The 57,671-nt window shown below is 59.9% G+C and carries 42 protein-coding genes and 3 pseudogenes (2 of these 45 cut by a window edge); 20 read left to right on the forward strand and 25 right to left on the reverse strand.

Annotated features, from left to right (window positions below; genetic code table 11):
- Together ACEUKI_RS05540 and ACEUKI_RS05545 are read left to right on the forward strand one after the other, a co-directional pair.
- Nucleotides 1-621: the 3' portion of a DNA cytosine methyltransferase gene (locus ACEUKI_RS05540; RefSeq protein ID WP_218667799.1), read on the forward strand. 534 nt of this gene lie to the left of the window's left edge; the window shows 621 of its 1,155 coding nt (coding positions 535-1,155); the start codon falls outside the window, past its left edge; its stop codon occupies nt 619-621.
- Nucleotides 622-638: 17 nt separating this feature from the next.
- On the forward strand, nt 639-2,768 hold the full coding sequence (locus tag ACEUKI_RS05545; protein WP_077422413.1) for an ATP-binding protein: 2,130 nt from the start codon (nt 639-641) through the stop codon (nt 2,766-2,768).
- A 7-nt stretch (nt 2,769-2,775) separates the two neighbouring features.
- Here the strand turns inward: ACEUKI_RS05545 and ACEUKI_RS05550 are convergent.
- From ACEUKI_RS05550 to ACEUKI_RS05570, 5 genes and pseudogenes are all read right to left on the reverse strand, one after another.
- Nucleotides 2,776-2,871 (reverse strand): annotated as a pseudogene (locus ACEUKI_RS05550) (glycosyltransferase family 2 protein); the annotation flags it as partial.
- Nucleotides 2,832-3,479, reverse strand: a complete 648-nt coding sequence (locus tag ACEUKI_RS05555; RefSeq protein ID WP_077422412.1) for a pyridoxamine 5'-phosphate oxidase family protein — start codon at nt 3,477-3,479, stop codon at nt 2,832-2,834. The pseudogene ACEUKI_RS05550 and the gene ACEUKI_RS05555, both read right to left, overlap by 40 nt.
- A complete protein-coding gene (gene msrB, locus ACEUKI_RS05560; protein ID WP_179105945.1) occupies nt 3,476-4,450 on the reverse strand; it encodes a peptide-methionine (R)-S-oxide reductase MsrB in 975 nt (324 codons plus the stop codon). The genes ACEUKI_RS05555 and msrB overlap by 4 nt, the downstream gene beginning before the upstream one ends.
- A gap of 605 nt (nt 4,451-5,055) precedes the next feature.
- Nucleotides 5,056-7,698 carry a bifunctional lysylphosphatidylglycerol flippase/synthetase MprF gene (locus ACEUKI_RS05565; protein ID WP_374156610.1) on the reverse strand — a complete coding sequence of 881 codons (2,643 nt, stop codon included), beginning with the start codon at nt 7,696-7,698 and terminating at the stop codon, nt 5,056-5,058.
- A gap of 38 nt (nt 7,699-7,736) precedes the next feature.
- On the reverse strand, nt 7,737-9,296 hold the full coding sequence (locus ACEUKI_RS05570; protein ID WP_251847729.1) for an esterase family protein: 1,560 nt from the start codon (nt 9,294-9,296) through the stop codon (nt 7,737-7,739).
- Between the two features lie 517 nt (nt 9,297-9,813).
- On the opposite strand from ACEUKI_RS05570, the gene ACEUKI_RS05575 reads away from it, so the two are divergent.
- On the forward strand, nt 9,814-10,047 hold the full coding sequence (locus ACEUKI_RS05575) for a hypothetical protein (protein ID WP_007055928.1): 234 nt from the start codon (nt 9,814-9,816) through the stop codon (nt 10,045-10,047).
- A gap of 167 nt (nt 10,048-10,214) precedes the next feature.
- Here ACEUKI_RS05575 and yddG read toward each other — a convergent pair whose 3' ends face one another.
- Both yddG and ACEUKI_RS05585 read right to left on the reverse strand, forming a co-directional pair.
- Nucleotides 10,215-11,171 carry an aromatic amino acid DMT transporter YddG gene (yddG, locus tag ACEUKI_RS05580; RefSeq protein ID WP_115770345.1) on the reverse strand — a complete coding sequence of 319 codons (957 nt, stop codon included), beginning with the start codon at nt 11,169-11,171 and terminating at the stop codon, nt 10,215-10,217.
- 293 nt (nt 11,172-11,464) lie between these two features.
- Complete coding sequence (locus ACEUKI_RS05585; RefSeq protein WP_080785616.1) at nt 11,465-12,556, reverse strand: alpha/beta fold hydrolase; 1,092 nt, start codon at nt 12,554-12,556, stop codon at nt 11,465-11,467.
- A 119-nt stretch (nt 12,557-12,675) separates the two neighbouring features.
- Here ACEUKI_RS05585 and ACEUKI_RS05590 point away from each other — a divergent pair, with 119 nt between their 5' ends.
- The 8 genes from ACEUKI_RS05590 (at nt 12,676) to pknB (ending at nt 24,327) form a co-directional block, all read left to right on the forward strand.
- Entirely contained in the window at nt 12,676-15,120 is a 2,445-nt protein-coding gene (locus ACEUKI_RS05590; RefSeq protein ID WP_374156604.1) for a prolyl oligopeptidase family serine peptidase, read from the forward strand.
- Nucleotides 15,121-15,304: 184 nt separating this feature from the next.
- Nucleotides 15,305-16,006 carry a DUF3662 and FHA domain-containing protein gene (locus tag ACEUKI_RS05595; protein ID WP_007051707.1) on the forward strand — a complete coding sequence of 234 codons (702 nt, stop codon included), beginning with the start codon at nt 15,305-15,307 and terminating at the stop codon, nt 16,004-16,006.
- A gap of 29 nt (nt 16,007-16,035) precedes the next feature.
- The gene (locus ACEUKI_RS05600) at nt 16,036-16,569 is read left to right on the forward strand and encodes an FHA domain-containing protein (RefSeq protein ID WP_144169555.1); all 534 of its coding nucleotides are present in this window, start codon (nt 16,036-16,038) and stop codon (nt 16,567-16,569) included.
- Between the two features lie 4 nt (nt 16,570-16,573).
- Nucleotides 16,574-18,268, forward strand: coding sequence for a protein phosphatase 2C domain-containing protein (locus ACEUKI_RS05605; RefSeq protein ID WP_374156605.1), 1,695 nt, complete (start codon nt 16,574-16,576; stop codon nt 18,266-18,268).
- Complete coding sequence (locus tag ACEUKI_RS05610) at nt 18,265-19,824, forward strand: FtsW/RodA/SpoVE family cell cycle protein (RefSeq protein ID WP_144169553.1); 1,560 nt, start codon at nt 18,265-18,267, stop codon at nt 19,822-19,824. The genes ACEUKI_RS05605 and ACEUKI_RS05610 overlap by 4 nt, the downstream gene beginning before the upstream one ends.
- A complete protein-coding gene (locus ACEUKI_RS05615; RefSeq protein ID WP_374156606.1) occupies nt 19,821-21,287 on the forward strand; it encodes a peptidoglycan D,D-transpeptidase FtsI family protein in 1,467 nt (488 codons plus the stop codon). The genes ACEUKI_RS05610 and ACEUKI_RS05615 overlap by 4 nt, the downstream gene beginning before the upstream one ends.
- Nucleotides 21,284-22,234, forward strand: a complete 951-nt coding sequence (locus ACEUKI_RS05620) for a serine/threonine-protein kinase (protein ID WP_080785621.1) — start codon at nt 21,284-21,286, stop codon at nt 22,232-22,234. The genes ACEUKI_RS05615 and ACEUKI_RS05620 overlap by 4 nt, the downstream gene beginning before the upstream one ends.
- Nucleotides 22,231-24,327 carry a Stk1 family PASTA domain-containing Ser/Thr kinase gene (pknB, locus tag ACEUKI_RS05625; RefSeq protein ID WP_374156607.1) on the forward strand — a complete coding sequence of 699 codons (2,097 nt, stop codon included), beginning with the start codon at nt 22,231-22,233 and terminating at the stop codon, nt 24,325-24,327. Before ACEUKI_RS05620 ends, pknB begins: the two co-directional genes overlap by 4 nt.
- A 181-nt stretch (nt 24,328-24,508) precedes the next feature.
- On the opposite strand, the gene ACEUKI_RS05630 is transcribed toward pknB, so the two are convergent.
- From ACEUKI_RS05630 to ACEUKI_RS05640, 3 genes are read right to left on the reverse strand one after another with little or no spacing between them, the layout of a single operon-like run.
- Entirely contained in the window at nt 24,509-25,153 is a 645-nt protein-coding gene (locus ACEUKI_RS05630) for an aminodeoxychorismate/anthranilate synthase component II (protein WP_115770312.1), read from the reverse strand.
- 50 nt (nt 25,154-25,203) lie between these two features.
- Complete coding sequence (locus tag ACEUKI_RS05635; RefSeq protein ID WP_115770313.1) at nt 25,204-26,442, reverse strand: class E sortase; 1,239 nt, start codon at nt 26,440-26,442, stop codon at nt 25,204-25,206.
- A complete protein-coding gene (locus tag ACEUKI_RS05640) occupies nt 26,439-27,239 on the reverse strand; it encodes a DUF881 domain-containing protein (protein ID WP_115770314.1) in 801 nt (266 codons plus the stop codon). Before ACEUKI_RS05640 ends, ACEUKI_RS05635 begins: the two co-directional genes overlap by 4 nt.
- An 83-nt stretch (nt 27,240-27,322) precedes the next feature.
- Between ACEUKI_RS05640 and crgA the strand changes: the two genes are divergently transcribed.
- Nucleotides 27,323-27,799, forward strand: a complete 477-nt coding sequence (gene crgA, locus ACEUKI_RS05645) for a cell division protein CrgA (RefSeq protein WP_181896211.1) — start codon at nt 27,323-27,325, stop codon at nt 27,797-27,799.
- A 682-nt stretch (nt 27,800-28,481) separates the two neighbouring features.
- Here crgA and ACEUKI_RS05650 read toward each other — a convergent pair.
- Nucleotides 28,482-29,213: a rhomboid family intramembrane serine protease gene (locus tag ACEUKI_RS05650; RefSeq protein WP_080785661.1), complete on the reverse strand. Its 732-nt coding sequence runs from the start codon at nt 29,211-29,213 to the stop codon at nt 28,482-28,484.
- A 197-nt stretch (nt 29,214-29,410) separates the two neighbouring features.
- Here ACEUKI_RS05650 and ACEUKI_RS05655 point away from each other — a divergent pair, with 197 nt between their 5' ends.
- On the forward strand, nt 29,411-29,629 hold the full coding sequence (locus ACEUKI_RS05655) for a hypothetical protein (RefSeq protein ID WP_029679795.1): 219 nt from the start codon (nt 29,411-29,413) through the stop codon (nt 29,627-29,629).
- Between the two features lie 124 nt (nt 29,630-29,753).
- On the opposite strand, the gene ACEUKI_RS05660 is transcribed toward ACEUKI_RS05655, so the two are convergent.
- Complete coding sequence (locus tag ACEUKI_RS05660) at nt 29,754-32,204, reverse strand: glycogen/starch/alpha-glucan phosphorylase (RefSeq protein WP_186289891.1); 2,451 nt, start codon at nt 32,202-32,204, stop codon at nt 29,754-29,756.
- Between the two features lie 219 nt (nt 32,205-32,423).
- Between ACEUKI_RS05660 and ACEUKI_RS05665 the strand changes: the two genes are divergently transcribed.
- Entirely contained in the window at nt 32,424-32,831 is a 408-nt protein-coding gene (locus ACEUKI_RS05665) for a sterol carrier family protein (RefSeq protein WP_115770323.1), read from the forward strand.
- Between the two features lie 107 nt (nt 32,832-32,938).
- Here the strand turns inward: ACEUKI_RS05665 and ACEUKI_RS05670 are convergent, their stop codons facing one another.
- Entirely contained in the window at nt 32,939-33,328 is a 390-nt protein-coding gene (locus ACEUKI_RS05670) for a DUF3073 domain-containing protein (protein ID WP_143248052.1), read from the reverse strand.
- Between the two features lie 133 nt (nt 33,329-33,461).
- On the opposite strand from ACEUKI_RS05670, the gene trpS reads away from it, so the two are divergent.
- Nucleotides 33,462-34,553, forward strand: coding sequence for a tryptophan--tRNA ligase (trpS, locus tag ACEUKI_RS05675; protein ID WP_144169548.1), 1,092 nt, complete (start codon nt 33,462-33,464; stop codon nt 34,551-34,553).
- A 391-nt stretch (nt 34,554-34,944) separates the two neighbouring features.
- On the opposite strand, the gene ACEUKI_RS05680 is transcribed toward trpS, so the two are convergent.
- Nucleotides 34,945-36,564, reverse strand: coding sequence for an amidohydrolase (locus tag ACEUKI_RS05680; RefSeq protein ID WP_144169590.1), 1,620 nt, complete (start codon nt 36,562-36,564; stop codon nt 34,945-34,947).
- A 253-nt stretch (nt 36,565-36,817) separates the two neighbouring features.
- On the opposite strand from ACEUKI_RS05680, the pseudogene ACEUKI_RS05685 reads away from it, so the two are divergent.
- Nucleotides 36,818-37,102, forward strand: a pseudogene (locus ACEUKI_RS05685) (hypothetical protein); the annotation flags it as partial.
- A 203-nt stretch (nt 37,103-37,305) separates the two neighbouring features.
- Here the strand turns inward: ACEUKI_RS05685 and ACEUKI_RS05690 are convergent.
- Both ACEUKI_RS05690 and ACEUKI_RS05695 read right to left on the reverse strand, forming a co-directional pair.
- The gene (locus tag ACEUKI_RS05690; protein WP_144169547.1) at nt 37,306-38,946 is read right to left on the reverse strand and encodes a sodium/proline symporter; all 1,641 of its coding nucleotides are present in this window, start codon (nt 38,944-38,946) and stop codon (nt 37,306-37,308) included.
- Nucleotides 38,947-39,191: 245 nt separating this feature from the next.
- The gene (locus ACEUKI_RS05695) at nt 39,192-41,114 is read right to left on the reverse strand and encodes a threonine/serine exporter ThrE family protein (protein ID WP_144169546.1); all 1,923 of its coding nucleotides are present in this window, start codon (nt 41,112-41,114) and stop codon (nt 39,192-39,194) included.
- Between the two features lie 285 nt (nt 41,115-41,399).
- Between ACEUKI_RS05695 and ACEUKI_RS05700 the strand changes: the two genes are divergently transcribed.
- Complete coding sequence (locus ACEUKI_RS05700; protein WP_144169545.1) at nt 41,400-44,153, forward strand: phosphoenolpyruvate carboxylase; 2,754 nt, start codon at nt 41,400-41,402, stop codon at nt 44,151-44,153.
- Nucleotides 44,154-44,376: 223 nt separating this feature from the next.
- Here the strand turns inward: ACEUKI_RS05700 and ACEUKI_RS05705 are convergent, their stop codons facing one another.
- Nucleotides 44,377-45,375 carry a LacI family DNA-binding transcriptional regulator gene (locus ACEUKI_RS05705; RefSeq protein WP_144169544.1) on the reverse strand — a complete coding sequence of 333 codons (999 nt, stop codon included), beginning with the start codon at nt 45,373-45,375 and terminating at the stop codon, nt 44,377-44,379.
- 102 nt (nt 45,376-45,477) lie between these two features.
- On the opposite strand from ACEUKI_RS05705, the pseudogene ACEUKI_RS05710 reads away from it, so the two are divergent.
- Nucleotides 45,478-45,621: pseudogene (locus ACEUKI_RS05710) on the forward strand (LacI family transcriptional regulator); the annotation flags it as partial.
- A gap of 67 nt (nt 45,622-45,688) precedes the next feature.
- On the opposite strand, the gene ACEUKI_RS05715 reads toward ACEUKI_RS05710, so the two are convergent.
- The 6 genes from ACEUKI_RS05715 to ACEUKI_RS05740 form a co-directional block, all read right to left on the reverse strand.
- Nucleotides 45,689-46,795, reverse strand: coding sequence for a LacI family DNA-binding transcriptional regulator (locus tag ACEUKI_RS05715; RefSeq protein WP_236838358.1), 1,107 nt, complete (start codon nt 46,793-46,795; stop codon nt 45,689-45,691).
- A 4-nt stretch (nt 46,796-46,799) separates the two neighbouring features.
- Nucleotides 46,800-48,278, reverse strand: coding sequence for a glycoside hydrolase family 32 protein (locus ACEUKI_RS05720; RefSeq protein WP_080785637.1), 1,479 nt, complete (start codon nt 48,276-48,278; stop codon nt 46,800-46,802).
- A gap of 42 nt (nt 48,279-48,320) precedes the next feature.
- Entirely contained in the window at nt 48,321-49,673 is a 1,353-nt protein-coding gene (locus ACEUKI_RS05725) for a glycoside hydrolase family 172 protein (RefSeq protein WP_140514716.1), read from the reverse strand.
- Nucleotides 49,674-49,737: 64 nt separating this feature from the next.
- Complete coding sequence (locus ACEUKI_RS05730) at nt 49,738-50,568, reverse strand: carbohydrate ABC transporter permease (protein WP_080785639.1); 831 nt, start codon at nt 50,566-50,568, stop codon at nt 49,738-49,740.
- A 6-nt stretch (nt 50,569-50,574) separates the two neighbouring features.
- Nucleotides 50,575-51,444: a carbohydrate ABC transporter permease gene (locus tag ACEUKI_RS05735; protein ID WP_080785640.1), complete on the reverse strand. Its 870-nt coding sequence runs from the start codon at nt 51,442-51,444 to the stop codon at nt 50,575-50,577.
- 99 nt (nt 51,445-51,543) lie between these two features.
- Nucleotides 51,544-52,881 carry an ABC transporter substrate-binding protein gene (locus ACEUKI_RS05740; RefSeq protein WP_260847468.1) on the reverse strand — a complete coding sequence of 446 codons (1,338 nt, stop codon included), beginning with the start codon at nt 52,879-52,881 and terminating at the stop codon, nt 51,544-51,546.
- 514 nt (nt 52,882-53,395) lie between these two features.
- On the opposite strand from ACEUKI_RS05740, the gene ACEUKI_RS05745 reads away from it, so the two are divergent.
- A complete protein-coding gene (locus tag ACEUKI_RS05745) occupies nt 53,396-54,667 on the forward strand; it encodes an ATP-binding protein (RefSeq protein WP_080785641.1) in 1,272 nt (423 codons plus the stop codon).
- Nucleotides 54,668-54,789: 122 nt separating this feature from the next.
- Here the strand turns inward: ACEUKI_RS05745 and ACEUKI_RS05750 are convergent, their stop codons facing one another.
- Entirely contained in the window at nt 54,790-56,679 is a 1,890-nt protein-coding gene (locus ACEUKI_RS05750; RefSeq protein ID WP_144169543.1) for an FAD-dependent oxidoreductase, read from the reverse strand.
- Nucleotides 56,680-56,801: 122 nt separating this feature from the next.
- Complete coding sequence (ahpC, locus tag ACEUKI_RS05755) at nt 56,802-57,365, reverse strand: alkyl hydroperoxide reductase subunit C (protein ID WP_013410497.1); 564 nt, start codon at nt 57,363-57,365, stop codon at nt 56,802-56,804.
- 272 nt (nt 57,366-57,637) lie between these two features.
- Between ahpC and ACEUKI_RS05760 the strand changes: the two genes are divergently transcribed.
- Nucleotides 57,638-57,671, forward strand: partial view of a carbonic anhydrase gene (locus ACEUKI_RS05760; RefSeq protein WP_080785643.1) — the 5' portion only. Its footprint extends 650 nt past the window's final position; 34 of the gene's 684 nt are visible here — the first part of the coding sequence; its start codon is at nt 57,638-57,640; its stop codon lies off the right edge, out of view.

The raw sequence follows: 57,671 nt of genomic DNA on the forward strand, positions 1-57,671 counted from the left end.
GAGCAACTATTTCCTCTTACTGTTAGAGAAAAATATCCGGACTTCCCGACGCAATATTATTATCGGCACCCTCGATCTTATACACGTCGAGCGATTTTTTCAATCGACGAGCCCGCTCCTACCGTTCGCGGAGTTAATAGACCAATGCCTGCGTCCTATCATTTTCATCCCGGAGATGCAATACAATCAAATCCAGAAAATATCTCATCATTGACATATAAAGAACGCGCACAGTTACAGACATTTCCCCCGACCTTCAGATGGCCATCTAACGCCTCAGAAGCAGACATAATGGTCGGGAATGCAATACCTGTTGAATTGAGCAAGCAAATTGCTCTGTCAATAACGGCATTCCATAACGGAGAAGACTGTCCACTTTCATTTCAAAGTTGGCTTGAAATAAGAAAGAATCTGACAGTAGAATCTGCAAAAGATATAGTTTCTCATCTTAGAAAGGTGAACTCCATACTAAAGATGAAAAGTACCGATGATATCGATGCATATCAAGAAAATTTGATTCAAATTAAAGAATTTGAAAATCAAGAAAAAACTGTCATCAATAAAGAAACAAGAGCCCTAACCTATCTTCAGCAATATAACGAATTCAACTCATCCAACTAACTCCAAGGAGACGTCAAATGAAAAAAGAATTCAATTTTACCTGGGCTGCATTAAATCTATTGGGTAAAAGCTTATATTCAAACGCCTGGGCAGCAATCTCCGAACTCGTAGCCAATGGATTGGACGCAAAGGCAACACGTGTATCTGTTTTCATAGACGCACGTACCAAAAACGATGCGTCAATTCAGATCATGGACAATGGAACCGGCATGCGTGATAAGGCGATAGATACATATGTAAATGTCGGATACGACAGAAGAGATTATTACTATCACTCGAACTCTCCCACAGAAGCCCAAAATAATATAATGGGACGAAAAGGAATCGGTAAACTTGCCGCCCTTTATCTCTCAAAAGATTATTATATACAAACAAAAACTTCTGATTCAGCACCAACTACATGGCATCTTGCATCAGATACACGCTTAGCAGTAAAACCATATCTAACACTCGAAACAGGAATAGTTACCGATGCCATCGACCCCGAATGGGAGCAATCCCCTTCCGGTACATTACTTATCTTGAATCATGTCGACCTAACCGGTCTTGGCAATGTAGCATTCAATGCTTTATCTCATAATTTAGCAAATCATTTTTTATCATCATCCATGCAGTCACAAGCTATTTATCTCGGGCTTGCGCGAAATGAAAAAGAATACAATAAGCATGAATTCCACAAAGTGGAAAAAATGATTGCTTTTCATAATTATGCGATGATTTTAGAAAATCTATCTCCTGAAAACGAGCCCAAAGAAATTCGCGAAATTAAGGAACATGGCTCTACCGTTCTCATTCCTTACCCGAATTCTGATGAATCAAAGCAAACAAAGGTTCAGGTTAGTTCTTTTTCCTCAGTAAAAGTAAAAGATAGGCCCTCATATCAAGGAATATACGAAATTTCATCAGAATTCCTCGATGCAAAAATTTTACGCCTGCGTCAGGATGTAAAGATAGTTGATGGAATTGCTAAGATACCATATCAATTAACTGGATGGATTGGATTTCATTCAACGTTAAATAATTCACAAGCTCAACAGAACGATTCAAACTTCAGGAAAAATAAGAACTACAATCCTGCACAAATTCGATTGTATGTAAGAAACAAACTCGCCGTCTCGAACGTACTCGACACCTTAGGAATTACACAAGCATTCACAAATTACATAGAGGGAGAAATTAGTTTCGACCTGCTTGACGACGATCTTTTGCCCGATATCGCAACCTCCAGTAGACAAGGGTACAACCAGTTAGACGGCCGTTGGCGCTTACTCGTAAGTATTCTACGTCCATTGGTGAGAAGCCTAATAACTCGGAGAAATGAGATATCAAAATCACTGCGTCAAGATATTACAGAAACGGTAAAACGCGCAAAAGATATAGCCGTGAGAGACTACGGCGAATACATAGATGAAATCCCTGACATTCCAAGCAAGACAAAGATTGAAGTAAAAGGAATGATGGCAATGCAGCTGAAAGGGGAAGTCGAAGCAAAGCAAAATTATAAAATTTTTCTTTCCCATAAAAGCGATGATGTCCGTTTCACAAATTTCATTTATAAATTGCTAGAGCAAAGAGGAGCAAGGAAGACTGACTTCTTTTACACTTCTGCCGATGATAACACAGAGAAATATAACGATATTACAAGCCTATCAACACAAATTAAGAATAATATAGTTGATGATAAAAGTTTAATTGTCTATCTTGCAACTCCGTTATTTAAGAAAAGTGAATTCTGCCTTTTTGAGGCGGGAGCCGGATGGGCTACACGCGGAATTGAAGATTACAAAATCATTGGTCTCAGATATGAGGACATACCGCAATACTTAACTAATGGGAAAAGTGAGTTTTCATTCCTTACGAATTCCGAGAAAAGCATTGAACTAAACAAGAGGACGTACTTATATCTTATCGATTTATTCAATCACCTTATTGACCATATAAATAAATCACGTGAAATCAAAGGGGAAGAATTGGTCGAACGATTCGATCAGCCGCAATTTGAGGATGCTGTGCAGATGAGAAAGAAGGGAAAAACAGAAAAAGACTATATGGACCCAATGGTGATAGACTACTGGGATACATATGTTGCACCAGGCCTTGCAGAATACCTCGCTTCTATAACAACAAAGGAGTCGGTCCGACCGTAAGCCGAATCTAACTCCTCAACCGTACGGCGGCGGCCATTCCGCCGTCGCCGTAGGTGGGGTGGGTCATGAAGGCTTGACTGGCGGTGGTGTCGCCGCGCATCGACTCGTCGTAGCCGCCGCAGCGCTCTCACGCGGCACGGGTTTGGTGCGGACTTTGGTGGTGAAGTAGTCGGACTCAATCTTCCACACCGTGACGCTGCGGACCTGCGCATCAGTGAATTCCACATTCGGCATATGCGCCTGCTGCGCCATCAGCGTCTGCAGGCCGTGGCGGCATTCATCCAGATCCTCGACCGGTGACGCCGTGCCATTGCCGACGATCGACTTGAACGCCTCGCCCCAATTGCACGTGGTGCGGCCCGCCACCACCTCGCAGTCGGTCTGCATGGTGAAAGCCACGGGCAGTCGGCCACCGGCGGCGGCGCGAATCGCGTCGAGCTTGCGGCCGCGCGGCGCGGAGTGGAACCAAAGCGTCAGCTTGCCAGTCGTATCGTCGTAATCAAAGCCGAAATTCAGCGGCACGATAGTCAGGCCCTCGGCATCCGCATAGGCCACTTCGACGATGTCGCAAGCGGCGACAATCGCGGCGATCTGCTCGGGATTGGTCACCTCGCGGTCCGCACGGCGCATCATGCGATGCTCGCCGGCGACCGTGTGCTCATCCTCACGCTTGGCGGGCTTGCGAGCGCCCGCGATATTCTCCATGCTCATGCCTGATCATCCCCATCCACAACCGAAATCCAGTCGCCGTATCCTTCCTCGGCCATGCGCGAGCGCGGCACGAAGCGCAGGGCGGCGGAATTCATGCAGTAGCGCAGGCCGCCGCGGTCGGCCGGGCCGTCGGTGAACACGTGGCCCAAGTGAATCTGCGTGTCCGACGTGCGCACTTCGATGCGGTCGCGGCCCGGAATGCGGTGGTCCTCATGCTCGGTCAGCAAGTCACCGGCAATCGGGCGGGAGAACGCGGGCCAGCCGCAGCCGGAATCGAACTTGTCTCGCGACGAGAACAGCGGCTCGCCGCTGACGATGTCCACGTAGATGCCGGGCTCAAACTCCTCGTCATACTCGTTGACGAACGGGCGCTCGGTAGCGGCGTTCTGCGTGACCGCGAACTGCTCAAGCGTCAGATCCCAGATGCGTTCCACGTACTTCTGACGGCGTTTTACGTTCGCGATTGCGGCGATCGGTACATGGCAGTAGCCGCCGGGGTTGTTCACCAGATAGTCCTGATGACGTGCCTCGGCCGGGTAGAAGTTGCGCAGCGGTTCGACCAGTACGGCCGGGCGCTGCGGCTGGCGGTCGACCAGCTGCTCCAAGGCCGCCACATACACGGCGCGCTGCGTCTCGTCCGTGTAGAACATGCCAGTGCGGTACTGCCGGCCGCGGTCTTCGCCCTGCTGGTCCACGGAGAACGGGTCGATGATCTCCAGGAACAGCAATGTCAGCGTCCGCAGGCTGACCTGTGCCGGGTCAAACTCGACTTTCACGGTTTCGGCCGCATCAGTGCCGCCCGCGCATACCTGCTCGTAGGTCGGCGATTCGACGGTGGATTGCGCGTAGCCGACCGTGGTGTCCGTGACGCCGTCGACGTTCTGGAAGTAGCGCTCCAGCCCCCAGAAGCAGCCGCCGGCGAAGTATGCGGTTTGCGTATTTCCGTCATTGTGTTCGTTACGTTCGCTCATGCGCCCCACGTTACTACGTCGAGGCGGCTCGCGATGCAGTCAACGACACCTCTGCACCGGCAAACCCGCTTTCGAGGGGCTGATTTGGCCCCCGCCGGAGGTCTACTCCCGTTTCAAGGGGCTGGTCATCCGTGAAAACGCATGTAAAATCGGCTTCAAGCCAACGCCATTCCGCCATTTTGGCGTCGCGTCTACTTGTCCATCAGCCCCTCGAAGCGGGGATAGACCCCACAAAGGCCGAATCAGCCCCTCGAAGTGGAGATAGCCACTTCTTCGCGGGGTTTTCCATGCGCGCGGCAAAATCTCACTCGCGCCCCTGACCAACAGCGCCTTCCCCACGGTATTTCTCCACATGCACGGCGAAATCTCCTACGGATCCGGTAGATAGCCCCTCCTTGTTGGGCTTTCTCCGTTCAAAGAGGTACCGAATACGGGAAATCCCGAGTGCAAACGCCGTCATTGCAACGCTCATACTCGGGATTTCAGAGTTCAGGTACCTCTTTGAAGGCAGTTAGTTGTCCGCAAGAGGCCAAATGTACCTCTCTGAAAGCGGATACCCCGTCTCAGGCTCGAATCGGCTAGCCTGCGTACCCGTGTGCACACCTTCACGACCGCAGCGTACTGAGCATGCCGGCTACTTCGGCGGGCGTCACGCTGGGCACGTAGGCGCGCACCACCGCGAGCCCGATCTGTGGCAACGCCGCCGGGTCCGGGTAGCACACGTAGACCGGCACCTCGGTGGGCTGGAACTTGTGCTTGAAGTTGAACAGCGAGTGGAAGCCGTAGGCGGGTTCCATCCAGTCGGCCACAATCTGCAGCGCGTGTTGGAGCACCTGCGTGCCTTCGCCGGCCGGCACCCCGCCTTCCTGGGCATTGTCTCGCTCGGGGTTCATGCCGGCCAACGGCGCCGCGGACAAGCTCATGAATTCCACGGCGTGATCCGAATCCGCAAGTCCCTCGTCACGCAGCCGCTCGGCCATGCGCGCGATCAGGAACTCCATGATGCCGTTGGGGCTGTCGGTGCGATGGCGCATGAAATCCAACGTCCAGCCGACGATACGCCCGTCGCGCCAGGTGGGCAGCCAGCTGGTGACGCCCAGCACGCGCCCGTCCGCGTCGATGGCGTACAGCAGCCGCACGCGCGGGTCGCGCAGTTCCTCGACGCCGCCGAGCGTGAACTTCATTTCCGGCAGCGCCTTGAGCCGCGCCCATTCCTCGGAGATGTCCTCGATCTGCTCGCGCACATCGAGCGACGCTTCCAGGAACGTGGACTGCACGTCGGTCACGCCGTCGCGCTTGGCCTTGTTGATGGCGGTGCGCACGTCCTGCCATTTCTTGCCGGTCGTCTTCCAGCCGCGCGGGTCCACAACCATTTCGCTGCCGACCTCGATGGAGTTCCAGCCGGCTTCCAGCAACGCGTCGCGCTGTTCCCGATGCACGCTGTAGAACACCGGCGACAGCAAACGTTCCGCACAGTGCTGGGCGAAACCGTTCAGATCGTCCATCCATTCCGCCGGATCGCCGAACGGTCCGGTGCAGGTCAGGGCGATGCCGTTGAGCACGCGATACGCCACGGCCGATCTGCCCGTGGGGGACAGCCAGTAGCTGTTGCCTTCCCACGTGGTCATGAAGCTCATCGATTCGCCGCCGGTTTCGACCAGACGTTCGGCGCGCGCCCGGGCCCGCTCGTTCGATTCGCTCACGTCGCCCATCCAGTGGATCACCACGGCCAGCACCACGATCCAGAACACCAGGCCGGCGCCCTGATACACGATCGAGGCCATCGGGGTGCGCGGCACGAACGACAGTTTCATATGGCTCAGGAAGCCGATGGGTAGGAACCGCCCCGGCAGTTCGGCCAGCAGCGACGAGGCGGTGGCGCGTGGCGAGAAGGTGGCGGGTTGGGCGATGCCGTATATCAGGTATATGGCGGCGCACGCCAGCCAGGCCAGCACGATGGCGCCGATGCCGCCGACCAGCCTGCGCCGGCCGATGCGGATCGGGAAGTGTTTCATCGCCGCCAGCAGGGCGATGGCGAACAGCAGCGGGGGCAGGACGTTCGCCACGCAGGCCACGATCGCGCCGTGCTGCAGCAGGGAGGCCATGCCGTCCGGCGCGAAGCTCAGCGGCACGACCAGATAGTAGGCGACGGCGATGGCCACCGTGAACAGGTTGATGGCCACGGTGCAGATGGCCGCGAACCGACGTCCGCGATACAGGCCCCACGCCAGCACCAAGGTCACGGCGATGGGCAGCAGCGAGCGCAGCACCGCGCCGCGCATCGAGGCCCGCAGCAGATCGAACTGCAGGAAGCATCCGCTGTGCGTGTCACCAGCCAGGCATTTGGCCAGCATGCCGTTGTCGACAGAAACCGGGCTCATGAGCAGGCCGATCGTGCTGAGCAGGCCCGCATGGTTATGGGAGGTGATGGCGATGACCGGCCCCAGGGCCAGTACCACGGCGATGGCCGCGAACATGCGCCGCGCCTCGAAGGAGGTGCTGCGCAGCCAGTGCCATTCGGCTTCGACGTGCGCGGGCGGCCCGGCCATCACACGGCCGGCGGCATGGCCGATCAGCGCGGCGGCGAGGATGCAGTAGCCGCTGGGGTTGCCGCTGTAGAGCAACGTGACCAGGATCGCCACATAGCCGACGAGTCGGATGCGCCTGCGCCATAGGTGGCTGCAGAACGCGCTGGCCGCCATGAGCGCGCCGACCGGCAACACCAGTGGGCTCAATGCGAACCGCATGCGGGAGACGAACAGGGAGTCCTGGAACATCCATCCGGCCGCCGCGCACAGGGTCAGGCCCGCCAGCACGCCGCCGGCCGCGCAGGCGAGCGCGGTGATGACGGTGCGCACACGGCCGAGCCATGGTTCGGCTATCGACAGCATGACGAGCCACAGGACGGCATCAAGAATGAGCTGGATGACGCCGCGCGCCAGGAACAGCGAGCAGATGAGTTTGCCGGCGTTGAATGCGGCCATGCTGGTGCTGAGCCGCAGCGGAAACGCGAATCCGGCCATCGCGGCCACCAGCCACGTCGCCAAATTCAGCGTCACCAGCGCCGCCGTGGCGGTGACGGCCAACCGGTGGTCGTCCGCCCACTGTCGCGCGTCGCCGGCCAGTTCACGCCAGCTTTCCGCCGCATGGCTGGACCTTGCCGTATGCGGTTTGGTGGCTCGGGAGGTCGTGGTGGGCTTCGTCCGCGAGGGTTCCGCGTCCCGCAGGGGCCGCCGAGTCTGCGGCATGGCCGCCGGCCGCGCGTTCCCATGCTGTTGTTCTTCGCTCATTGCAACACCTCCACTTGTGGGTATTCCTCCAACGATTTCGTCATTTCGCCCAGCCCGGTTCGCGCGCCGAACCAGTCGAGACCGGGGTTCCAGACCGCCTGCACCGCATGCCAGTCATGGTCGGCGCCGGGCACGACCAGTTCGGTGGTCTCCATGCCGGCCGCGCGGGCGGCCGCGGCGATGGTGCGCATGTTGGCGACCGACTTCCGATCCCCTTTGCCGGCGCCGGCGAACAGCGCCTGGTCGGCCGTGCCGGTGGCGGCGATGGCGTTGACCGGCACCTGCCCGTCGTAGGCCTTGCGGTCGCCGGCGAAATATCGCCGGACCATCGTCTCGACGCTGCCATCGGCCGGCTCAAGCTCGCCATCCACCGGCAGCATCGCGCCGTAGATGTCGGGGTGACGCGGCACCAGCTGCGTGGTGCAGGTGCCGCCTTGCGAGAACCCGCCCATCGCCCACATACGGGCCGACTTGGCCGCCGGCAGCGTCGTTGTGGCCCAGTTCACCACGTCCTTGGTGAGGTAGGTTTCGGCGTTGCCTCGGGTGGTGTCGGCACACAGGCTGTTGTGCGTGGCCGAACCGTTCTGGTCGGGTGCGAGCACGATCGGCGCCAGCCCGTCATGTTCGGCGGCGTAAGCGTTCATCGTGGCGGCGATGTTGCCGGCGTCGATGAGGCGACCGGGACTGCCCGGCTGACCGGCGAGCAGCTCCATCACCGGCAGGGCCGGCGGGCGGTCGGACAGCGCGGCGGGCGGCAGGTAGACCATCGCCTTGCGCGCCTTGAACTTGGATTCGGTGTTCGGGATGCTGACGGCGAATACCCTGCCCGAGTCGGGCATGGATGGCAGAGCGTCCTTGCGCGCCTTGTCGCGCCACTCGCCGACGCTCATCGAGGCTTTGCGCACGGTGACCGAACCGAGCGGGGGGTATGGCATATAACCGACGAGATCGCCGATGGTCTGGTATTCGCCGTAGATCGAGTCCACGCCGAGCGCGGTGGACGCCAGCACCAGCGGCACCAGCACGACGGCCAGCGCACGACGAGCCCTCCGCAACGTCACGGCGGCGGCCAGCCCGAAGCCGAGGCCCGCGAAGCCTCCCGCGACGGTGAGGATCACCGGCCAGCCCAGCGATACACCGAACACCATGAACACGTCGGACATCAGCCATGTGGCCAGTAGTCCGCCCGCGCCGGCGAGCGCGGCGGCAACCAGTGAGGCGACCAGCGGATGCAAGTGACGACGTTGCGGCGCACGCAGGCCATGGGAAATAAACGTCTCTTCCGTCGAAGCTGTGGATGACGCCGTAGCAGCCGCGTTCGTAGGCTGGTTGGCCGGCTGGTCATCTGGGTCGACGGGCGATTGGGCCGACGATTCGCCGTCCGGTGTCAGGCCGCCCAGTGCCAGGCCGTCTGCTGCCGGGCCGCGCTTCTTGCTCAATGCCAGCCCAATAATCAGTATGATTGCCGCGATCGCGGTCAGTCCGAACACGGTCCACGGCACGATTCCGCGGACCAGCGACAATTCCATGAACGTTTTCCAAACGGAGTTCTTCATCCTTCACCCCCCGCGCTCCAGGCTCCTCGCCTTGTAAGCTCACGCAACACTAGCGCGCGATTCATAGAGCGTCACCCAATTTCACAAAAATTGTCGCAAGTTCTCATGGTTTCCCCAGACTCCGTTCAGCGCCTGTTCACATCCGGCCTGGACGTCCGCAGCTCAAGGCCAGTGTCGGCGCTGGATTAGCGGTGCGCAGGCTTGTCCCAGCTTCAGCCGGAAGCAGGGAATATGTTGGTGGATATGACTCACGCAAACGAACAACGTCCAGCAGCGACCGGCAATGCCGCCGATAACGTGTCTGACGCCCCTACTGACCCCGCGACGAGCGCGGCGGCAAGGGAACCGGCGTACCGACCGTGATACCATCCAACACTGACCCCGCGACGAGCGCGGCGGCAAGGCCCACGACCGGCACGGCTGATGGCACAACAGCCACAAACGCCGCGGCCAGTTCAACAGCAAACCCGCAGCCAGCACCTCTTGGGCCAGGGAAACCAACCCACGTCGAGCACTGTTGACGATTATCGTCACGGTGGTGGTTGTGGTGGCCATCGTACTGGGGCTCGGATTCTTCGTGAACTGGGGGTTGGCGGCCCTTTTGGTGATCATTATGATTCCGGGGGCGATTTCGCTGGCCGTTCTCGCCAAGCACCCTGAATCCACCGGCGGGCGCAGCATGTTCGGCATCTCCGATCCGAATACGCTGCTTGACCCGATTCGCCGCCCGTCCGAGCGCCGCGGCGAGTAAGTTGCTGCTGCCCATCGGGCGGTATTTTATCCATGGGGCGGTAAAAGGCCCATGGGGCGGTTTGAAGAAATTGTGAAACGGCAGAATAAAGCCATTTTGGGATACCGCCCCATGAAGGTTTTACCGCCCCATGGGGATTTCACCGCCCCATGAGCAAAGCCACCCCGCTATTTGCGCGCACTGACCAAGTAATTGAGCACCGATCCGGCGGCCACCAGCAGCGCGCCACACCAAAACGACAGCGACAGCGCCAAACCCGGCAGCACCGCACTGGCCCCGGTGGACAGCACCGGCGTGGCATAGGACGCAATAGCCAGCCGCTCCATAGACCCATGCAGAATGCCATAGCCCCAGCAGGCATAACCACCGCCAATCGCCGCCGCGGCAATCAACACAAACAGCCATGCGACCAGACTCGGCGGCTCGGCCGGCCACCCCTGCCCGGACGCGAAGTGGATAATCCACAACGCCACGGCCGCGCAGGGGAAGAACAATGAAGTGCCGTCCACCCCATGACTCATGGCTGGCGTGAACACCGCGTACACCGACCAAGCGAGCGCGCCCACGAACGCTAGCGCATAGGACAAAGGGTTGGCGGCGATATGCTGCACGGCCGCATGCCAGTCGAGCCCGGAATTACCGCCGACCGCCAGCACCACGCCGGCAGTGGCCACGATCGCGCCCGGCAGCACCTTGACGACCGCGTGCTTGCGATGGGATACGCCCGCCGACAGCAGCACCATCATCGTGGGCCACAGATAGTTGACCAGGCTCACTTCCACCGAGGATGCGTCGGTAGAGGCCAGACCCAGCGAGAGGGATATCGATGATTCGTAAAATACGAACAACAGGCCGCCGATAATCAGGTATTTCTTGGGGAACTCGCGAATCGGGGCCGGGCGCCGGAACATCAGCAGCAGGATGCCGCCGACCGTGTAAATCAGGGCCGAGCCAAGCGCGGCGCCGAAGTTTTCGGAGACGATGCGCACGGTGCCGGCCATGAAGCTCCACAGCAGGATTGCCATCAGGCCGATGGTCGTGGCGCGCGCGGATACGACGTGGCCGCCGGAATGGCTTGCCGCCGGTGCCGGTGTGCCGCTTGCGTTCTGTGCGCCGTTCGCCATATGTCCGCCTCTCTCGCCTCGTTTCGAAGTCACTCTACTCATCGGATGTGTACAGCGGCAGAACGGCACGCGACCGGCGCGCGAACAGGGCGGGGTTTGGTGGGTGAAACAGCAAAATGCCGGGTAGGGTAAATCCCTACTCGGCATTTGCATTGGCTATGTTTCCCGCCGTCTGTCAGGTTAGTCGGCGTTGAAAGCATAGGATTATGCCCATAATTCCATGGTTCTCCCGCCATCTAAAGCGGGCCGGGCCACAAGGTGACCGCACGGTGAGCAATGGGTGAAGAGCTACATCAGTACGCGGCGCTGGCAATCATGGGGTCGTCGTAGAAGCCAAGGATCTTTTCGAGGTAGGGCTTGTAGGTGCTGTTGGGCATGGAGAAGATTTCGTGGCGCGATTCGGGGAAGTGCACGATGTTCGCCTCGCCGCCGCCGTCCCTGACCAGTTGGACGAAGTGATTCTGCGGCTTATTGAGTACCCAGATGTCGCGTCCGGACTGGAAGAGCAGCACCGGCGTCTCCACTTCGGCGCAGGCGGACGGGTTCAGTATGGCCCGGTTGAGCTTCAACGCTTGGCGCACCCATTCGAACGCCGCGCAGTAGGTCTGGTATTCGTGGTTCTCGCAACGCAGCTTGAAGTACCAGCGTTCACGCGCTTCGGAAGCGCCCTCGTTGCCTTCCATCGAGAATTCCGGCGTGAAGCCCGACTGCCCGAACACGCGCTTCTTGCCGAAGCCGAGTCCGCACAGCGCGCCGACCAGCACACGGGCCACGCCCAGCGGCATGCCGGTGGCGGGGGCGATCATCGGGGCGGAGAGCACCGCTTTGTCGAACAGGGTGGGGTATCGCTCCAACATGGCCGCGCCGATGCCGCCGCCCATCGAATGGCAGAACAGGTTCAGCGGCATACCGGCTGCGTACTGCTGACCGATGGTTTCGGCAAAGCCGGCCAGATCGGCCACGTAGCGCTGCCAGTCATCAATCCACACCATGCAGCGATCGTCCACATCGCGCGCGGACTTGCCGTGGCCGCGATGCTCGAGCACACACACCGAGTAGCCGGCGAGCAGAAAATACCAGACGAGCTCGTCGTATTTCTCGGCGAACTCGGTGAAGCCGTGGCTGATGACGACGGCCCCGCGGAAGGTGGCGGTGGCACCTTGCTCGCGAATCGCGTCGAATTTGGCGGAGTCGTAGCACAGGTAGTGCAGCTGGCCCGAGCGGCCGCCGGTGTCCATAATGCCGGACAGCGGCTCGATCCCGGCCGAACGTTCGGCGGCGGACGAATCGAACCAGCCCTCCTCGCGGCATTGTTCGAGCGCGGGCAGCACCACGTCGGTCATCGTTTCGGCGTACTTGTTTTCGTCGATCATCGTCACCTGCATGGCTCTCATCTTAGGACAAGCCTCACGCCCACACCTCGCACCCACACCCACGACACAATCCCGGGAATGCGTCGCAAGCCTGCGCGCCACTGACCGCACAGGCGCGTAGGTTGTGAGGTATGAGCGAAACCAATGATGTCAATGACGCAATCAAGCATTTTCCGCGCCTCAGGGCGCGCACGCTGCGGTTCGGCTACGGCGCGCCGCGCTCCGCACAGACCTTGGGCGACGGCTCGCGGGCCCTGTTCCTGCGCTCCGACGGCCCCGAGGATCTGGTGACCGCACTGTGGCTGAGCTGGTTCGACGAGTCCGGCGAACACCATGAGACCAAGCTGGCCGGCCCGCGCGAACTGCTGGGCGCAACCGCCGACAGCGAGGACGTGCCGGCCGAGGAGAAGGCCCGGCGCGAGCGTGCGCGCGAAGGCGGCACCGGCATCGTCGGATACTCCGCAGATGACGACGGCAATCGCATCGTGTTCACCATCAACGGCCGCCTGTTCCTGACCGACATCGATTGGAATGGCGAGACCGGCGCACCCGAGCCGCACACCCGTGAACTGGCCGGCGAATGGCTCGATGAGGACCCGGCGATGTACACGCCGGTGCTGAACCCGCGCATCGCCCCGGATGGCGAACATGTGCTGTACACCACGGGCAGCTACCTGATGCTGGTCGATATCGGCGGCGAGCTAGGTGACCGCATCACCGCCGTCTACGGCGTGAGCGTGGAGGATGAGGACGGCAATCCGGCCGAAAACACGTGGAAAATCGGTCTGGCCGAGTTCGTGGCCGGCGAGGAGATGGACCGGTACGACGGCTTCTGGTGGGCCCCGGATTCGCAGCACGTGCTGTTCGAGTCCTTCGACACCGCCGACGAGCCGACCTGGCACATCAGCGATCCGGCCGACCCCGAGAAGCCGGCCGCCGGCCGCCGTTACCCGCGCGCGCTGACCCGCAATGCCGACGTGTACCTGACCGTGATCACGCTGGCGTTCGATGAGAACGACCGGTACGCAGGCATCACCGGCAACGCCGATGTGGATTGGGATCGTGAGGCGTACGAGTATGTGACCGCCGTGAACTGGCGTCGCGGCCACGATCCGCTGGTGCTGGTGCAGAACCGCCGTCAGACCCGCGATCAGGTGCTTGAGGTGGCGGTCGCGGCGGATGGGGCCGCGCTGGGTGCCACGCGTGTGCTTGAGGAGCACGCGAACGAGCAGTGGATCGACTTGGTTCACGGCACGCCCGCCTACACGCCGGATGGTCGTCTGGTGTGCTCGCTCAACGATATGGCCACGGACACCAACCGTCTGACGGTAGACGGCCGCCCGTTCACGCCGGCTGGCTGGAACGTGCGCACGGTGCTCGCCGTGACCGACGAGGATGTGCTGGCCGTGGTGCAGCGCGCGCCCGAAATCGCGCCTGAGGTGCCGGACGCCTGGGTCGATGCGGCCGCCACCGAGTCCGTATTCGGTGACCACGACGCCCGCAGTTTCGACGTGGTGAGTATCGATTACAACGGCACGATCACGCCGGTCACGACCGATCCCGGCCAGTGGACCGCCTCGCGCGGCGAGCGCGGCATCGTGGTCTCCGGCCGCGATATGCGTTCCGCCCGCGCCCAGATGCGGCATATTCTGGGAGAACAGAGCGCCACTATCGCGTCCACGGCGGCCGAACCCGGCTTTACACCGAACGTCACATTTACGCGACTGGGCGAGCACCAGCTGTACACGGCGATCATCGCGCCGAGCCCGGAAAGCCCGTACGCGCACGCCGAGAAGCTGCCGGTGCTGATGAAGCCGTACGGCGGGCCCGGCTTCCAGCAGGTCATCGCCTCGCAGTCCTTCTACTGGGAGGGCCAGTGGTGGGCCGACCAAGGCTTCCTGGTGGTCACGGCAGACGGCCGTGGCACCACCGGCCGCGGCCCGGCATGGGACCGCGAGATCTTCGAGGATATGAAGGACGTAACGCTGGCCGACCAGATTGAAGCCGTCAACGCCCTGCTCGAGGCCGTCGCCCGGCTCAACGCCGATGCGGAATCACGTGCGGCACAGCTGGCTGCGGGCGATCAGGCAGACGCCGAGAACCACCCACCGGCGCTTCGCGCCACCTCCCGCCAGCGGGAGGCGATTCCCATGCCGGACCTCGACAAGGTGTGCATGATCGGCTGGTCGTACGGCGGCTTCTTGTCCGCACTGGCCGTGCTGGACGCGCCGAACGTGTTCAAGGCCGCATGCGCCGGCGCCCCGCCCACCGACTGGACGCTGTACGACACGCACTACACCGAGCGCTATCTGGGCCTCGACCCGGATGTCTACTACCGCAACGGCATCGTGCAGGACGCACCGAAACTCGAGCGCCCGCTTATGCTGATCCACGGTTTCGCCGACGACAACGTCACCATCGCCCACAGCCTGCGCCTCTCGCAAGCCCTGATGGCGGCGGGTCGCCCGCACACCTTCCTACCGTTGACGGGCATCACCCATATGACCAACGACGAGACCGTGGCCGAAAACCTGCTCACTCTCCAGCGCGATTTCCTGCGCGACGCGCTGGCCTGACAGATCGATAACACGCGCATCCCACCCGAGGTGCTCCACCGGTAAAGCACCTCGGGTGGGATGCCGCACCCATTTCCGCCCTGAATTTTTGGATATTTTGCACCCATCGTCATGTGAAAGACCGGTTTTTTGCCTCATATTCCCATCACCGCGTAGGATGGGTGAAGATTAGAAAGGGAGGACTATGAGCGTTCTCGACCGTTTTGAAAAAAGCGTGGAGGGTGCAGTCAACGGAGTATTCGCCAAGTTTGGCTCCAAAGATCTGCAGCCTGTCGATCTTTCCAGCGCCTTGGAGCGCGAGATTGACGCCGAGGCCATGCCCGTGGGCCGTGACCGCACGGTGGCCCCGAATGAATACCGTTTCAAGCTCAGTACTCCTGACTTCGACCGTATCGAGGCATGGGGTAGCGAGACCCTGGCCAACGAACTGGCCGATAACCTCACCGAGTACGCGAAGAGCCAGCATTACGCCTTCGTGGGCCCGGTGATCGTGATCTTCGAGGAAGACCTTGACCTGTCCAAGGGCAACTTCAACCTCACCTCCGAATCCGTGCAGGGCAATGCCGTGCCGGTCACCACCGATGCGCAGACCGAGGATAGCCCGGTGCTCGAGGTGAACGGCAACCAGTACCTGCTCACCAAAGACAAGACGGTAATCGGCCGCGGTTCCGGTTGCGATATCGTCATCGACGATCCGGGCATCTCCCGCAAGCACCTGGAAATCGACATCACGGATAACGGCGTGATCGCCCGCGACCTGGGTTCGACCAACGGCACGTACGTGGAGGGCCACCAAGTGCCCGCCGCCACGCTGCTCGACGGCAACACCATCACCATCGGCCGTACCCGCATCCTGTACTGGGCCTCCGCCCAAGCCCAGGAGTAGTCGAGCACACGCCCGAAAGTCGTCCACTTATGACCGAACTGACATTCGCCCTGCTCAAGTATGGATTCCTGATCCTGCTGTGGATATTCATCTGGCTGGCCGTACGTTCGCTGCGCAAGGACATCGAGACGTTCAGTCCGCGACCTTCGCGCGCGCGTCGTCGCCGCCGTGAGCGTGAAGCGCATAAGGCCAAGGCCGAAACGCCGCAGGCAGCTGCGCCGCGCCCGCATCGCCAGCCCAGCGCTTCCGCGTCGTCCGCCGCCTCGGCGCAGCCTACCCTGTTGGTCATCATCGATGGTCCGCTTGCCGGCAGCTCCGTGCCGCTGGCCGAAGCCGACATCACGCTTGGCCGCGCCGCCTCGAATACCGTGGTGCTCGATGACGAATTCGTGTCTTCCCACCATGCCCGTGTCTACCGTGACACGCGCTCCGGGCAGTGGGCCATTGAAGACCTAAACTCCACCAATGGCACCGTGGTCAACCAGCAGCGCATCAACCGCCCCACCATTCTGCCCGCTCGTATTCCTGTGCGCATCGGCGCCACCACCTTCGAACTGAGGTAGCCGCATGCCAAAATCCGCCGCTTCACAACCGCTGTTCCTGTATTCCACCACGGTGTCCGATGTGGGCACCGTGCGCGCGAACAATCAGGATTCCTCCTTCGCCGGCGAGCATCTCATCGCCATGTGCGACGGCATGGGCGGTCACGCCGGCGGCGATACGGCATCCTCCATCGCCATCCGGTCACTGGCCCACATCGAGCAGGACGACACCGGTGGCAACGTCGAGACGATCTCCCGCATGATGGAAACCTCCGTTATGGCCGCGCATGACGCCATCGTCGGCAAGGCCAAGCGCGAACGCAAGCTTGCCGGCATGGGCACCACCGTTACCGCAGTGGCATTGGTGGCCGGCTACTGGGTCATCGCCCATATCGGCGATTCGCGCGCCTACCTGCTGCGCGACGGACGCCTGAGCCGCATCACGTGCGACCACAGCTACGTGCAGCACCTCATCAACACCGGTCGTATCACCCCGTCCGAAGCCAAGAACCACCCGCAGCGCAACGTCGTGATGCGCGTGCTTGGCGATTTTGACATTGACCCGCGCCCGGATATTTCGGTTCGCCGAGCCCACCCCGCCGACCGTTGGCTGCTGTGCTCGGACGGCCTGTGCGGTGTGCTGGAAGATTCCACCATCGAAGAGACGATGACCACGCTGTCCGATCAGGGCGAATGCGCGCAGCGTCTGGTGCAGATGGCACTGCGGGCGGGCAGCACCGATAATGTCACGGCCGTTATTGCGGATGCCACGTTGGCGTTGGATGCCGATGCGTTCGATCTGCCGCACCAAACGCCGTTGGTCGGCGGTGCCGCCAGCCGTAATCTTGAGCCGATTGCCGACATCGTCAACGAGCCGGTGGCTACCGCGCCCGCGCTGCGTGAGGATGATTCCCCCGCCCAGCGCGCCGCAGCATTGATTCAGCCTGCCAGCGCGCACGAGGCGGAGACCGCGCAAACCACGGTCGAACCGTCGTCCACACGCGTGGTGCAGCCGTCCACCGTCCGCGAGGAGACCGGTGAGCGAGCCAATCCCGATACCGGTGAGATTCCGGTGGTGCAAAAGCCGGATGGGCGCCTGTCCGCCGACCCCAACGACCCGGATGTGGCCAAAGCCATCCGCGATGAGCAGGTCGAGCAGAAGAAGGCCACGCGCACCAAGAAGCGCCGCAATAAGCTTGCGGTGATTATTACCTGCATTCTTGCCGTGCTGGCATTGGCCGGCGCTGGCTGGGGCACGTACACGTGGAGCCAGACGCACTACTACGTGGGAGATAGCAACGGCACCGTGGCCATTTATCGTGGCGTGCCGACCAATCTCTTTGGACTTGAGCTTTCTCACGAGGTACAGACCACCAATATCGCCACCGCGGACCTGCCTCAGACATGGCGTGACCAGCTGAGCCAAGGCATCACAGTCGGTTCGTTGGACGAAGCGCAGTCGCATGTGGGTATTATCCGCACCGAAATGCGCAAACTGGCCAAGCAGCAGGAAGCCGACGCCGCCAAGAAGGCCGAGGCGTCCAATTCCCCGGACAGTTCCAAAGACAGTTCCCAGAGCGATTCCAAGGACAGCGCCAAGGATTCGTCCAGCCAGTCCGGCTCCTCGTCAGACAAGTCCGGTTCGTCAAGCTCATCCGATTCCTCGGATAAATCCGGTATCGGAGCGGCCGACAACGCGGCCACGGGAGATTCTCAATGATCGCTACCCGTCTACGTCAGATTTCTTTGTTGCTGATTGCCATGGCAATCAGTGCGTTGGCGTTCATCCAGATGTTCCAGCGTACCGCCGGCGAATTCCCTATGCAGTACGCCGGCATGCTGGCATTGGTCGTAGTGCTGTTTCTGGTGCTGTGGGGGCTGATTGTGCGCTTCCAGCCGTACGCCAGCCTGTCGATTCTGCCTTGCGTGCTACTGCTGACCGCCACCGGCGTGACCATGATCGCCCGCATCGACCAGAGCGAAGGTTGGGCGGTTGCCCAACGTCAGCTGATCTGGCTGTGCATCGCCATCGTGCTTTCCGCGCTGCTCATCATCTTCCTGAAGGACTACCGCGTGCTGCGGCGCTTCTCCTACGTGTCGATGGTGGTGGGCCTAGTGCTGCTGCTCGCCCCGATGCTGCCGTTTGTCGGTCAAGAAGTGAACGGCGCGCGCATTTGGATCAAGATTCCGGGACTGGGCCAGTTCCAGCCGAGCGAGTTCGCCAAGCTGTTCCTTGCGTTCTTCTTCGCCGCCTACCTGTTCGACCATCGCGACCAGCTGGCCGTGGGCGGTAAGAAGATGCTCGGTCTGCAGCTGCCACGTATCAAGGATCTCGGCCCGATCATCGTGGTGTGGATCGCCTCGATGGGCGTGCTCATCATGCAGCATGATCTGGGCACCTCGCTTATGTTCTTCGCCATGTTCGTGGCCATGCTGTACACGGCCACCGGCCGTAAAAGCTGGATCATCATCGGTCTGATCGCGTTCGCTGCGGGTGCCGTGCTGGCCGCAGGCATGTTCAGCCACGTGGGTCAGCGAGTCGATGCCTGGCTGCACCCGTTCAGCAATGAGCAATACAACAAGACCCCCGGCGGCTCCTGGCAGCTGGTCACCGGCATTTTCGGCCTGGCATCAGGCGGCGTGCTCGGCACCGGTCTCGGCCAAGGCCATCCTTCGCTCGTTACGTTTGCGAACTCCGATTTCATCTACGCCTCTCTGGGCGAGGAACTCGGTCTGATGGGCGTTCTGGCCATTTTGATGCTCTACCTGCTCATCATTGCCTCCGGCTTTATCACCGCCATGAAAATCAAGGATGGCTTCGGCAAGCTGCTCGCTTCCGGACTGGTGTTCACCATGGCCTTCCAGGTGTTCACCGTGGTCGGTGGCATCACGCTGGTGATTCCTCTGACCGGTCTGACCCTGCCCTATATGGCGGCCGGCGGCTCCAGTCTGATCGCCAACTATATTCTCGCGACCCTGCTCATCATCATCTCGAACTCGGCCAATGCGCCCGAGCCGGAGCTGACCTCGGATACGTTCCAGTACGAGGCTTTGGCCGTGCTGCGCAACAAGGAACTTGAGGCCCGGTCCCGCGCCACTGAGCCGATCGTTCAGCCTCGCAGCGCGTCGGCTACGGCGTCGCAGTCCGAGTCGGAATCGTTTGACGACCCCATTGTGGACACCACCACTCCGTCGTATGCCGATGCCGATGAACCGTACACGCCTACCGGCACGATTCCCCCGCTTCCTCCCGTTAACGGAGGCACTCGCGTATGAACAAATATCTTCGTCAGCTTTTCACCGCCGTGGTCGCGCTGTTCGTGATTCTCGGCCTGTCGTCCACCATCATCATGGCGGTACGGGCCAACGCGCTGAACAACGATCCGCGCAATGCCCGTTCGCTGTACCACCAGCTCGGTATCTACCGAGGTGCCATCCTGGCCTCGGACGGCACAGTCATGGCCAAATCCGAGCCGGTCAACGACGCATTCAAATACCTGCGTACCTATTCCAACGGTCCGCTGTATGCTCCGGTCACCGGCTTCTTCTCCATCAACCAGACCGCCGATCGCGGCCTGGAAGCCTCCCGCAGCATGCTGCTCAACGGTGAGGCCGATTCATTGATCTGGCAGCGGGCCAAGGCCATGCTCACCGGCACTACGGATCAGGGCGCGTCCATCGAAACCTCCATCGACCCCAAGCTGCAGCAGGTTGCCTACGATCAGCTCGGTATGCGCGATGGTGCGGCGGTGGCCATCGAAGTCAGCACCGGTCGTATCCTCGCCATGGTGAGCACGCCCAGTTATGATCCGAACAAACTGGCGACCCATGACACCAAAGCCGCGTCTCAGGCCTACAACGAACTTTCTGCGGGCCAAAATAGCCCACTAATCAACCGCGCCACCTCGCAGCTGTACCCACCAGGGTCCACGTTCAAGACCATCGTCGCCTCGGCTGCGCTGGAAACCGGCGATTATCAGACGGACACGAAGATTCCTGCGGGCTCCAGCTATACCTTGCCGGGAACCGCCACACAGTTGCCGAACGCCGAGGCACAGGCCGATGGCGTCAACGGGCAGATCTCCCTGCAAGAGGCCGTCGCATGGTCGTCCAATACCGCGTTCGCCCAGCTTGGCGTGAAACTCGGCGCGAGCAAGGTTTCGGACATAGCCACCAAGCTCGGGTTCGGCAGCACCATCACCATTGACGGCACCGAATCCACGGGCACCCCGATGACAGCCACCGCGTCCACATTCCCCTCTGATCCGGCCGACGACAAGCTTGCACTGGCGTCCATCGGCCAAGGCGACACCACGGCCACGCCGTTGCAGATGGCGATGGTCGCGCAGGCAATCGCCAACAATGGCAAACTGATGCAGCCCACGCTGGTCGATCGTGTGCGCGCCGCCGATCTCACCGTACTTTCGCAGACCAAACCGCAAACCATGGCCAATGCGTTCAGCAAGGATTCCGCAGACAAGCTCACCACGATGATGGAAAGCGTGGTGACCGAGGCCAATCCGCAGCTGGCCATCGACGGCATCAAGGTGGCGGCCAAAACCGGTACCGCACAAATCGGTACCGACAACTCTGCCATCGACGGCTGGGTGATCGGTTTCGCGCCGGCGGACGATCCGCAAATCGCCGTCGCGGTGTTGGTGCATAACACAGATGTATACGGTTCGCTCGCCGCTGGCCCGATCATGCGCGCGATGATGCAGGAGGCTTTGCAGCAGTGAAACTTATCGAAGGACAGCTTATTCACCGCCGATATCGTCTTGATTCGCGTCTTGCGCAAGGCGGTATGGGCGAGGTATGGAAAGGCTACGATATTCAGCTCGGCCGTGAAGTGGCCATCAAGGCGCTGCGCTCGGACGTGACCAACGCCGAGGCCAAGCTGCGCCGCCTGCGTGCCGAAGCCCATAATTCCGCCAATCTGGCGCACCCGAATATCGCTGCGTTGTTCGAATACTACGAGCATGACGGCATCGGCTTTCTGATTATGGAATACGTCCCCTCGAAATCGTTGGCGGATCTGTTCCACAGCAAAGGCGCGATGGATCCCATCGAACTGCTGCCCATTCTGATTCAGACCGCGCGAGGCCTATTCGTGGCCCACTCGCACGGCGTGATTCATCGTGACGTCAAGCCGGCCAACATCATGGTCTCCGACACCGGCGAAGTGAAAATCACCGATTTCGGCGTGAGCTACTCCACCGGCCAAGGCCAGATCACTCAGGACGGCATGGTGGTGGGCACCGCGCAATACATCTCCCCCGAGCAGGCGCAGGGCCAGCAGGCCACGCCGCAATCGGACATCTATTCACTGGGCGTAGTGGCGTACGAGGGCCTTGCCGGGCATCGTCCGTTCACCGGCACCACTCCGGTCGATATCGCCGCAGCGCACGTGAACAATCCCGTGCCTCCGCTGCCGGACTCGGTGGACGTCCAGTTACGCGAATTTGTCATGTCAATGCTGGCCAAGGACCCGTTGGATCGCCCGAAAGACGCGCTGGTGGTGTCCCGTACGCTGGCACGCATCGAACGCCGTCTGCTGGATCAGCAGACCGAAATGGCCGACACCACCATGGCCACGTCCGGCAATCGACTGCCGCGCCGAGTGACCAGCACACCACGCATTGTCTTGGAGGCCCCGGCCTCAAGATTGGGAGGGAATAAGCAATGAGCACCAGTATGCCCACCGCATTGGCCGGCGGACGCTACCAGCTTGGCCAGCTCATCGGTCGTGGCGGCATGGCCGAGGTCCACGTGGCTCTTGACACCCGTCTGGGCCGTACCGTGGCCGTGAAAATCATGCGCGCCGATCTGGCCAACGACGACATCTTCCTGGCCCGTTTCCGCCGCGAAGCACACGCCGTGGCCCAGATGAACAACCCGAACATCGTGAACATCTACGATTCGGGCGAAGAACTGGTTTCTTCCGAAAGCGGTGATACCGAGCGTCTGCCGTACATCGTCATGGAATACGTCAAGGGCCAAACCCTGCGCGACATCATCAAGTTCAACGGCGCACTCAGCCAGCGCGACTGCGAACAGGTGATGTTGGGCGTGCTTAACGCGCTCGACTATTCGCATCGCATGGGCATTATCCACCGCGATATCAAGCCCGGCAACATCATGATTTCCGAGCAGGGCGTGGTCAAGGTCATGGACTTCGGCATCGCCCGCGCTCTGGACGATTCCGCAGCCACCATGACCCAGTCGCAGGGCGTGGTGGGCACCGCACAGTACCTTTCTCCCGAGCAGGCGCGCGGCGAGACCGTCGACATGCGTTCCGACCTGTATTCCGCCGGCTGCGTGCTCTACGAGATGCTCACCGGCCGCCCGCCGTTTACCGGCGATTCCGCCGTGGCCATCGCCTACCAGCATGTTTCCGAAGTCGCCACGCCGCCATCTGCCGTGGTGCCGGGGCTGCCGAAGATGTGGGATTCGATCTGCGCCAAGGCCATGGCCAAGGACCGCCAGAATCGCTATGCCACGGCCTCCGAATTCAAGACCGACATCCTGACCTACATGAACGGCGGCGTGCCGGTGGCGGCCGCGTTCAACCCGTTGACGGACCTGTCGAATATGAAGGCCCGCAAGGAAGCCGAACGTGATTTGCCCACCACGCCGGTGGAACCGCATCAGCAACCCACCCAGGCATTCAACCCGGTGACCGGTCAGTTCGAGCAGATTCCACCGGCCAATGGTGCCAATGCAGCGGCGTTGCAGTCCCGTGCGCAGCAGCGTGCGGCGGCGGCCAAGGCCAAGAAGCGCAAGAAGATCATCATCGGTTCGGTAATCGCGGCGATTGTTGCAGTGCTTGTCATTGTGGGCATCGTGTTCGCCATGAATGGCTCCGGCAACAAGTCCTCGGAAGACACCGTCACTATCCCTGAGGTGTGCAACGCTTCCACATCCAAGGACAACATCAAGCTCAAGCTTGAGAGATTGGGCTTGAAGATGACCGAAAAGCAAGACACCGACTCCACCGAGCCGGAAGGCACCTGCACCAAGATGAGCCCGGACGCCGGCTCCAAGGTGGCCAAGGGATCCGCCGTGAAGGTGTGGTTCTCCGCAGGCCCGCAGTCCACTCAGGTTCCGGATGTCAAGGAGCGCAGCCAGGAAGAGGCGCGCAGCATTCTGGAAAGCGCCGGGTTCAAGGTGAACGCCACCGTCAAAACCGAAGACAGCGCCGACATCGCCAAGGATATGGTGACGAGAACCGATCCTGCCGCCGGCCAGTCGGTCCCCAAGGGCACCACCATCACCATATATGTTTCTTCCGGCATGACCACCGTACCGAGCAATTTGGTCGGTCAGTCGAAGGACAGCGTGCTACAGCAGTATGAGGGCAAGTTCAGCTTCACTGTGGAGCAGGAGAGCTCCGATACGGTGGAGGCCGGTCTGATTACCCGTGTAAGCCCTGATTCGGGCTCTTCCATCGCACAGGGCGGGTCCATCACCATTTGGGTGTCCACGGGCAAGGAGAAGGTCGCTGTACCGAATATCACCGCTGGCACTGGCTACGTCACCGCCGAACTCATGCTCAAGGCCGTGGGCCTCAAGGCTCAGGCCAGTGGTCCAACCGACAGCACCGCTGTGGTAGTCAGCATCAATCCTGGCGCTGGCAGCCAGGTAGATGCGGGATCGACCGTCACCATTACCACGAAGGCCGGCAGCACCGGAGGCAACACCGGTACCGGAGACGGTGGCAACGGCAACGGTGCCAACAACGGCAACGGCACTGGCAACGGGGGCGGAACCCGTGAGTGAGTCAGCGCCGGGCGTGTGTGTTGCGCATACGCAACGCACATAGCGCAACACATGCGCAATGTAAACACGCAACGCAATCACACAACACAAAGGGGAGGGGCTTCTGCACCCCTCCCCTTTGCTGTATAAAGAGCTATCCCAGCGCAACAATCCAGGGAAAGCGTCGCCGCGCGCGGAAAAGCTACTTCGTGACTTTGGGCTGAAGGCCGGCGGACTTGGCCACGGCGTTGTCTTGGCCGCAGACCTTGAGCCAGTTGGCCAGCAGACGGTAGCCGTCCTGGGTCATCACGGATTCGGGATGGAATTGCACGGCGTACATCGACTTGCCCTTGACACGCACGCCCTGAATAATGTGGTCGCCCTGCGTCCACGCGGTAACCACCAGCGTATCCGGCACCGAATCGGGCTCGACGGCCAACGAATGGTAGCGGGTGGCGGTCATGGGGTTGGCCACGCCCTCGAAAATCTCGTCATCGATATGTTCCACCAAGCTGGTCTTGCCATGCATGATGGTGGGCGCATGGTCCACAGTGCAGCCATACACCTCGGCGAGCGCCTGCAAGCCCAAGCACACACCAAACATCGGCACGCCGCTGGCCGCGCACAGGCGAATCATATCCTCACTGGCACCGGATTCGGCCGGAGCGCCAGGGCCGGGAGAAATCAGCACGCCATCGTAACCGTCCAGTACACCCGGCGCGGCCGGGTCGATAGCGTCGTTACGCACCACATCAACAGTGGCGCCAAGGGTTTGCAGATAGCCTACGATCGTGTAGACGAAGGAATCGTAGTTATCCACCACCAAAATATGCGCGGAATCGGTCATAGGGCTCTCCTTGAGGGACATGTACTGCAAGCCATAGTACTAGGCTGCCGTCAGCTCACTGCCACGAAGTTCGACATCTGCTGTAGGAATGGGATATTGGCGGCGGCCCAAGGGAATCCCCACTGGAACAGCGCCGCGGCGGCTGCGAACAACAGCAGAGCCAGCAGCAGCCATCGAATCGGTGCCACGCCGGGCTGCAGACGCAACAGTCCGCCATAGATGCTGGCATCCGGACGGCGACGCTCACCCGCGCGAATCTCGCGCAGCACCGGCCAGCGCCATGCCACCGCAGCGGCGATAAACAGAACCAGCCACACTACCAGCGCGCCGAATACCACCTTGTCCAGCGAGCCAATGCGGGAAGCGATCGAGGGGGTTTCGTTGGTGGAGAACTTCACTGCACCGGACGAATCAGTAGTAGCCAGCTCTTTGGGCACGCCATCAGACACTTTGGCCCAGTACGTCAACTCACCATAGCTGATCCATCGATGGGTGGGGGTGGAGTATTTCGGCTCACAGGTAGTCAGTGTGATCATGCGTTTGGTGGGATTGGCAGTGGAGTCTTCCGGATTGGGGGCGGTCACATACACGTCTGTGGGCAGCACAATCTCGTACCGGGTGTAGTGGTAGACGTACCAGTAATCCTTAGTACGAACGATGATGGGATCGCCTTCCTGCAACTTGTCCACATCGCCCAACGGCTGCCCGTAGCCGTTGCGGTGGCCGGCGACGGCGAAGTTGCCGACCTGCCCCGGCATCTGGGTGGTGTCGTAATGGCCCAGACCGTGGCGATTGAGCTGCTCGAGCGTGGTGCCTTCCACGATGTTGCGGTGCCATTGGGAGCCGAAGCGCGGAATGTAGATCTGCGCAATCAAGTCGCCATATTTCGCGTCTTTCGGCTGTACCGGCGCATCGCCCTCCTGGGCTTTGGCGATGGTGACCGTTTCCCCGTTGTTGCTGGGGTCGCTCCAGTCGACGGACTGGGTGGTTTCGTTCTGGGCTCGCTCCGCCTCGACACCGGTCCACCACATCTGCCAGACGATGTACAGGGCGCAAATCACGGCAGCGGTAATCAGCAGTTCGGCGCAGATGCCGAGTGCTTGCCAGACCGGGCTCCGCTTGGGCGAAGACGCGCCGCGTACTGCGGCACGACGGGACCTTGCCCTACTGGCATTGGCCGGGTCTGCCACCATTCGTGCGGCATCGTCCTCGGGGAAGGGCTGCACGTCCGACACGGACGCAAGATCAATGGGCGCCGGTGCGCCGCTGTTGTGCCTGCCGTGTCTCATTGCTGAGTCTGCTCCTCATCTGTGGTCTTTGAAGTATCGACCGTGGCATATTTCAACTGCTGCAGCAAGGCGGCGGTAGCGGGGAACTGAAGGTCCTCGGCATTCTCCACCTTGTAGCCAATGCCAAACGCGGTCACATATTGCTTAAGAATGGTAATGGCTTCGGAGTCGTTCAACGCTGCGCGAAGTCTTTGCGGGTCACCAATCGCGGAAATGGTGAACGGCGGCGAGTATTTCTTACCGTGCAACGACAGCACGTTGCCGGAACAGATGACCGCCGAATTGAACAGCACCCGCTGATCCATAATCGTCAGCGCATCGGCACCGCCGGCCCACAAGGCATTCACCACCGATTCGACGTCCTGCTGGTGGATCACGTAATCGTTGATATTGGCGGTCGTGCCATTGTTGTTGACGGCGTTCTCCCATAACGGAGAATCATCCAGCGTTACCGTTACGCCGCTGCCGCTGAGCGCGGGCAGCATCAGGCTGGAATCCACATTGCTGGAGTCCTTGCCTTGGTTCTGCGTGCTGTCAGTACCGTCGGTGCCATCGGCCTTGAGCGCGTCTGTAAGATTGGCGACCTGTTCGGTCAGATCGCTGACGTCCTGCTGCAGCTGGTTGGCCTCGCCCACGCCTTGCTCCACCAGATCGGCCGTATCGTTGGTGACGGCAACCGTACGATTGACCCTCACGTTGGTGCTCAGCAGAAAACCGGTCAAGGCAATGACGACGAATACCGCGACACCACCCCATAGGGAGTGCCGTGCACCGTGCTTACCTACATGTCTGGCCATGAATTTCCTGTCTTTTTGCCGACTCTGGTCGCCGCTTTCGAGTGTAGCCACTATTATGACTTTTAGCCTATTGAATGGAGACTATGCTGATGGCTGACGAAGAGCTGCACGAAACCGACTCGAACAACCAGAAGGACTGGCAGAACGAGACCTTATCCAGCACCGCTGCTGACGAGACCGCCAACAAAGACACCGAGCAGAACGCAGAGAACGCTTCTGCCGAGGAAGACGCGGCTTACGGTGTGAATATGGAGCAGGTGCAGGCCGTGCTCAACGCCACTGCCGATAAGGCCACGCTGACCCCGCAGATGCAGCGCATGATGAACCGTCAGGCGGAGAACACCAAGCGTGTTGAAGAAACCATTAAGGGCACCAAGTCGAACCCACGTTGGTTCGTGCCGCTGTTCTGCGCGTTTATGATCATCGGCCTGATTTGGTGCGTGGTGTACTACCTCTCCCCGTCCGGCTCCTGGCCGATTCCGAACATCGGTGCGTGGAACCTCGGCATCGGCTTCGCCCTGATCATGATCGGATTCCTGATGACGATGGGATGGCGCTGAGTTCCGGCTCGTTGCGCTTATCTATCGGTAGATTGTTTTTCTATCGTTAGGTTGTCCTTAATTCTTATGAGAAAGGCCGACCTCCCGTATGCGGAGGCCGGCCTTTTTCGTGCCTTGGCCTGTTCATCCACAGCTATCCACCACTTATCCACGACTTATCCACTACGTTATCCACAGCCTGTGGATGAATTACACCCATGTAGTTTTCCACCGAATGTGGAAAACCATGTGGATAAGTGGTGGATAAGCGGCGTTTCTCGGTGTATATCTCGTGCATAACTTTGGATTGTCGCACATCGCCACAACGAGGGAACAGTTATACACCCGAGTTATCCACTGCAACAAACCCAGTAATACCGCGGCATTCCTAACTTATCCACATAAGTTATCCACAATCTTATGCACTTTTCTACACACTTGTGCACAAGTCACCATTGTGGATAACTCGTTATCGTGGATAACGCGTCATCGTGGATAACTCATCATTGCGCGCATCTCATTACTGTGGATATCTTCATACGGCACACACCCACTCGCCGAACGACGATATCCACATCGCTAATATCCACATCGCCGCTTTCCGCACATACACTGATGCCGGGCACTGCATGTTCCGCAATGCCCGGCATCAATCGTGTTTTTTACAGCCATATCAAGCCATATCAGTGCAGGGAGCCGAAACTCATCCCCCGTAAGGATTGGCCATATTGCACAACAGAATCAACGCAATGACCAGCACCACCATGGCCCAGCCGTACACCTGCATGCGCCATTTCAGGCTTTTACCGCGCCACGCCGGCACACCACCCACCAGCAGCCATGTGAGTATTCCACCCACTACAAAGCCGCCGACATGCGCCTGCCACGCCACGCCACCGACCACGAACGGCAAGGCGAAGTTCACCGCCATCCAGATCAACATGGAGCGGATATCGGCGCCGATACGGCGATATACCACCAGCAATGATGCAAACAGGCCAAATAAGGCTCCAGAAGCCCCGTATGCTGCCATTTGCCAGCCGATGCCTCCCGGAGCCACCGCAGCCCACACCATAAGTCCCAGAGAGCCGCCAAGGCCGGAAATCACATACAGTCCCAAGAACCGCCAGTGGCCGATCATTCGTTCCAGCACTGGGCCCACGGAATACAGGGCAATCATGTTGAACAGGATATGCAATAGCGAGTTCGGCGCATGCAGGAACATCGAGGTGATGAGCGTCCACGGCTCAGCCACCAGTCTGACCGGAGCCGCCATGCCGAGGTGCATCAACCAAGCCCTCAGGCCCGGGGCAATAAATCCCAGCAATACCTCCAGTAGCCACACTGCCACGCACGCAACAATCAGCGCCCAGGTCATCACCGGACCACCGCGCTCCCACTGGTATCGAATCTCCCGTTGTGTAGGAATATGCATGCAGTCCACTGTATCGAAGGTCTCGGATGCGTTCCACGCGCCGCGAAGATGCTGAGCCGGTCGAGGACAGACGGGCGCGGATGAATCGCCCACGAATGTCATTCCACCCAATCGTCACAAACAGCGGCCTAGAATAGGGAGCAGAGTCGGTCTGAATGGGCATACCGACCAGACGATCCCTAGGGAAAGGAGCCGTCATGGAGAACAAGTCTTCTAACGGTTGGAAGTTCTTCGCGCTGCTGTTCGGCGGATTGCTCGCCGCGCTTGTTGGCCTGTACATCTACAAGCAGCAGAACCCGGATTACGATCCGTGGGAGGAGCCGTGGGAGAACAGCTCCTCGCCGGTCGACCTGGGTCTGAATAAGGCCGAGGATGAAGCCGATGACGAGGCGGAAGCCGCCCCGGCCGAAGCCTGATAGGGCAGTCTTTCAACGCAAAAGGGCCCTGTATCCAACCCGCGTGGTTGGGTACAGGGCCCTTTACGTCTCTCAACAGGAACCTGACTCCCCCTCTCTGAGGGGAGCCAGAATGTTCGTGGACTCAGTCGGCCAGAGGAGCAGTGTGCCAGATACGTTCCAAATAGTCCTCCATGGAGCGGTCGGAGCTGAAGTAGCCGGAGTTGGCCACGTTGAGCAAGGCCTTGCGGTTCCATTCGAGCTCGTCGGCGTAGAGGGCCTCGATCTCGGACTGGATGTCCATGTAGGCGGAGAAGTCGGCCAGGGTCATGAACCAGTCCTTGGTCAGCCAGTCGGCCGCGAGTGGGGAGTAGGCGTTGCGGTCGCCGTTGGAGAAGGTGCCGTCGGCCACCATATCGATGGCGTGCTTCAGGCGCGGGTCGGCCTCGTAGTAGGAGGCGGGATCGTAGCCCTCGGCGTACTTCTTCTCGACCTCGTCGACGGTCATGCCGAACAGGAAGAAGTTATCGGCGCCGACGCGCTCACGGATCTCGACGTTCGCGCCATCGAGCGTACCGACGGTCATCGCGCCGTTGAGGGCGAACTTCATGTTGCCGGTACCCGAGGCCTCCTTGCCGGCCTGCGAAATCTGCTCGTCAAGCTCGGTGGCCGGGATGAGGTTCTGAGCCATCTCGACGTTGTAGTTCGGCAGCATGTGGACGGCGAGCTTGCCCTTGACGGCCGGATCGCTGCTGATCACGCGGGAAACGTTGTTGATCAGCTCGATGGTCATCTTGGCCAGGTAGTAGCCCGGAGCGGCCTTGGCACCGAAGAACACGGTGCGCGGAGTGATGTCCTCGGCCTTGACCTTGCCGGACTTGATGTCGGCGTAGGTGGAGATCACGGCGAGAATCTTCAGAGACTGGCGCTTGTACTCGTGCAGACGCTTGACCATGGTGTTGAACAGGGTGTTCTCGTCGATATCGATGCCGTAGTGGTCCTTGGCGAAGCCCACGAATGCGTGCTTGTTGGCCTTCTTGACGGCGGCGAACTTCTTGACGAATTCATCGTCCTTGGCCAGCGGCTCGAGGCCCTTGAGCATCTCCAGGTCGGAGAGCCACTTGTCGGTGCCGAGGCCCTCGGTGATGAGGTCGGACAGGCGCGGGTTGGCGAGCTTGACGAAGCGACGCGGGGTCACGCCGTTGGTCACGTTGGTGAACTTGTCCGGGTAGACATCGGAGAAGTTCTTGAGGGTGACGTCCTTCAGGAGCTGGGAGTGCAGCTCGGCCACGCCGTTGACGTGGGAGCCGCCGTAGGTGGCCAGGTAGGCCATGCGCACGGCGTCGCCAGTGTAGATGGCCATGTCCTTGATGGTGTTCTTGTCGACGCCCTTGGACTTGAGCTCGTCCTCGAACTGCGCGTTGATCTTCTCGATGATCTCAAGGTGACGCGGCAGCAGCTCGCCGATCAGGCTGGCCGGCCAGACCTCAAGGGCCTCCGGCAGCAGGGTGTGGCAGGTGTAGTTGAAGGTCTTGGTGGTGATGGACCACGCGGTATCCCAGTCGTAGCCGTACTCATCGGTGAGGATGCGCATGAGCTCGGGGATGCCGATCACCGGGTGGGTGTCGTTGAGCTGGAAGACGATCTTGTTCGGGAAGGTCGTCAGGTCCGGCTTGTCCTGACCCGGGTAGAAGACGCGGATGGCGTCGTGCAGGGATGCGGAGACGAAGAAGTACTGCTGCTCGAGGCGCAGTTCCTTACCGACCTTGGTGGAGTCTTCCGGGTAGAGGATCTTGGAGATGTTCTCGGCCTTGACCTGCGGGGCCACGGCGTCCATGTACTCGGAACGGTTGAAGGCGAGCAGATCGAACTCGTCGTAGCTCTTGGCGGTCCACAGGCGCAGAGTGTTCACACGCTGGGACTTGTAGCCGGGAACCATGTAGTCCACCGGCACGGCGCGCACGGACCAGGCCGGTTCCCAGGTCTTGGTGCCGTCGGCGTTTTCGACGACCTTGCCACCGAAGGAGACCTTCTGATCACGGTTGTAGTCGGTGTGGCCCCACGGCTCTTCGTTGGCCAGCCAGTAGTCCGGGGTTTCGACCTGCTTGCCGTTCTCGTCGAACTTCTGTTTGAAGATGCCGTACTTGTACTGGATGCCGTAGCCGAAGGCCGGCACACCGAGGGAGGCGAGGGAGTCGATGAAGCAGGCGGCCAGACGGCCGAGGCCGCCGTTGCCGAGGCCCGGCTCGTATTCGGCGTCCACGACGTCCTTCGGCTTGAAGCCGAGGGCTTCCACAGCCTTGTCGAACTGGTCGGTCAGGCCAGCGTGCAGCAGTGCGTTCTCCAGCTGCTTGCCCATCAAGAACTCGGCGGACAGGTAGCCGACGGCCTTGGTGTTGCCGTTCACGGTGTCGGCCTGGGTCTCGAACCAGGAGTCGGCAAGGTGGTTGCGCACGGCCTTGGATGCGGCGACATACACGTCAGCAGGGGTGGCCTGCTCGGCGGTGACGTTCTGAGTGTATTTCAGTTGTTCACGAATCTCGTCGGCGAATTGTTCCGCCGTGACAGGAGACTTCGGTGCGGTGATTTCGGTCATTCTGACTTTCCTTCCGGGATAAGTGCCCGTGTTTATTATGCCGCGCGATAGGTATCGTCGCACAAACGTAAGCATGAACTCTCTGTAACGACGATGGCGGAGCGTTCTTGCATACGTTCTCATTGAGAGCGTAGCACATGTCCCGATGTTCCACATCACACCGTATGCCACCGTTTGCATTATGGAAGATCTTCCGGCTCCGGTGCCATGATGGGATACATGGCAGTAATTCTTGAAAAAGACCTGAAACGCGGGCATGACGCGCTGGTGCAATGGCGTGCCGCGGCCCGGGAGCTGGCAGACAACACACCACATCGTCTGACCGTCTCCCCTGTCTTGCCACGCCCGGTGTGGGCGATGGCCGTGCGCTACTCGCTGTTTCTGCTGGAGCGGCGCGCACCCGGCCCTGGCGTGGAGGTGCGCGTTGCGCCGTGGGGTGCGGTCAAGATCCTGGACGGCCCGGAATCGGACCCGCACAACCTCACTCCACCGGACGTCATCGAACTGGAGCCCGAGGTCTGGCTACGACTGGCCTGCGGCATCACCACCTGGGCGGAGGAAAAGGACGCCGGTCACATCAGCGCGGTCGGCGAGCGCGACGACCTGAGCGACCTGCTGCCGCTGTGAGGCGCGGAGCGTAAGCGTAAGCCACCAGCGGCGGCACCATCAGCCATAATCACAAATCCCCTTGTGCTCAACCAAGCACAAGGGGATTATTACGAGAAGACCGGCGTTCAGCTCTTCTTGGGCTTGAGCGCGGAAGGCATGGGCATCGGAATCGGCTTGCGCGGGGCCGGCTTCGGCGCGGCAGGCGCGGAGGCCGGGAACTCGCCGCTGGTCGCCTTTGCGGCGGCTTCGGCAGCCCACTTGGCGTACTCGTCGAGGTCATCCTCCTGCGTAGCGGGAGTTGTCTCGACGGCACCGGAAGCGTGGTCATCAACAGCGGAATCCACATCCTTGTCCGCATACTGGTCATCGATGTCGGCGAACGGGTCAGGAGAGCCCATTCCCGGCTCCTGCTCGCTCAGCTCTTTTGCCAGCTCATCGTAGTCGGTATCGGTGGTCAGGTACTTGAGCTTTCGGGCAATTTTCTGCTGTTTTGCTTTTTGACGTCCGCGGCCCATCTGACCCCCTGCGATTACTGTGCTGTTCGATTCATCAACAATAGAGAGTACCACTAATAGTGGCTTGTTCGTTGTCGGCTCACACTTTTACCATAAAAAGCGTTTATTTGAGGCATATTCAAAGGAATTTCGCATGACCGACGAGCAGCAACTGACAGCGGCAGGCAATGAGATGAGCGCGAGCTTCCTCGCGGCCAAAAAGCGTTCGGACGAAACGCTCGCCAAGCTGGAGGCCAAGCCGTCGTCCTTCACCATGTTGACCGGCGACCGTCCGACCGGCCGGCTGCACCTCGGCCACTACTTCGGCTCGATCCGTGAGCGTGTCGCCATGCAGGAGCGCGGCATCAACACGAACATCATCATCGCCGACTACCAGGTGATCACCGACCGCGACACCACCGAGCACATCCAAGACAACGTGCTGAACCTGGTGCTCGACTACATGGCCGCCGGCATCGATCCGAACAAGACCATGATGTTCACCCACTCCGCCGTGCCGGCCGAGAACCAGCTGCTGCTGCCGTTCCTGTCCCTGGTCACCGAGGCCGAGCTGCACCGCAACCCGACCGTGAAGTCCGAGATGGAGGCGTCCGGCCACGCGCTGACCGGTCTGCTGCTCACCTACCCGGTGCATCAGGCGTGCGACATCCTCTTCTGCAAGGCCAATGTCGTGCCGATCGGTAAGGACAACCTGCCGCACGTGGAAATCACGCGCACCATCGCCCGCCGTTTCAACGAGCGTTACGCCAAGAAGAACCCGGTGTTCCCGGAGCCGGCCGCCATTCTGTCTGAGGCACCGGAGATTCCGGGTCTCGACGGCCGCAAGATGAGCAAGTCGTACGGCAACTCCATCATGCTGGGCGCCACCGCCGAGGAAACCGCCAAGCTCATCAAGAAGAGCCCGACCGATTCCGAGCGCCGCATCACCTTCGACCCGGTTGCCCGCCCGCAGGTCTCCGCCCTGCTGACCACCGCCGGCCTGGTGACCGGCCGCGACCCGAAGGACATCGCCGAGGAGATCGGTGATTCCGGTGCCGGCGCGCTCAAGGCATACGTCATCGAATCAGTCAACGAGTTCCTGGCCCCGCACCGCGAGCGCCGCGCCGAGCTGGCCAAGGACATGGATTCCATTCGTGACATCCTGCACGACGGCAACAAGCGCGCCAACGCCATCGCCGAGGAGACCCTCGACCAGGTGCGCGAGGCCATGGGCATGAAGTACTGATTTCCCCGCTGCTCGTAGCAAGACGCCGTGTCAGCCCCAACTGGGCAACTGACACGGCGTTTTTTGTATTGCGGCGTCTGCTGTGTCCTATCTTCACTTCGAGGGGCGGATTTCTTGTTCTCCGGACATCTATCTCCGCTTCGAGGGGCTGTTGCTCAAGTAGGCGAGGCACAAAAACGGCGGAATGACGTTGGCGTGAATGGGATTTTATCTGAGATTGAGCGCATGACCAGCCCCTTGAAACGGAGATAGACCTCCGGAAAGGCTCAAATCCGCCCCCTGAAACGGAGAATCAAGCGTTAGTAGCTCTCAATTCAAAAAACACAACATGTTTTCCGTGCAACGCGGCTATCAAGACGGACCTCTGGTCACTTCATGCCGATGGCTTGCATCAATACGTACGCTCCCCGCACAGCAATGTCATTACGACGTGTTGCGGCATAGCGCGCATGACTTCCGGAGTATCGGCGGCGTATGGGTCGGCGTCCAGCAACACCACATCGGCCGGGTCGCCGGATGCAAGGCGGTCACGGCCAGTGGCGGTCGAGGCTGCCAGCGAGGTATGCACATCGAGGCACTGCTCGGGCTGGAACGGCTCGCGGTCAGAGCTTTCGGTGCCGAACACGCCGGCGGAAATGGCCAGCCACGGGTCCAGCGGGGCCACGGGCGCATCCGAGCCCATGCGCAGCGTGGTACCGGCGTCGTGGAGGGCCCTGAACGGATAAGGGATGCCGGCCGGGTTGGCCCAGAAACGGGTGATGACGTCGCGGTCATCCATGGCGTGCTGCGGTTGGATGCTGGCCGTGAGCCCCAGCTCGGTGAAACGCGGGATATCGACGGGTTTGAGCATCTGCGCGTGCTCGATCGATCCATGTGCGTGCGTGGCGGCGACTGCGTTGAGCGCAATGGTGTTCGCTTCGTCGCCAATGGCGTGGCAGGCAATGTCGAAGCCATGCTCGGTGGCTAGGCGCATATAGTCTTCGATTTGCTGCGGCGTGTAGCTCAGCGTGCCATACGTCAGCGGCTCGATGCCCGAATACGGCGTGGAGCAGTAGGCGGAGCGGGTGTTGAGCGATCCGTCCGAGATGAGCTTCATGACGCCCACATGGCCGAGCCCGGCGCTGCCCGGCAATTCCTTGCCGGTATGCCAACCCGCGTCAATGGCGGCTCGCAACCGCTCGGGGTATACACCGGCATCCACGCGCAAACCGTTAATGCCGGCCGCGAAACGATTGGTCCACGTATCGATGTTTTCGGCCATTTCATAATCGCGGATGCCCACCACGCCCTTATTCGCGGCGTTCTGTTCGGCCTCGCGCAGCAGACGGTCAGTCTCTTCAGCAGCGCCCGGCGCCTTGTCGAAGGCGATGTAGGCGTTGAACCATTCGAGTTCACCGACCAGACCGGATTCGTCCACATGTACGCCAAGCCTGCGGGCCGCGGCGGAGTTCACCCATCCGCAGTGCATGTCCGCGCTGGAGAGGGCCACCGGCTGTTCGCCGGTCACGGCGTCAATTGCGGTCAGTGTGGGCTGCTCGTCATCAGCCCACAGCGAGTGACGGAATCGCATGCCCACCACGAAGGCATCTGGGTCAAGCGTGCCGACGGCGCGGCGTTCATCCAGATGACGGCGCAACATGTCCATCGCTTCGGCGGCGGAACGGGCATTGATGAGGTCCAGTCGGCCCAGCGTCTTGGCCCATTGCGTGAAGTGCGTGTGGCAGTCCCACAGGCCGGGAATAACCCACAGGCCGTCGGCGTCGATGGTGGTTTCGTCGGCGGGTGCGGCGGCCGACGTTGGGATTGAGACGCTGCCAGAAGCAATGGCATTCGTCGCGTATGCCAACGATGTCGTATGCGCCTTAGTCTGCATCGTGCTGTCCGAAGCCGAGACCGTTCCAGCAGGGCCGACAGACGCAACAACCCCATCGCGAAGCACCACATCCACGCGGTCCTGAGACCCCGGAACACCGGCATTGACAATACGCACCAAGCTACTCATACCCGCCATCATGCCACCTTTGCATGAACGCCATGGAGATTCGTTCAAGCTGAATCGCGCCGTCGGCGGCGATTCCCGTTGGCTGCCTGCAAACCCCTACGTTCCATGTAATTGCGGGATGGCCTGCAACTGCGATGAACACCCATAGTTTATCCACCGACTTATCCACATTTATCCACCGAAAAATTGGGGCGGTAGACAGGGCCGGCAGCCGGACTCTACACTGCGAGGACAAAGCGAACATCACGAAGGGGTGATCATCATGGGTAGCTCAACGGCATTGACCGAGCTGACAATGCAGAAGTACCAACGAATGCAGACGTGCGCAGATGTTCAACGACGAAGCGCATGGCGCCCACCCTATGCCCTGACAACAGCGTTGGAGCTTTTGTCAATTGAAGTACCCCGCATATCAAGCAAACACAGAGGCCTTGCAACTACAACCATTGTTGCGGTTCCACACGCCAATGACAAACGGCACATTGTGGGGGTCAAAGTGGTTGTATGGCCTTTTCCACTAGACACGGTCATAATCGAGGGACAATACAAACGGCTGAAATTCGAGCCTCTGCTGCCAATTATTCCGACGACGCAGGAATAATGAGCCCGATAGAGTCAGTCCGCACCGTCCGCACCGCGCTACGGTATTCAAAACCCATTTCAAGGGGCTGATCTGGCCTCAATGGTTCCTGCCGAACCACAAAAAAGCCACTCCTCTGTCATACGAGCCGACCGCACAGCAGGCACGTGTCATTTGACGCTGCAGGCCTCGGACTCCATGGCTTCCATGGGCTCGTCAACGAGCACGGTGCCGGACGGCAGGGTGCCGGGCAGCGGATCGTCCATGTAGTGGTCGAATTCGTAGAGCATGCGCTCGTTCGGCTTGGCGGTCAGCAACGAAACCACCACGATGAACAGCAGCGAAATGATGAACGCCGGCAGCAGCTCATAGACGGCGAATACGCCGCCCAAGGGCTTGACGAGGTTGTGCCAGATCAGCACGGCCGCCGTGCCGGACAGCATGCCGGCCACGGCTCCGGCCTTGTTGGCACGACGCCAGTATAGCGAGCACAGCATCAACGGGCCGAATGAGGCGCCAAGCCCGGCCCACGCGTAAGACACCACCTGGAAGATCGACGAGTTCTGGTCGTATGCCACCAGAATGCCGAACAGGAACATGACCACCAGCGTGACCCTGGCCACAATCATGACCTGTTTGTCGGTGGCCTTGCGGTGCAGCAGCCCACGGAAGATGTTCTCGCCCATGGCCGAAGCGCCGATGATCAGATACGAGGAGCTGGAGCTCATCGAGGCCGCGAAAATGCCGGAGACCACCACGCCGCACATGAAGCTCGGCAGCAGGGTCTGCGCCAGCACGATGAAGATGGTTTCCGCATCGGTGGAGGTCAGCAGTTCGGTGGGCATCATCGCACGCCCCACCAAACCGATGCACACTGCGCAACCCAGCGAAATCACGCACCAAGAGGTGGCGATGATTCGGGACTTGCGCACTTCTTCCACGCTGCGGATGGACAGGAAGCGCACCAGCACCTGCGGCATACCGAAGTAACCCAGGCCCCACGCCAGCATGGAGATGATGGTGATGATGCCGTAGTCGGAGGGCGCGCCGAACACGGCCTTGCCCGCCTCGACGAGCTGCTGGCCGGTGGCCGGGTCCAGCTTGGGCGCGGCCACCTGCGTGCCGGACAGGTAGCCGGGGATGGCACGCAGGAATTCCACGGTGTTGTCGATGCCGCCCGCGCTGGCCACGGTGCCGATGAACACCACCGCGAGCGCGAAGAATATGAGCATGCCCTGAATGAAGTCGGTCATCACCACGGACAAGTAGCCGCCCACCACGGTGTAGACGAACACGACCACCGCGCCGATGATCATCATGACGTGGTAGTCGAAACCGAACAACGTGGCGAACAGCTTGCCCACGGTCACGAAGCAGCTGCCCACGTACACGCTGAAGAACACCAGGATGATCACGGCCGCGATGGTGGAGACCACGCCCTTCTTGTCATGGAAACGCTTGGCGAAGAAGTCAGGAATGGTGATGGCATCGCCGGCCACTACCGAGTAGCGGCGCAGTCGCCGGGCCACAAGCTTCCAGTTGAGATAGGTGCCGAGCGCCAGTCCGATGGCGGTCCACATCGGGTCGGCCGCGCCGGTGAAGTAGGCCAGGCCCGGCAGGCCCATCAGCAGCCAGCCGCTCATGTCGGAGGCTTCGGCGCTCAGGGCCGTGAGCCACGGCCCCACGCCGCGCCCGCCCGCAAAGTATTCTTTGGAGGAGGAGTTGGAGCGTTTGGAGTAGATGAATCCGATGGACAGCATGGCCGCAAAATAGATGACCATGGCCAGCAGAATCCAGAAATCGTTGGCCAACTGCGACCCCTCCTCAATCATGACGTCAAGCGGCTACCGCCATGGCAGAACTATGTGCTGATATGCGTGCTGATATGCGATTGACGCCGGAGCGGCGTCATACAGACCGTCACAGCCGTGAATACGGCCGCAACGCACTTCGCCTGATGGTAATGGATACAAGGGCTCAAGCACCTTCCACCGTTTCCATACTGAGACGCTGTTTTATCCGAGCTCCCCTCACCCGAGGGGAGCCAAGATGACGGTCAGATGTCGTAGCGCCAGGACTTGTCGGTCACCACGCGGGCCATCGCCAAACCGATCGGCAGACAGATAATCACCATGAACGCACGGAACGCCCAGTCCAGCGCATTCATGGTCTGGAAGCTGCCGAGGTACCACATGGCACGGTACATATACAGACCGGGCACCATGATCACGATCGACGGCACGGTCAGGCAGATGCGTGGGTAGCCGAGGTGCGGCGGTAGCCAGCCACGTCGCACGGATGAACGCCACGCCGATGCCAGAATGCCCGCCAGGAACGCGCCGATGAAGGTAGCCATCTCGGGTGCCACGTTGAAGTCTTGCGATTCCAAGCGCAGCGTGTCCGTGATCGCACCGATCAGGGCGGCGGCCAGGCACATGCGCTGCGGCGAATTGAACAGCACAGAGAAGCCCCACACGCCGACGAACGCCGCCACGAACCGCAGCAATCCGTTGACCCACGGGTCAAGCCCCAGCGGTTCAAAGCCTTCCGGGTGCAGGTGCACCATCACGGCCACGGCCCAGCCTGCCAGCGTGGCCATCAGGATGATGCACAGCACGTACGCCACGCGCTGGATGCCCGAGGGGAAGTCGATTTTCGCCATGTCGAGTCCGCCGGTGATGAGCGGGAAACCGGGGATCACGAACAGCATGGCGCCGATGTAGGCCGTATCGTGCGAGAGCGCGACTGGGTCGAAAATGCCGATGAGTCGCAGGGTGCCGGTGCAGGCGAGCGCCGCCGCGGCCACGCACACAAAGGTGACGAAGAACTGGTTCAGATGGTATGCAAACAGCCGGCGACGCATCCACTGGCCAAGGCCCGCGCCCACGAACGCACCGATCATGTCGTATGGGCCGCCGCCGAGCAGGAACACAAAGGCCGCGCAGGCCAGGGCGGAGGCCAAACCGGAGAACCACGGCTTGTACAGCGGCTTGCGTCGCTCAATCAGATCGAGCCGCTCGTGCGCCTGCCGCACGGTGATACCGCCCTTGGCCTTCTCTTCGTCGGAGCGCTCGTTGAAGTGTTCGGCGTATTCCTTGGGCACGCGATTCTTGCGCTTCGTACTGCTTGCAGCAGGGCTTTCGGCGGTTGCGCCGTTCGCCGCGTTCGCCGCCGCGCCCTCAGCGCCCGCCTCGGCATTCGCCGCGTTCGCCGATTCAACCGACTCATTGGAGTCACCGGTAAACACTTCGGCATCGTCGTAGGCCTTCTCTTCGGCCGCTTTGTCTTCGACCGGAGTGACTTCCGCGCTGTCCGCCAAAAGTCGGTGGGCTTCTTCATTGTCATCATCCAAGGACTTGGCCACGGAGGTCACGAGTACCTTGGTTTTCGACGCAAGATCCAGCGCCTCGTCCACGCTGCCGTTGGCCGCCTCAGCCTCGGCCTTGGCACGTTCGCGCAGGCGCTTGGCCAGATCGGCCGAATACTGCGAAGCGTCACGTTCGTCCAAATGCTTGACCACGCCATCGGACAGTTGCGAATCGACGTGATACATCGACCCCTTGCCGAGATTCACGGAGAACCAGTCGGCGAAATGTTCCAGCAGCCAGATACGTTCGGTGTTCACGCCGGTGGTCGGCAAATCCACGACTTCGGTGATGCGGTTACGACCATCCGTGCAGGTGGCCTCGATATCCGTCAGGTTCACGTCGGCACGTACGTGCACGCCCAGCGGGTAGGCGATGCGGTGCATCATTTCACGCACGCGGAAGGAGCCGGTGCCGGCTCCCAGGTCCAGCATGCCGACTCGTACAATCACGCTGGCTTTGGCGGCGATACCGGCGTCCACCACCGGTTTTTCCCAATCGCGCGCAATATCTTCCATGTCCAGCGGAATGGAGTGGGTGTGGAATTTACGTACAGCCGTTGCGCCTTTCGCTTCGGGCGCACTTTTCTTCTTCTGTTCGCTCACATCCCTCATTACTACTCCCTGCCTTCCCCGCCAGCAATCGTAAGGTGCTCAAATCTTCCGCGAATCGGACAGTGTCTCATATGCTGTCCGATATTCGGTCTCTATAGGTGGACAACTTGGCGCACTATATGGACTTCGTAACGCAAATAGCGATTTCGCGGAGATACACTATTGCCCACACAACAACCACGTTGAATATGGGCTGTGGGCTCGCAACGACTGGCCTCAACAACTGCGGAGGAGCCGCAGACGACCAGTAGACCGAGCAACCTGTTATTCGGCAAAGGAGGTTATATGGCAACACCTGAAGAACAGATCACTCCCGCTGACGCCGCCATCGTCACTACCGGGACCGGCCGAAAGGGCCCGGAGGAGCATGATCTTCCCGAAAGCCTAAAGTACGACATGGATCTGTGTCTTGAGATCCTGCGTAACGTACTGGGCGAATACAACCCCGAACTGCTGTCTACGTTCGACACCGTGCGTCATTACGCGGTGGAGGCCAGCGCCGAGCATTTCGCCGAGCTGGAGGATCCGAACCCCGACCAGGATGGCCTGAAGGAGGCCGTGAACGTCATCGACAACATGACGTTGCACGACGCCCAGCTGCTGGCCCGCGCGTTCGCCACGTATTTCCATCTGGCGAACCTGTCCGAGGAGAACTACCGCGTTTCCGTGCTCCACGAGCGCGAGAACAACGTGTCCGTTGACCAGGCGGTCGACCCGATCAACGAGCTCACCGTCGCTTACCATCAGCTCATCAATGAGACTGGTCCGGCCAAGGCCAAGGAACTGCTCAACCAGCTCGAATTCCACCCCGTCTTCACGGCGCACCCCACTGAGGCCCGTCGTAAGGCCGTGGAAGGCAAGATTCGCCGCGTTTCCGAATTGCTTGAGGAGTACAAGCGCCTCGGCGGCTCGGATAAGAAGGAATGCCTGCGCCGTCTCTACAACGAGATCGACGCCCTGTTCCGCACTTCTCCAATCGCGCTGAAGAAGCCGACCCCGGTTGAGGAAGCGGACACGATTCTCGACATCTTCGACAACACGCTGTTCAACACCATCCCCAAGGTCTACCGTCGCTTCGACGACTGGGTCCTGGGCGACAAGGCCGGTCTCGTCGAGCCCGCTTGCCCCGCGTTCTTCCACCCGGGCAGCTGGATCGGCTCCGACCGCGATGGCAACCCGAACGTCACCGCCAAGGTGAGCCGCGCCGTGGCCCGCAAGTTCTCCGATCACGTGATCGCCGCCCTTGAGGAAGCCACCCGCACCGTAGGCCGCAACCTCACGATGGAAGCCGAGACCACGCCGCCAAGCGCCGAGCTCAAGAGCCTCTGGAGCCACCAGAAGGAAATGAGCGAGCGTCTGACCGACAAGGCCGCCCTGATCTCCACCAAGGAGATGCACCGCGCGGTCATGCTGGTAATGGCCGATCGTCTGCACTACACCATCGAGCGTGACGCCGACCTCATGTACCACTCCTGCGACGACTTCCTCGCCGACCTCAAGGTGGTCCAGCGTTCGCTGGCCGCCGCCGGCGCCAAGCGTTCCGCCTACGGCCCGCTGCAGGATCTGATCTGGCAGACCGAGACCTTCGGCTTCCACATGGTGGAGATGGAGTTCCGTCAGCACTCCGTGGTGCACGCCCGCGCCCTTGCGGATATCCGCGAGCACGGCCTGCACGGCGAGCGCGGCGAACTGCAGCCGATGACGCACGAGGTGCTCGACACCTTCCGCGCCCTCGGTGCCATCCAGAAGCGCAACGGCCTCAAGGCCGCCCGCCGCTACATCATCTCCTTCACCAAGAGCGCCCAGAACATCAAGGATGTCTACGAGCTCAACCGCCTGGCCTTCTCCCACCCGGAGGACGTGCCCACCATCGACGTGATCCCGCTGTTCGAGCAGCTTGAGGATCTGCAGAACTCGGTGGACGTGCTCGAGGAAATGATCAAGATCCCCGAGGTCCAGGCTCGTCTGAAGGCCACCGGCAACAAGCTCGAGGTCATGCTCGGCTACTCCGACTCCTCGAAGGACGCCGGCCCGACCTCCGCCACGCTGGCCCTGCACTCCGCTCAGGAGCGCATTGCCAAGTGGGCTGAGTCGCACGACATCGATCTGACCCTGTTCCATGGCCGCGGCGGCGCCGTCGGTCGTGGTGGCGGCCCCGCCAACCGTGCGGTGCTCGCCCAGCCGGTCGGTTCCGTCAAGTGCCGCTTCAAGCTCACCGAGCAGGGTGAGGTCATCTTCGCCCGTTACGGCAACCCGGTGCTGGCCATCCGCCACGTCGAGTCCGTGGCTGCGGCGACCTTGCTGCAGTCCGCGCCGAGCGTGGAGAAGCGCAACACCGAGATGACCGAGAAGTACGCCGATATGGCCGCTCAGCTCGACGAGGCCGCGCACAACCGCTTCCTCAACCTGTTGAACACCGACGGCTTCGCTCCGTGGTTCTCGATCGTCACGCCGCTGACCGAAATCGGCCTGCTGCCGATCGGCTCCCGCCCGGCCAAGCGTGGCCTCGGCGCCAAGTCGCTCGACGACCTGCGCACGATTCCGTGGATCTTCTCCTGGGCTCAGGCCCGCATCAACCTGGCCGCCTGGTACGGTCTCGGCACTGCCTGCGAGAAGTTCGGCGATCTGGAGACCATGCGCAAGGCCTACGAGGAGTGGCCGCTGTTCTCCACCTTCATCGACAACATCGAGATGTCCATTGCCAAGACGGACGAGCGCATCGCCAAGATGTACCTCGCCCTCGGCGACCGCGAGGACCTCAATGAGAAGGTGCTCAACGAGATGGAGCTCACCCGCAAGTGGGTTCTGGCCATCGTGGGCGACAAGTGGCCGCTGCAGCACCGTCACGTGCTCGGCCAGGCCATCCGCATCCGCTCCCCGTACGTGGACGCGCTGTCCGTCACTCAGGTGCTGGCGCTCAAGTCGCTGCGCAAGAAGGTGGACAAGGAAGAGCTCTCGCAAAGCCAGCAGGCAGGATTCATCTATCTGATCCTCTGCACCGTTTCAGGTGTCGCCGCTGGCCTGCAGAACACAGGCTGACGTTTTGGCCGGTGTTGGGCCGCACGCGCGGCCCAACACCGCTTGGGAAGCCCGGTGGGCTTCCCAAGGCCAAAACGTAACGATGGTTTTTGCGCAATAGCTTTGCGCGCACAAAAACCATCACAGCACAGCAACCCCCGCGACTCAGCGGGGGTTTCCTTTTACCCGCGCATATCGGTAAAGTCCCACTCGCCAGAGTGGGACTTCCCTGTTTCACGCCATTTCACGCCGCAGTAGACTCGCGCTCAATAAGCTTGTACCCCACGTTCACGGTCTGCGGGAAGAACTCGTCGTCCGGGTTCTCAATACGCCGCATAAGCAAAGTCAGCGCGGTATCCGCCATGCCCTTGAAATCGGTGGCCACGGTGGTCAAAGTCGGCACGCTGTACGCGCCCTGGCTCAGGCCGTCGAAGCCGATAACGCGCACATCGCCCGGCACGCTCACGCCATCGCCCGCCAGACCACGCAGAATACCGAGCGCAATACCGTCGTTCAGGCAGTACAGTCCGTCATACTTGCACTTGCCTTTCTTAGCCAAGCCGCGCCCGGCCTCGATACCGCCGTCAATCGACCACGAGGATTTGATGAAATCGCGGCGCTCGTCAAACGGCAGTCCGGCCGCGAGAATCGTCTCCTTGGCGGCCCGCATACGAATATCACGTGAGCCGGGAATGATGTTGGGATTGTTGAGATCGCGATTGTCGCCGACGATGCCGATGCGCGCACAGCCGCGCGTAATAAGATGCTGGACCGCCGCCCGTGAGCCGGCGTCGCTCGGCGCGTTCACGGTGTCGGTGGGCAGGCTGGTGTCGTAGTTTTCCAGCATGACGGCCGGGTGCCGCTTCAGGATATCGACCGCGCGTGACGCATTGATGGCGATGATGCCGTCCGAAAACGTGTACGACAGATCGTTGTCGTCGGTAAGATACCGGGACAGTTCGATGAGCATGTGCGAGCCGCGCTTGTGCACTTCCTCAGCCACGCACATGGCCAGCTGGGAGAAATAGTCGCCCTCGATGCCCGAGGTAAGGAAGGTGATGGTATCGGACCGCCCAGAACGCAGGGACCGGCCAGACAGGTTGATCTTGTAGCCGAGTTTGCGAGCGGCGTCACGCACGCGCTGCGTGGTTTCGGGCTTGACGTAATCCTTGCCTCGCAGGGCCGCGGAGGCGGTGGTGGCGGTCACTCCGGCCAGTTCGCCGACATCCTTTAAGGTCACCATCGTTATCGTCTCCGCATATCACGAACCTCATCGATAAGATACATCGTATCGCTTCGCTAACCGACCGACTGCGTTGCCACATCCGAAGGACGCATCCCCCCCACCCGTATCCACAACGAGACCGAAACCATCGGCCGTTGCGCCGCCCGATACCTGATGGATGCCATCGACGGGCATCCGCATCACGGTGTCGATTACGTGCCCTGCCGCCTGATCCAGCGCGAATCGACGCTGCCGCTGGATTGATGCTTGCGGCTCTTATCCGAGGAGCCGCACAGGTCGTCGTTTCTCGCTAGTCAGCACTATACGCTCACTAGCGAGGCGCGACCGTCAGATCATAGTTGCCAACGGGATCGCCATCCGCTTCATCCGGCACGCTCTCGGAAGAAACCACCGGAATCACATACGAATGGAATTCCGGCGTTTGTCCGGCGATCCTCCGTTCAAGCAGATCCACAATAGTGGCAGCCATCTCCTCATACGGCTGTATCACCGTAGGAAGCGGCGGATATGCGATCTTATGGACGAACGAGCCATCATAACCAAATACAAATAGGTCATCCGGAATGCGACGCCCTCGCGAAAGCGCCTCACGCTGGACCGCAAGTGCAACCAGATCGGCTGCGAAAATACCATCCACGCCCGGGTACTGATCGAGGAACATTTTGGCGGTTTGCAGGTAGGACGAGAATTCAAACTGGTTGAGTCGCAACTCATAGGTAAAGCATTCGACGCCGTGGTCACGCATCTGTTCGGCAAACACCTTATGCCGTTGCGCGGAAGGAGACAGCACCTTCGAGTAGCCTACAAACTGCACCACTTTCTTACAGCCATGCTTCAAAAACGCCTCGGCCGCGATATGTCCGCCCTGCACATGGTCTGCATGCACCACCGGAATGTCATCGGCCAAGGAACGATCCAGGGATATGATCGGCAAACCAATGCCGGAGTAATCGATGTCCACGGAATGGCTGCCCACAATAATGCCATCGACCTTGTTGGCGGTAAGCATATCCAGGTATTTGCGCTCTTTTGCCGGGGAATGCATGGTGTCGCACAGAATCATCTTGTATCCGCGACGATCCAGTTCGTCTTCAATGCGGGAAGCCATGGTGGCGAAGAACGGCTGCACCACATCGGGGATGACCAATCCGACAAAATTAGTGCGCTTGGTGGTCAGGCTTCGCGCGATCTGATTGGGTTGGTAGTGCAGCAGGTCTATGGCATCCTGAATGGCGCTCTTGGTTTTTTCCGACATATAGCCACGTTCGTTGAGATAGCGCGACACCGTGTTCTTGGATACTCCCGCTACCCGCGCAACGTCCGTTATCGTGGCCATGAGTTTTTCTCCCGTTATAGCAATTGGCGGCAAACGTTTCCCTACCAGTTTAATAGGGAAACGCCCGCCGCCTATGGACAAGCCCCTAGGGTCTGAGCGCGTACCCCCGGATATCGGCAAGCGCGGCATCGCCGCCATGCGGCTCGACCGCGATCTCATTGCAGGTCGCAGGAGCGAACACGTTCAGGGAATGCACCACACGGCCTCCGTTGATGAAGATCTCCAGCGAACTGGTGTCGCCGATCACTTCCACTTCCATTCGGGGGCTTCCGGCGACCATCAGCGGGCTATGGGTCTTCCCCTTGCTCCACCCATCGGAATCGTTGCGGTCGACGCTCATCTCGGCATGCTCCAAGTCAAATGTGCATACCGTGCGTTTGCCTTCACCGCATCGGAGCAGCAGGTCCACCTGCTTCGCTCGCGTGGCCTCAAGGTCAAGCGCAAAGGAAAGATCGAAATGCACGCCGTCTCCGGCCTGGACAACATGCCTCTGCCCGTCGCGCACGGTCACGTTTTCCTCGGCGCTCATGTCCGCACGCAGCCGATCAAGCTCCGCCACAGGACGGAACGACAGCGTCAGGTCATCGTTCAATACGACCTCGCGCGGCACCGAAAGCGATCCGCACCATCCCTGCTGGTATGTCGGGCCCCAGTCTTTCCAGAATGGCATCCAATCCCAGCCGTTGGCCCAGCCAACGGCAATCCGACGTCCCTGGGCATCCACGAACGTCTGCGGCGCATAGAAATCGAAGCCCCAGTCGGATTCACCGGTCACCGTGTAGACAAAGCGGCCCGTGGCATAGTCGATATCGCCGACGAAATACACCGTGGTACGCTCGCCGGCACCCATGGGCGAGCATAGGAACACCCATTTGTCTTTCAGCGGGAAGAAGTCCGGGCACTCCCACATGTATCCCCACTCGCCACGGGACTCGTGCATGACGTTAAGGAACTCCCAATCAAGAAGATTCTCGGATCGGTACAAGAGAGCTTGCGCCTTGCCGTCGCGCTGCGCGCCGACCACCATGTAGTACAGCCCTTCATGCTCCCACATCTTGGGGTCGCGGAAGTAATCCGTGGGAACACCGCTGGGGGCCTCGATCACGGGATTGCCCTCGTACTTGGTAAAGTGCACACCGTCTTCGCTGATGGCTATGTTCTGTGTCTGCACAAAGCCATTGCCATGGTTGGCGGTGCCGGTGTACGCCACGTACAGCTTGCCGTCCTTCTCGATGGCGCTGCCCGAGAAGCATCCGCCCTGGGGGTGGTCGTCGTATGGCTCGCTGGGCGCCAACGCCATCGGCAACTGGGTCCAGTGCAGCAGGTCGTCGCTGACCGCATGGCCCCAATGCATCTTTCCCCAGAACCCGCTATACGGGTTGAACTGGTAGAAGAAATGGTACTGGCCCCGGTAATAGATCAGACCATTGGGGTCGTTGATCCAGCCGCACGGCCCCATAAGATGATAGGTTTGGCGCATACTGGCCTGTGCTACCTCGGGGGCGTGTTCGGCGATATAGGTCGAGGCCGTATCGATGGCCTGCTGCATGGACTTTGTTGTCATGGGAACTCTCCTTGGTCCCTTAATGGTTAGGGTTATGTCGCCTTACTGCTTCGCGTCGAATTCTTCGCGAAGCTTCTTGGCGAATTGCGTGTTCAGCTCGGACTCGCGACGGGCTTTGTCTTCCTTGATGCGGAACTGTTCATCGCGCGCGGGCTTGTATTCCTTCCACCGTGCCGCATATGCCTCGCGGGCGGAACGCTGCTCATCGGTCAGCTCAGGCTGAGGCAGCACACGTTCCGGAAGCTGCGGCACTACCGGCAACCGGTCCTCGACCGGGGCAATGGTCAGCGGAGTCGCCGTGGGCAATGTCTGATACCAGTAAGCCGTGGAACTCCAATCATCGGACAGGTGATTGGCGTGCCCATGCTCGATCGTGACTTTGAGATGCTTCTCGAAACGCACCGGGTCCGTGATGTGGAATCGATACGAAACCTGGAAGCCATCCGTATCTCCCTCATGGACGATGGTGCCGAAGAACGGATAGGCATTACGCTGCATGCCCCATGCATGGTTGAAGTAATCCTCGGTGCCGGTGCCATTGAGCGAGGGATATTCCTCCCCGTCGATGAAGAACATGTCGTTGCCCTCACCCCACCAGCTGCCCTGGAAATGCTTGACGGTGAGATTGCAGCCCACGTAATGACCGGTGCCTTCAACGTCCAGCACGGTGTAGTTGTGCTCGCCCTTGAAGTTGGTGACGTTGTTGACCTCCGGGCTGTTGACCTGCAGGTCGGGACCCCAGCCGTCGCACGGGTTCTCACGATGCCATGCCGCATGGAAGTAAGCGGTGTCCTCGGGCAGCGGCTCGGCATACATTTCATAATCAATGTTGAAGTAGAGAATGAATGGCAGCTCGTTCTCGTTGATGATCTCGATTTTCGCCTTCTTGTTGAAGGGCATCGGGAAGTAGCACGAGACCGAGCAGGGAGCCCCGTAACGGCCTGCCTCTTCCGGCTTCAGCGATACGTTGAACGGCAACGATGAGAAGTTGCCCGGATAGCTGTTGCCGATGCAGAAGAAATCACCGAACGGGCATAGCACGCTTGGCGTATCCTCGTCATCCCAGGTGATTCGAATGAGTGCCTTGCGGTAATAGAACGGATCATAGTCATCCCAGATCACGCCAAGTGCGGGATGGATCTCCATTACGGGAGCGGCAGAGGCCTGCGCGACCGGATCGAGAATGGAGGGTGCAGCAACCCTGCGGCAGCTGGAAGTCATCCACATATGCGTGATACAGCCTGGACCTTCGATTTCTCCAAGCGTGATGGTTTCACCGGCGGGCACTTCCCAGTAGTCTTGGTTCTTACCCCGCTGATCCCAGCTGGCAAGTCGACCATTGCGAGCATGGTGGACGCTCGTCAGGTCTTTGAACATTCCCGAGATTGCACTCATGGCGTTCTCCTTTGTCATTGATTTTGTTGTTTTTTTTGGGGGGGGGTATCGACAGCGACGAATGTCAGCCCTTGACCGCGCCGGCGACCATGCCGCCGACGATCTTCTTCTGGAACAATCCGTAGAAGATGAGTTCAGGGATGATGATCATCACCGATGAAGCGACTATGCCGCCGTAATCCACGGTGTAAGTGCCCTTGAAGAAGCTGGCTCCCATGGACAGCGTATAGTCGGCCTGATTGCGCAGCATCACGGAAGCGTACGGGTATTCGTTCCAGATGTAGAGCACGTTGAAAATCACCACGGTAGCGATCACCGGCTTGGTCATGGGCAGGATCACCCGGAACATCAGATCCCATATCGAACAGCCGTCGATGACGGCGGCCTCGTCGATCTCCGCGGGAAGCGCTTTGAGATAACCGACGAACAGCAGCGTGTTGAAGGAAATCGATGAGGCGACATACGGCATGATCAACGCCCATTGCTCCTTGAGCCCGAAGAACATGTTGATCTTGTAGACCGGGAACAGGAGGATGAACGGAGTCACGCTCAGGCCGGCAATGAGAAAGGCGTACACCGCCTTAGTCAGGCCGGGGCGCTTGTACGTCATGCGGGCCAGAGCGAAGGAGCTGAAGAAAGTGATGGTCAGCTCGATGATCAGGGAGACCACGCACACCACGAACGTATTGAGATACAGCCTCGGATAGTTCAGCGTTTTCAAGGCATTGCGGTAATTGTCCCAATTCAACGCCTTGGGCCAGCTCAACGGGTCGGACATGATTTCGGCGTTCGACTTGAACGACATCATGAGCATCCACAGGAGCGGGAACACCATCAGGACGGTGATCACCACCATAAGAATGGTGAACCATGTTTTTGCACGTTTCGACATCATGGCCGATCAGCCCCTTTCCTTGGAGCACAGGAGGTAGATTCCGGTGATTGCCAGCGACACGAGGAAGGTCACGGTGGCGATGGACATGCCATAGCCGTACTCGCCGGACTGGAAGGCCATCGAGTAGCTGTAGGTGACCAACGTCTCTGACATATGGTTGGGTCCACCGCCGGTAGTTTGCTGCACGATCTCGAAGATCTTGAAGATTCCGGTGATGATCAGCACGACCACGGTGGAAATGGTCGAGCGCATCATCGGTATGGTCACATGAATCGTGCGCTGCCAGGCATTGGCGCCATCCACGCGCACGGCTTCCATCACTTCTTCCGGAATCATTTTGAGTCCCGCTATGAAGATGGTGGTCAGGTAGCCAAGCTGCTGCCAGAAATAGATGAACGCGATCGAATACGGAGACAGCGTCGTCCCGCCGATCCACTGCTGGGCCAGGTCTCCCGCGCCGATGGCCCGCAGGACGCCATTGACCACGCCGATCTTCGGGTCGAGAATGTACACCCAGATAATGCCTACGATAATCGGAGCGATAATGGCCGGCGAGAACACCAGCGCCTTGGACGTATCGGCAAATGCCAGTTTGTTGTTGAGCAGCAGCGCCAACAGAAACGAAAGCACCAGGAGCAGCACCGACGCCACCACGAAAATGATGGCAGTATTGGCCAAAGATTTCCAGAAGATATCATCTTTGACCAGCCGCACGTAGTTGTCGATTCCATTGAAACGGGCCTTGCCGATACCTGAGTATTTGGTGAAACTGTAGGCCACTGCAATGCCGATAGGCAAAATGATGAACACTACATACACCGCAAGCGTGGGAATCAGAAACCCTACCTTATAGCGCGTTTTGCTAAGCCAATGCATTACGGCACACTTTCTGCGAAAAAACAATGTGATGATCAGGGCAACGGTGCGGCCGGCCGGCTGTGAGACCGGCCACACCCATCGAGGAGAAGATATGCATTACTTCGAGTTGGCCAGCGCCTCATCCATCTTGGCGACGGCATCGGCCGGAGTATGGGTTCCCTGCATAACGCCGAAGAGCCCGTCATACAACGATGCCTGCACCGCGGAGGGCACCGTCAGATCAGGAGCGGCGGTAGGCGACTTCCACCCATTGCCCAAGGCCTCGACCATGGCATTCATCGCGTACTTGTCCGAAGACGGAGCAAGACCGTCATAACTGGTGGCCGGGAACATGGAGCTCTCATAAGACAGTTCAGCGGCATCCTTGCTGTAGTAGAACTTGAGGAAGGCATAGGTCGCCTCCTTGACGGCATCGTTGTCGGCAACGGTAGCCGGAACTGCGATAGGCGCGGAAGGCACCTTCATATCGATTTCCTGATCGGCCGAGGAATCCGTGAACTTCGGCCCCCACCAGAATCCGATACGATCGCCAATGTTCTTATCGAATTCAGCGCAATCCCATTGGCCGGTACCGAACATCGCGGCTTTGCCCTCATCGAACTGCTGCTTGGCATCGAAGTACTCGATAGTGGACATATTCTCCGGGAACGCACCGGCATCGGCCAACCCCTTGATCCTGTCGAAGGCCTTGGCCAGCTCCGCATCGGAGAACGTCCCCTTACCGTCGAGGATGGACGCGATGTCATCCCCCCAGCCATAACGAGATAGCCAAATGTTGAATTCCCACATGGCATACGAGCTGTTCTTGGAACCAATCGACAGTGGCGTGACCCCGCTGTCCTTGAGCTTGGCAACCATGTCAAGGAACTCGTCGTATGTGGTGTCGTCGGTCGGATAATCGACGCCGGCCTTATCGAAAACATCCTTGTTGTAGAAGATGCCCTGCACATTGCTCTGGTATGGCAATCCATACTGAACCCCGTTGCCGTCCCGGAACGCGGCCTCGGAACCATTCAGCGCATCTTTGACATCGCTGTTCTGATCAAGAAAATCCGTAAGATCCATGAGCACACCGGCTTCATTGAATTCGGTGACCTGTGACCCCTCGACCCAGAAGACCTGCGGCAAGGTGCCGTCAGAGGCAGCGAGCTTCATGTTCTTGGCATGCGATTCGGTGTCAGCGGCAACGAACTCAACCTTATACTTGCCCTCATTGACTTTGTTGAATGCTTCAACGATGTCATTGGTCGCCGGCTCCTGCTTGGCGGGGTTAGCCACATTGATGCCGAATTTGATGACGGTGGCGCCACTATCGTCCTTAGTGACCTCCGTGCCGGACCCACCGCAACCGGCAAGCGTGCCGACAATGGTCAATGCCGCGACGCCTGCACCGATGACGGACATCGCCCGACTCTTCATAATATGCTGAGTCATGGTGCTCCTTTGCTCCAGTTTCCAGTTTTCCTTTTCCCTCGCGACCACAGCCGCACACACCGTTCCGAAAACCTGTTAACCGAGTAACATAGTACATGCATTTCAACACTTTCACTACGTTGTCGATTGTTTTTAATAAATCCAGAAATGGCTTCATTTCAGTCTTTATTTGTTTTCACACCGCTGCGTTGAATTCACTATAACACCGTGGTATCCCATATGTCAACCGGTTAACACATTGCGTGTTGCATACGGCAAACGAGCCCGAAGGCTTCCCCCTTTTTTTTCACCTCCGGGTTTCCCTATGCCTCACCGACCTAAGTCCATAAGAACTCAAGGCGATATTCACGCTTCAGGCCTGCACCGATGTTGGCGGGCACGTAAAATTTCTGTCATCCTAAGAATCAAAATCATGTCAAAGTCGGAAACGAAAACATGTCAAGGTTGGAAACGAAACTATGTCATAATAGGAAGCAAGAACAGATAATCGTTGATTTTTCAGGAGTTTGCCGCAATGAAGCAATATAGAAATCGAATTTACGATACAGTGCTGTGGCACCGTCTTGAAGCCAAAGGTGCGGTATTGGTCGAGGGGCCGAAATGGTGCGGGAAAACAACGACATGTCTGCAATTAGCACAAAGCGTGCTGTACATGGCACAACCTGATATCCGCGAGCAAAACATCATGCTTGCGGATATGCAGCCTTCGCTGCTTCTGCAAGGAGCAACACCGCGACTCATCGATGAGTGGCAAATTGCACCCAAACTGTGGGATGCTGTCCGCCTCGAAGTCGATCAACGCGACGAATTCAATCAGTTTCTCCTTACCGGCTCAAGTGTACCGCCCAGCTTTACAGACATTACCCACACAGGAACCGGCAGGATCGCTCGCCTACGCATGAGGCCTATGAGCTTGTATGAGTCCGGAGATTCTACAGGTGCGGTATCGTTCGCTTCGCTGTTCGAAGGTGAATCCATGCCGCTCTCCCGGGTGGACTCCAACATTGAACACATTGCTTTCCTGCTGTGCCGCGGCGGATGGCCGAAGGCAATCGATCGAACAGAGCGCATCGCGCTACAACAGTCTCGAGATTACTTGGATGCCATTGTCGAGTCAGATATCTCCCGAGTGGACGATGTGCAACGAGATCCTCACCTGGCACGTCGTTTATTGCGTTCGTATGCTCGTATGGAATCCTCACAGTCGCAATCATCACAAATTGCCGCGGACGTGCGAGGCAGTGCCGAAAGTCCCAGCGACAAAACCGTGCAATCCTACATATCCGCACTGGAAAAAATATTCGTTCTTGAGGATATGCCTGCGTGGAATCCAAATTTGCGCTCCAAGAGTGCAATACGCACTTCAGATACCAGACATTTTGTCGATCCCTCCATCGCAGCGGCAGCATTAGGAATCGGGCCAGCCGGCCTCATCAAAGACTTCGAGACTTTTGGACTGTTGTTTGAAAGTATGTGCGTACGAGACTTCCGCGTATACGCAGACGCCCTCGATGGCGATGTGTTCCACTTCCGCGACAGAACTGGGCTTGAGTGTGATGCGGTCCTTCACCTGCGGGATGGCCGATACGGGCTCATCGAAGTCAAGCTGGGAGGGAACCGACTCATCGAAGAAGGTGCGGCCAACCTGATAAAGCTCGCCGACAAAATCGACACCACCACCATGCCAAAACCCAGTTTCCTTATGGTGGTGACGGGCACAGGTGAATACAGTTTCACCCGCCGAGACGGTGTCATGGTGGCCCCCATCAGAACGCTTAGGCCATAGCATTGCCAGGGGTGAAACAACGATTCTTCCGGAGTCAGGCGCATCAATCGCATCAATCGATGCACGTCACGATTTTGGCGGAATCGTTGTTGTTGCTGTTGGGTACGGCTGGGGTCGCGCGCTTACGCGCCGACCAGTTCGAGCATTTGGGGAATGCTCTTTTTGCCGAATTCGACTTGCTGGGTGCCGTCGGCGTGGGTGATGACGATGCAGGGCACGCTCATCGCGCCGTACTGGTCCTTGAGTTCGGGGAAGTGCGAGACGTCGTAAGCTTCGGCGCGCACGGCCGGGCTCAGGGAGGCAATGCGCTGGGAAGCAAGCACGGTTTCCGGGCACATCGTGCAGGTGAGCGAGACGAGGATCATGATGTTCAGCGGGTCCGTGATGGACTTCGCGCGTTCGATCAAATCGTCGCCCAGCGGCTGGCCGGGACCGGCCGCGTTGTACAGGCCAAGCACGAACGAGTTGAACTCATGGCCGGAAGGCACGCCATGGAAGGCCAGGCCGGTGAAGACCAGCGAACCATCGCCTCCAGCCGGCACGCAGATGCGCACGGCCGGACGAGCGAGCGGCAGGACGCCGGCGACGCCGAACGTGGCACGGCCGGAATCGTCCAGCGAACCATAAGTAGGCAGTTCGGTGCCGTCCGGCAAGGTGACGGACAGCGGTTCGCCGACCACCGAAGAAGTAGGCACAGAAGCACCATCCACCGCAGTAATCAGCCCCGCGGCATCGACGGCAACCGAATTCAGCTTGCCGCCGGACAGCGCAACCATCTCGCCGATGAAGCCCTGCAATTCCGCCGAAAGCGGGGTGCCGTCCAGCTCGAGAGCGAGCGTGACCGGGCGGGTCATGCGGCCGAAGACCACGCCAAGCTGCTGCTTGATGGCGGCGGGGAACAGTTCGCCGGACTTCTTGGCGGCGCTGGATGCGGCTGCGGCATCAGCACTGCGCTTGGCGGGAGCCGGGGCGGGCGTCGTGCCAGCGGCCGAGGCGGCGGAGGCGGCTTTGGCCTCGGACTCCTCATAAGCGGAAGCAGTGGGGCGCGGCGGCACCAAGCCGGTTTTCTCGCTCATCTGCTTGGCATAACGTTCCAGTTCCACGGCGGCAATCGCACCGTCGGCGGTGGCGGTGACCACCTGTCGCAGGTTCTTGACGCGCAGATCGCCGGCCGCGTACACGCCCGGCACCGAGGTTTCGAGGTAGTCGTGCGTGACCACGTAACCGTGATCATCGAGCTCCACTACGCCGCGCACCAAATCGGTGGCGGGCACACAGCCGGCGAACACGAAGACGCCGAAGGTGCCGGCGTCGGCGGGCTTCCACGTTTCGGTCTGGCCGGTGGCAAGGTTCAGGATCGAGGCTTCTCGCAGGCCGCCTTGGCCGGCGGTGACGCCCTTCAGCTCGACCTGATAACGCACGTCGATCTTCGGGTTGTTCTTGGCTTCGGCGGCCACTGCGGCGTCGCAGGTAAAGTCCGGTTCGCGCACGAGCACGGTGACTTTGGAGGCGTATTTGGTCAGGAACACGGATTCCTCGGCCGCGGCGAATCCGCCGCCGACCACCAGCACTTCCTTGCCGGTGAAGAACTCGCCGTCGCAGGTGGCACAGTAGGCCACGCCGCGGCCGGCGTATTCGGCCTCGCCCTCGAAGCCCAGCTTGCGCGGGCTGGCGCCGGTGGCGATGAGGATGCCGAAGGTCTTGAGGTCGCCGTGTGAGGTGTGCACGGTTTTGATGTCACCATCCACGTCGAGACCGGTGGCTTCGGCGGAGAGGAATTCGGCGCCGAAATCCTGCGCCTGCTGGCGCATGGTCTGGGTGAGTGCGCGGCCCGTGGTGCGGCCGACGCCTGGATAGTTGACGACTTCGTTGGTGATGGTGATCTGGCCGCCGAAATCGTCCTTTTCGAGAATCAGCACACGGTAGCGAGCGCGGGCCAGGTACAGGCCGGCCGTCAAGCCAGCCGGCCCGCCACCAATGACGACGACGTCATACAAATCGTTTTGAGACATAACAACTCCTTTTGCGATATAGCGCAGCTCCCTCTGATGGGCTGAGCCGTGAAGAAAATGCTGGAGGCGTTTTCTTCACGGCTCAGCCCATCAGAGGGAGCTAAAACTATGTTCAGTGTCGATCACAGCTGGCCGACGAGGTCGAGGCTGGGCTCGATGGTTTCTTCGCCCGGGGTCCAGTTGGCGGGGCAGACCTGATCGCCGTGCTCGTAGACGAACTGGGAGGCCTGCACGCGGCGCAGCAGCTCTTCGGCGTTGCGTCCCACGTTGGAGGAGATGACCTCGTAGGCCACGACCTTGCCCTCGGGGCTCACGATGAAGTCGCCGCGCTCGGCCACGCCATCGGCCTCGTTGTAGGTGTCGAGATCCTTGGCCAGCAGGGCGGTCGGGTCGGCAAGCATCGGGTACTCGATCTTGGCGATCTTCTCGTTGGCGTCGTGCCAGGCCTTGTGCACGAAGTGGGTGTCGCAGGAGACGGAGTAGATCTCGCAGCCGATTTCCTTGAACTTGGCGTAGTTCTTGGCCAGGTCTTCAAGTTCGGTGGGGCACACGAAGGTGAAGTCGGCCGGGTAGAAGAAGAACAGGGACCAGTGGCCGAGCACATCGTCCTTGGTCACCTCATGGAACTCGTTGTTCTGGAATGCGTTCACCTTGAAATCGGTCAGTTCATGCTGCAGAAGAGTCATCATCGGTCCTTTCGGGAATTGTTAATCTTCAAGCGTTTACCGCCACCTATCGTAATGTGGTGAGCCACGGCTCGCGCGGGTGTAACGTATGAGCCTTATCACACCACCCGCAACCCTTGCGCCGACCGGCATCGCAGGTCGTGCCGAATCGAAATCGCGACTGTGAGCGTTCTCATTATGCTTTGGGCAAAGCCAGATTATGCATGCAGTCGCGAATCCGCACTTCCAATCGCTACTATGGGTACCAGCAGCCCGCTGATGATGGAGGTTTCATGGCTCAGTCAGACTTTGAACAGGAATCAACCG

Origin of the sequence: Bifidobacterium sp. 2450 (assembly GCF_041900695.1) — a bacterium.
In the GTDB taxonomy this organism is placed as follows: domain Bacteria; phylum Actinomycetota; class Actinomycetes; order Actinomycetales; family Bifidobacteriaceae; genus Bifidobacterium; species Bifidobacterium longum.

Bases quoted from the DNA above. Each gene is read 5' to 3' on its own strand.
- ACEUKI_RS05565 (WP_374156610.1), bottom strand. From the start codon at position 7,698: ATGCCGCAGACTCGGCGGCCCCTGCGGGACGCGGAACCCTCGCGGACG.
- ACEUKI_RS05745 (WP_080785641.1), top strand. From the start codon at position 53,396: ATGAAGCAATATAGAAATCGAATTTACGATACAGTGCTGTGGCACCGT.
- pknB (WP_374156607.1), top strand. From the start codon at position 22,231: ATGAGCACCAGTATGCCCACCGCATTGGCCGGCGGACGCTACCAGCTT.
- ACEUKI_RS05680 (WP_144169590.1), bottom strand. From the start codon at position 36,564: ATGGCGGGTATGAGTAGCTTGGTGCGTATTGTCAATGCCGGTGTTCCG.
- ACEUKI_RS05735 (WP_080785640.1), bottom strand. From the start codon at position 51,444: ATGCATTGGCTTAGCAAAACGCGCTATAAGGTAGGGTTTCTGATTCCC.
- ACEUKI_RS05705 (WP_144169544.1), bottom strand. From the start codon at position 45,375: ATGGTGACCTTAAAGGATGTCGGCGAACTGGCCGGAGTGACCGCCACC.
- crgA (WP_181896211.1), top strand. From the start codon at position 27,323: ATGCTGATGGCTGACGAAGAGCTGCACGAAACCGACTCGAACAACCAG.
- ACEUKI_RS05545 (WP_077422413.1), top strand. From the start codon at position 639: ATGAAAAAAGAATTCAATTTTACCTGGGCTGCATTAAATCTATTGGGT.
- ACEUKI_RS05700 (WP_144169545.1), top strand. From the start codon at position 41,400: ATGGCAACACCTGAAGAACAGATCACTCCCGCTGACGCCGCCATCGTC.
- ACEUKI_RS05615 (WP_374156606.1), top strand. From the start codon at position 19,821: ATGAACAAATATCTTCGTCAGCTTTTCACCGCCGTGGTCGCGCTGTTC.
- ACEUKI_RS05590 (WP_374156604.1), top strand. From the start codon at position 12,676: ATGAGCGAAACCAATGATGTCAATGACGCAATCAAGCATTTTCCGCGC.
- ACEUKI_RS05610 (WP_144169553.1), top strand. From the start codon at position 18,265: ATGATCGCTACCCGTCTACGTCAGATTTCTTTGTTGCTGATTGCCATG.
- ACEUKI_RS05740 (WP_260847468.1), bottom strand. From the start codon at position 52,881: ATGACTCAGCATATTATGAAGAGTCGGGCGATGTCCGTCATCGGTGCA.
- trpS (WP_144169548.1), top strand. From the start codon at position 33,462: ATGACCGACGAGCAGCAACTGACAGCGGCAGGCAATGAGATGAGCGCG.
- yddG (WP_115770345.1), bottom strand. From the start codon at position 11,171: ATGGCGAACGGCGCACAGAACGCAAGCGGCACACCGGCACCGGCGGCA.
- ACEUKI_RS05570 (WP_251847729.1), bottom strand. From the start codon at position 9,296: ATGAAGAACTCCGTTTGGAAAACGTTCATGGAATTGTCGCTGGTCCGC.
- ACEUKI_RS05665 (WP_115770323.1), top strand. From the start codon at position 32,424: ATGGCAGTAATTCTTGAAAAAGACCTGAAACGCGGGCATGACGCGCTG.
- ACEUKI_RS05630 (WP_115770312.1), bottom strand. From the start codon at position 25,153: ATGACCGATTCCGCGCATATTTTGGTGGTGGATAACTACGATTCCTTC.
- msrB (WP_179105945.1), bottom strand. From the start codon at position 4,450: ATGAGCGAACGTAACGAACACAATGACGGAAATACGCAAACCGCATAC.
- ACEUKI_RS05660 (WP_186289891.1), bottom strand. From the start codon at position 32,204: ATGACCGAAATCACCGCACCGAAGTCTCCTGTCACGGCGGAACAATTC.
- ACEUKI_RS05555 (WP_077422412.1), bottom strand. From the start codon at position 3,479: ATGAGCATGGAGAATATCGCGGGCGCTCGCAAGCCCGCCAAGCGTGAG.
- ACEUKI_RS05655 (WP_029679795.1), top strand. From the start codon at position 29,411: ATGGAGAACAAGTCTTCTAACGGTTGGAAGTTCTTCGCGCTGCTGTTC.
- ACEUKI_RS05750 (WP_144169543.1), bottom strand. From the start codon at position 56,679: ATGTCTCAAAACGATTTGTATGACGTCGTCGTCATTGGTGGCGGGCCG.
- ACEUKI_RS05605 (WP_374156605.1), top strand. From the start codon at position 16,574: ATGCCAAAATCCGCCGCTTCACAACCGCTGTTCCTGTATTCCACCACG.
- ACEUKI_RS05695 (WP_144169546.1), bottom strand. From the start codon at position 41,114: ATGAGGGATGTGAGCGAACAGAAGAAGAAAAGTGCGCCCGAAGCGAAA.
- ACEUKI_RS05670 (WP_143248052.1), bottom strand. From the start codon at position 33,328: ATGGGCCGCGGACGTCAAAAAGCAAAACAGCAGAAAATTGCCCGAAAG.
- ACEUKI_RS05720 (WP_080785637.1), bottom strand. From the start codon at position 48,278: ATGACAACAAAGTCCATGCAGCAGGCCATCGATACGGCCTCGACCTAT.
- ACEUKI_RS05640 (WP_115770314.1), bottom strand. From the start codon at position 27,239: ATGGCCAGACATGTAGGTAAGCACGGTGCACGGCACTCCCTATGGGGT.
- ACEUKI_RS05730 (WP_080785639.1), bottom strand. From the start codon at position 50,568: ATGATGTCGAAACGTGCAAAAACATGGTTCACCATTCTTATGGTGGTG.
- ahpC (WP_013410497.1), bottom strand. From the start codon at position 57,365: ATGACTCTTCTGCAGCATGAACTGACCGATTTCAAGGTGAACGCATTC.
- ACEUKI_RS05650 (WP_080785661.1), bottom strand. From the start codon at position 29,213: ATGCATATTCCTACACAACGGGAGATTCGATACCAGTGGGAGCGCGGT.
- ACEUKI_RS05585 (WP_080785616.1), bottom strand. From the start codon at position 12,556: ATGCAGGTGACGATGATCGACGAAAACAAGTACGCCGAAACGATGACC.
- ACEUKI_RS05600 (WP_144169555.1), top strand. From the start codon at position 16,036: ATGACCGAACTGACATTCGCCCTGCTCAAGTATGGATTCCTGATCCTG.
- ACEUKI_RS05725 (WP_140514716.1), bottom strand. From the start codon at position 49,673: ATGAGTGCAATCTCGGGAATGTTCAAAGACCTGACGAGCGTCCACCAT.
- ACEUKI_RS05635 (WP_115770313.1), bottom strand. From the start codon at position 26,442: ATGAGACACGGCAGGCACAACAGCGGCGCACCGGCGCCCATTGATCTT.
- ACEUKI_RS05595 (WP_007051707.1), top strand. From the start codon at position 15,305: ATGAGCGTTCTCGACCGTTTTGAAAAAAGCGTGGAGGGTGCAGTCAAC.